The organism is Maricaulis sp. (assembly GCF_015665295.1).
Lineage (GTDB): Bacteria > Pseudomonadota > Alphaproteobacteria > Caulobacterales > Maricaulaceae > Maricaulis.
Genome location: NZ_JADFAJ010000018.1, coordinates 1 through 54,612 on the forward strand (window position 1 = coordinate 1; position 54,612 = coordinate 54,612).

Genomic DNA, 54,612 nt, shown 5'->3' on the forward strand with positions numbered 1-54,612 from the left:
CGCGAATAGGGCGTAGTTCTGGCATTCCTGTGGGCGTTCATCCGGGCTCTCCTCGATGGCTGATCGTTTCGCAACAACCAGTCTCAAGGCTTCAGCCCGGGTGAACAACCTTATGAGAACTCACAACTAGGCACTGTCGAGCAGGGAGTTCGCTGCGCTGCCGAGGACGCTGGCCAATTGCCGGAAACCATCGGTGAGTGGCGAGCCCTGCCGCCAGACCAGAGCGATATTGCGTTCGGCTGACGGCGTATCGATACGGCGATAGACCAGCACGTCATCGCGCCGGGCCTCACAGGTGACATAGAGCTGGGGCAGGACCGCCACGCCGGCGCCCAGCGCGGCCATGTGGCGGATGGCGTCAAGGCTGGTCCCTTCATAGTCGGTCGATATGAAGGCGCCCGCTGCATGGGCCAGTTCGGAGACCAGTGAGGTCAGACGGTGCCCCATGCCCAGCGTCAGGACCGGCCGCCCGGCCAGCTGGTCGAGACCGATCGGTCCTGTGTCGGCGGCCAGAGGGTCATCGCCCGGAACGGCAATCCAAAGGCTCTCCTTGAACAGGTGGGCGGACTCGGTCGGGCTGTGGTCTTCCGGTGTCGAGATCAGCACGTCCATCTGACCATCGGTGAGTTTTTCCTGCAGTTCGACCGTGGATTCCTCGCGGATCGAGAGGCGCAGGTCGGGGAAGTCGCGGTGCAGTGCGGCTGTCGCGCGCGGCAGGAGATAGGGACCGATGGTCGGTAGTGCGCCCAGTCGCACGCGGCCATAAAGCCCCATGCCACCGCTCTTGGCGATCGATTGCATGTCTTCCATCTGGCGCAACACATAGCGGGCCCGGCGCACGATTTCCGCCCCGAGCGGCGTCAGCCTCGCCCCGTAACGGCCGCGCTCGAAGACGATAACCCCCAGATGCGCCTCGGCTTCGGCGATCTGCGCGGACAGGCTTGGCTGGCTGACATGAAGCTGTTCGGCGGCGTCCGAGAAACGCCCGGTTTCCGCTGTGGCGACAAGATATTGCAGCTGCCGGAGGGTCGGTCTCATTTATAGTCTCACCCTATTCATAAGATAGATATCTTATCTTTTAGCTATTCATTCGGGGGCGTTAGTCAAGCCCTGCCTGATCGTTCCCCTGTCCTGATCAAGTGGTTCAACGCCGGTATGCGGCTATATAAGGGTGTCCCTCGCACGCGCCCGCCCCACACCGGTAGGCCCGGCCAGTCCTGCGTGTCCCCGCAAGTCCCTGGTCGGGCCGCTCCTTTTTGAAGGCCCGATTCACAACGCGAGGAAGATGACATGGATTGGCTAAGCTTGGCCGGAACGACCCTGTTCTCACCGGCCGTTCTCTTCTTTATGCTCGGATTGCTGGCGGCAATGGTGCGATCCGATCTCGCCATCCCCGAGGCCGTGGCCAAGGGCCTGTCGCTCTATCTGGTCATGGCGATCGGCTTCAAGGGCGGCGCTGAAATGGCGTTGGCAGACCCGGCCTCACTCATTCTTCTGCTGGGCGCGGGCATCGTCCTGTCCGCCGGTCTGCCCCTGATCGGATTCGGACTGTTGCGGAGCACCACTGGTGTCGACCGGGTCGACGCAGCGGCGATCGCCGCCCATTACGGCTCGATCTCCATTGTGACATTCATCGCGGCCAAGGATGCCGGAGAGGCGCTCGGCCAGCCCGGAGGCGGCTATATGGTCGCCGTGGCTGCCGCGATGGAGGCGCCGGCCATCCTGACCGGTCTCATCCTCGCCGGGCGAGCCCTGGCAAGTCCGGGGCAGGCTGCACCGGGGCTTTCCACCTCGGTCATTCGTGAAGCCTTCACCAATGGGTCGATCCTGCTGCTGCTGGGCGCTTTCGCCATCGGCTGGATCAGCGGGCCGGCCGGGATGGCCACTGTCGAGCCCTTCTTTGTCGACATTTTCCGCGGTGTGCTTTGCCTCTTCCTGCTCGATATGGGCCTGATCGCCGGCCGAGGCCTTGTCCAGCACCGCACTCTCCTGCGCTGGCCGCTGATCGGCTTCGGCCTCTACATGCCGCCCATCGGGGCGGGGATTGCGCTGGTGGCCAGCTGGCTGCTTGGCCTGACACCGGGGGATGGCGCCCTGTTGATGACCTTGTCGGCCTCGGCATCCTATATTGCCGTCCCCGCAGCCATGCGTCTCGCCCTGCCGCAAGCCAAGGCCGCGCTCTCACTGACGCTCTCGCTTGGCGTCACCTTTCCGTTCAATCTGATGGTCGGCATCCCGGTTTACGCCTGGCTGGCCGGTCGCATCCTGGAGGTTTGATCATGCAAAACTGGCAATCCAAATGCCGCGTGGAAATCCTCGCTGACGAAGTCCACATGACGAAATTCGAGACCTGCCTGGCTGCCGCCGAGGTCACCCATTGGACGGTGCGGCCCCTGGCCCGCGGGCGTCACGGCGATGACCACTGGAACCGGAGCGGCCATATTGTCGATGCTGGGCGCCAGGCGGCGCTGGTCTTCTTTGTTGGGGCACCCGAGCTCGATCCGCTCCTGGAGCGGCTGGACCCGCTTCTCCGGGCCTATTCGGCCGACCTCTATTGCCAGAAGGATTGGCTGCGGCGGTCGGTAGAGACGCCATAAACCGCACGCCCGGCCGTGAGGCAAAAGAAACGGGGCCCGACCAATCGGTCGGGCCCCGTTTTTGTTCTCCGACGACTGTCTGATCAGTCTGACAGCAGCACATAGCGGCGATGCGCCGGCAGGACCGGGCGGGCATTGTCCTCGACCAGGTCGGTGAAGGCCCGGATCTGTTCTGCCGAGGCTTCGATGGGTGTCGGGAAGACCGTCCAGCTGACAATTTCCGAGCAGGGCGGCGTGGTCAGCGAGCCCTCATAACGGAAGACCGGTTCGTCTGCCGGGATGAAGCGCTCGAGCGACAGCATGGCAGGACCCGCGCCGGACTCACCTTCGCCCGGGATGGCGGCCCAGAGTGTCTCGAGGTCCGGATGTGCTTCACCTTCCTCGAACATGACGCCGACCACGGCGAGGGCGCCGTCTTCCGAAGCGGTCACGAAGTGCACTTCCATCGGGAAGTCCTGACCATCGATGTGATGCTCGGAGCGGGCGTGGAAGTGGAATTGCAGCAGGGTGAAGTCGACGCCATTCAGCGTCAGGCCGGCATCAACGCTGTCAGCGCTGTAGGTGACGCCGTGCGCATTGCGGCTGACCTGCACACCCGAGATCGAGTTCAGCATCAGGGATGGTGCGGCACCGCTGGCGGAAATGGCGCCGGTGAGGTCGATCGGGCTTTGCTGGGTCCCCGCCGAGCAGACACCAAATTCCTCGCTCAACGAACCCCAGTGATCCGGGCCGGTATCACCGTGATAGCTCCAGTCCTCGGCACTGGCCAGGGCGGAAACAGACAGGGCGACGGCAATGCCGGTCGCGGTGGACAAGGTCTTCATGAAGGGTCTCCCAAGAGTTGATGCGGGTGAAATGGGTTGCCGCCCGATCAGTTTCGAATACCAGTTTCAAAGCACTTCCATAGGATTTGGCTATGAAAAAGTGGTCCCGGAACCGGCATGTGGTTGACCTGTGTCGAGGCAAAAAAACGGCCGCCTCGAGAACGAGGCGGCCATTGTCTGTCCCGATACCTGGGTGAGGGGTCGGGTCAGAAATTGAAGCGGCGCGTGGCGGCGATTGCGTCGAGGGCGGCCGAGGCATCGGAATTGCGGCGGCGGCGCTTCTGGCTGGGCTGGTAGGCCATGTCAGAGTGGGCATTGCAGTAGGCATGGCCAGTGTCGGCCTTGCGACCGCAGAAGCGGAATTCGGATTGCGCCGGATCGCCGATCGGCCATTTGCACATGCTTTCGCGAAGCGTCAGCACGGTGGCAAATTCGCCAGAGGGAAGAACGGCTGGCTCCACCGGCGCCGGCGCGGCAGTGGGGGGCGCTGAGGGGGAGGGGCGCGCAACAGTGCGCGCCGGCGCGGTGGTCGCCGTCGGGGTGCGCGGGCGGGAGGGTTTGGCGGTGCGGCGGGCCGGGCGCGACGGTGTCGCCCGACCTGAAAGGCCAAGACGGTGAACCTTGCCAATCACGGCATTGCGGGTCACACCACCGAGCTGTTTCGCAATCTGACTCGCGCTCAGGCCTTCCGACCAGAGTTTCTTGAGTTCTTCCACGCGTTCGTCAGTCCAAGCCATTGCCCTAGTCTCCCGTCTGGGATGCGTCTGCCTACCTTGGTGATGGTAAACCGCGCATTGCTCAATGCATGTTTAATTACACTAGATATTGTACCCACGCAGAGCAGTGCCACAAGATGGGGTTATGGTCATACCTGTGGAAAGCTCACTTGCATACCCAATCGTTAACGAAGATGGTTACCGGGAAATTAAGGGTAATTCGATATGAGTAACGTCGCCTTAACTGATTTTCCACGTCCCAAGAAGTTTGGCCTTTTCAATGTCTTGGGACTTTGGACCTTGTACAAGAAGGAAGTCCGGCGATTCCTCAAGGTCGGCATGCAGACGGTGCTCGCGCCGGTTGCGACGACGCTGCTTTACATGACCGTATTTGCGGTCGCGATCGGCGCCCGGCGGGGCGATGTCGGCGGAATTCCGTTTGCGGAGTTTCTAGCTCCCGGCCTCATCCTGATGGGATTGCTGAATAACGCCTTCGCCAATTCCGGGTCGTCGATCCTGGTGTCCAAGGTCCAGGGCAATACGGTCGACTTCCTGATGCCGCCCCTGTCGGCGCTGGAACTCTTCATCGCCTTCACGGCCGGCGCGATGACGCGCGGCATCCTTGTCGCCGCCGTCACGGCGCTCACCCTGGTGCCCTTCCTCAACATGATGCCGGCCCATTGGTGGGCGGTCTTCTATTTTGGCATCAGCGCGGCCGCCATGTTGTCGATGATCGGCATTATTGGCGGGCTGTGGGCAGAGAAATTCGATCACATGGCGGCGGTCACCACCTTCGTTATCACGCCGCTGACCTTCCTGTCGGGTACCTTCTACTCGATCACCAACCTGCCCGGACCGCTGGCAACGATCAGTCATTTCAACCCGTTCTTCTACATGATTGACGGCTTCCGCTACGGCTTCACCGGGCATGCCGACGGCAATCTCATGATCGGGGTGGTCCTGCTCGCCGCGATCAACCTTGCACTCGGCGCGCTCAGCTATGCGCTGCTGCATGCAGGCTGGCGCTTGAAGAGCTGAACGGGGCGGCCTAGAGGAGAGGCAAGGCCCGCAGCGAGACCGGGTCAAACCCGCCAGCCGGCACTCCAGGAGGATACGACATGCCCGCACCGATGATGGATACCTACGCCCCGCCGGATCTGGTCTTCGACCACGGCAAGGGCCCGCGCCTCTACACTGCCGATGGCGACGGGTATCTCGACTTCATTTCGGGCATCGCGGTGAATTGCCTGGGGCATGCGCATCCCAAAGCGGTCGCCGCCCTTACCGAGCAGGCCGGCAAGCTCTGGCACCTGTCCAACATGTTCAAGGTTCCGGCCGGCATCGAGCTGGCGGAAAAGCTGACCAAGGCAACTTTCGCCGACCGCGTCTTCTTCACCAATTCCGGTGCCGAGGCGATGGAATGTGCGCTCAAGACGGCGCGCCGCTATCACTTCGTGAACGGCAATCCGCAACGCTACCGCATCATCACCTTCACCGGTGCCTTCCACGGCCGCACCTATGGTGCGATCAATGCTGGCGGCAATCCGAAATATCTCGAGGGTTTCGGCCCGGCGATGGAAGGGTTCGACCAGGTCGAGTTCGGCGATCACGAGGCACTCAAGGCCGCTATTTCCGAAGAGACCGCGGCGATCTGTATCGAGCCCGTCCAGGGTGAGGGCGGCGTGCGTGCCGTGCCCGAGCAATGCCTGCGGGGTCTGCGTCAGCTTTGCGACGAGCACGGCCTCCTGCTGATCTATGATGAAGTCCAGTCCGGCGCGGGCCGGACCGGCAAGCTGTTCGCCCACCAGTGGGTCGACGGTGCCGAGCCGGACATCATGGCCGCAGCCAAGGGTATCGGCGGCGGTTTCCCGATGGGCGCCTGCCTGGCGACCGAAGCGGCAGCCGAGGGCATGGTCGTCGGTACGCATGGATCGACCTATGGCGGTGGCCCGCTGGCCATGGCCGTCGGCAATGTCGTGTTCGACGAGCTGACGTCTGACGGTTTCCTCGATCATGTGGTTGATGTCTCCAACTACCTGTCGCAGCAATTGCACGGCCTCATGGACCGGCATGCCGACAAGGTGGAGGAGGTGCGTGGCAAGGGTCTGCTGATCGGCATGAAGCTCAAGGCCGGCTTCGACCCCAAGAAGCTTGCGGGTCTGGCGCGTGATCGCCACCTGCTGATCGGGGCCGCGGGTGACAATGTGGCCCGCATGGCGCCGCCGCTGATCATTACCAAGGACGATGCCAGCGAGGCGGTCGCCGTGCTGGATGAAGCCCTGGCGGCGCTCGAGCCAATGGCCTGACGCTGTCGGGCCTGTATCATCGACAAGGATTCCACCGTGAGTGACCCGCTCGGAGAACACGACAATATCGTTGCCGGCTTTCAGATCGAAGGCCGCACCGTGCGCGGGCGGGTCACGCGGATGGGATCCGTGCTCGACGAGATCCTCTCGGCCCACGACTATCCCGAGCCGGTGGCGCGTCTTCTGGGTGAAGCCGTCCTGATCACGACGCTGGTCGGTGACGCGCTGAAGTTTGACGGTCGCCTGATCGTCCAGGCCCAGGGCGACGGTCCGGTGCGTTTCCTGGTCGCTGAACATGTCAGCGGCGAGGGCGTGCGCGGCTTTGCGTCGCTGGACCGCGTCGCTGTCGAGGCCGCCCTGGCGCAGGCGCCGGAACCGGATGCGATGATGACGACCCTGCTCGGCCACGGCTCTTTCGCCATGACGATCGATCATGGTCCGGACATGGACCAGTATCAGGGCGTGGTGGCGCTTGAGGGCACGAGTCTGAGTGAGGTCGCAGAGACCTATTTTCGCCAGTCCGAGCAGACGCCGACCCGTCTTCATTGTGCGATTGGCGAGATCTGGTCAGGTGATCAGGACCGGCAGTGGCGCGGCGGCGGGGCCCTGCTCCAGTCTGTCGCCGGCGATGAGGCGCGTGGCTCTGCCGACGAGGACTGGGATCATGCCCGGGCCCTGTTTGAAACCGTCGAGGATGGCGAGCTGCTCGACCCCGACCTGTCGGCCGGGGCGCTTCTCTATCGGCTGTTCAACGAGGATGGCGTGCGCCTCCTCGAGCCGGCCAGTGTCGCGAAACGCTGTTCGTGTGAGCGCGAACGACTGCGCCGCATCATTGCGTCCTTCCCGGCCGATGACCGGGCCGAGATGGAGACCGACGGGGCCATCGTGATGACCTGCGAATATTGCAATCGCGACTGGAAGTTTGATCCCCTCGAGGTCGATGGCGCGGTGTCCTGACCATTGGCCTTGATTGCCGGATCGCATTGCGGCGCAGCATAACTAGTTTGCCGACAGCAACGCTCCGGTAACGCCTCGGGCGGAGAGTGCCGACCGATCGGGGAAGGCAAGCGTCGCGCGATATGGACTCCAAGACACTCATCCTGGCGCTTGTGCCGGTCATTCTGGCTGGCGTGTTTATCCATGCAGTGAATGCGGCTATCCAGCAAAACAGTGACGGGCCGCGCTGGTGGCTGGCCGGGACGGCCACCCATGGCATCGGTCTCGGCCTGATCTCGCTGCGCGGTGTTGTCCCGGACGCCCTCGGTGTCGTGCTGGGCGACATGCTCGCGGCGGGCGGCTTCATCATCATGCTCGAGGGCGTTGCCCGGTTTGCCGGGGGGCGGGTCCCGCGCTGGCAGTCGGGTGGTCTGGCCGCGCTCATGGTGATCGGCTTTCCGGCCTTCACCTGGGGTTTGGACAGTGCCGCCCTGCGCTTCGCCGTTTTCGGCCTCGGGGTAATCATTCCCAACCTGCTCATGCTGCCCTACCTGTCGGTAATCGGACGGCGCGACGGGCAGCCCGGCGTGCGTCTGCTGCGCTATACGATCTATTATTTCGTAGCCTCGCTGGCCGTGATCTGCGCCGGGGTGCTGCTGTTCGATCCCGAACTTCCCAGCGTGCTGGCGCCAAACCAGATGGTCGCAATCGGTATTCTCTCGCTGACCGTGGTCGAGACCAATCTGGTCTTCGGCTTCGTGCTCTTGTCGGCCGGACATTCAGCCTCGGTCCTGAGGCGCGCGGCGCTGACAGATCACCTGACCGGCCTCCCCAATCGCCGCGCTTTCGAAGCGCTGGTTCACCGTGTTTTCTGCGAGGCCGCGACAGCCGGCCGGCAGTCCGCGCTGGCGGTCTTCGATGTCGATCATTTCAAGCGGGTCAACGACACGCACGGGCATGATGTCGGGGATGCAGTGCTGCAGCATGTGGCGCAGGTCCTCAACGGCGAGATCCGCGACACCGACCATGTCGCGCGCCTCGGCGGCGAGGAATTCGTGGCGCTCATTCATGCCGGAGCGCAGGCCAGTGTCGGCGAAATTGCCGACCGTGTTCGGCAGGCCGTCGAGGACGCGCCGTTTGTGCGGGACGGGCAGGTGATCGCGATCACCATCTCGGCGGGCCTCGTCGCGGTCAACGGCGATGAGCCCTCGCTGACGCGCCTGTTCAAGCGCGCTGATGAAGCGCTCTACGAGGCCAAGGGGGCCGGGCGCAACCGGGTCATTCTCGCGGCTGCCTAGGCGCGCCAGAAGCGCGGGCTGAGCAGGATGAGGACGGCGAGGACCTCCAGCCGACCGATGAACATGTTGGCCGTCAGCACCCATTTTGCCGGATCGGGCAGGCTTTCGAACGTGCCGGCCGGGCCGATGACCGGTCCAAGGCCCGGGCCGACATTGCCGAGTGTCGCTGCGGCACCGGACAGGGCCGTGACGAGGTCGAGCCCCATCGCCGAGAGCACCGCCGCGGAGACGGCGTAGACAGCGAAAAACACAAAGAAGAAGCCCAGCACAGAGTGCAGGATGCTCTCCGAGACCGGTCGACCGTTATACCGCATCGGGATGATCGCATTCGGGCGCAGCAGGCGCGCGAGGTAGCGACGTATCGCGGTGCCGGCGATCTGGTAGCGGAATATCTTGATCGAGCAGGTCGTTGATCCGGCGCAGCCGCCGATGAACATGAAGACGAAGAAGCAGGCTTGCGCGAACGAGCCCCACTGTCCGTAGTCCGTGGTGGCAAAACCGGTCCCCGTGATGATGGAGACAGCATTGAAACTGGCATGGCGCCAGGCTGCGACATCGCCAGTCGGGGTGTCTTGCAGAACCAGCACGGCTGTGAGGCCGACAGACGCGACCACGACCACCAGCATGAAACCGCGTACCTGGGCATCGCGGAGCAGTCCACCGAAGCGTCCGCGCGCCGCCAGCAGGAACAGGGCGAAGGGCAGGGAGGCGAGCACCATGAAAACGGTGGTGATCACGTCGGCGCCAAGATGGACGTAATTGCCCATGGAATTGTCCGAGGCCGAAAAACCGCCGGTCGAGACTGTCGACATGGCGTGGCAGACCGCGTGCAGCCAGTCCATGCCGACGGCGATATAGGCGAGAAAACAGATCACGGTCAGCAGCAGGTAGATGATGGCGATCCCGGCCGCGATCTGGGTCGCGCGCGGCAGCACCTTGTCCGACTTGTCGCCGGTTTCCAGCTGGAAAAGCTGCATGCCGCCAATGCCCAGCATCGGCCAGAAGGCCATCGCCGTGACGATGATGCCGATCCCGCCAATCCATTGCAGGATCGCGCGCCAGAGCAGCATGCCTGGTGGTCTGAAATCGAGGCCGGTAATGACCGTGGCGCCGGTCGTTGTCAGGCCGGAGATCGACTCGAAGATCGCATCGGTCCAGCTCAGCCCCTCGCCGGACAGTCGCAGCGGCAGGGCCGCACACAAGGACAGGGCCAGCCAGGCGCCGACAATCAGCACGAAGGCGCCGCGCGGCGGCATGTCGCCAACCGGGCCGCGCGTACCGAGGGTGACGGCGCCACCGATGAAGACGCCGATCACGGCCGACAGGATAAAGGCCGTCGCACTCTCCCGGTCACCTTCGGCAAAATCGACCAGGGCCGGCGCCAGCATGGTGGTGGCCAGCACGGTGACCATCATGCCGATCATGAAGAGGACTTGCCGCAGGGCCTGGGTCACGGTTGCAAGATATCCTGGGCCAATGACAAGGGGGCAAGGGCGCTCATCGGGTTGGCGCTCATCGGGTCAATGCAGCCAGAGCCGGTCGGACGGGCGGTCCAGCGAGAAATCGGGGATGGTGGCCGCGAAACTTTCGCCGTCGCCGCGGCGCATCTCGTAACTGCCGCGCATGAATCCGGACGGAGTCGCCAAAGGGGCGCCGGAGGTGTAGCGAAAGCGTTCCCCCGGCTCGATCACCGGCTGCTCGCCGATCACGCCCATGCCCTGGACGTGCTCGGTATGGCCGTTGGCGTCGGTGATCACCCATTTGCGGGCGATCAGCTGGACCGGTTGTTCGCCGGTATTCTCGATTTCGATCGTATAGGCCCAGACATAGCGGCCCTCATCGGGCGTGCTCTCGTCTTCGAGATAGTCAGGACTGACACTGATCCGCACGCCGCGGCTTTCGTGCTGGTACATGGAGCGCCCCTGCGACCGGGCGTGCCTGGTGCCGCCGGTCCGTGAAATTCGCCGCCATCATCAACCTGAGCGCGGACGGGCTCAACCCCCACGGTCAGCATCGCTGGACAGGGCGGGCCGGATGTTGGACATCTGCACGGCACCCGACATGCTGATCGTGACCCATGACTGACACCGGAATTCTGCCTGACCATCATCTCGCTGCCCTGTCCGGGCGGGGTATCCTGACGTCGACGAATCCCCTGGCCGACGGCCAGGTCCAGCCTGCGAGCATTGATCTGCGTCTGGGCAGCAAGGCCTGGCGGCTGCGGGCGAGCTTCCTGCCCGGTCCCGGGCGGACGGTGACCGAGCGCCTCGACGATGATCTGGTCATGCACACCGTCGACCTCGCGGCCGGCGCCGTGCTGGAGACCGGCTGCGTCTATCTGGCGCCGCTGCAGGAAGGCCTGAAGCTTCCCGAGGGCCTGACGGCCGCGATGAACCCGAAAAGCTCGACCGGCCGCATCGATGTGTTCACCCGCGTCATCACCGATCACGGCATCGCCTTCGACCAGGCACCGGTCGGCTATGAAGGCCCGCTCTATGCCGAGATATCCCCGTGCACCTTCTCGATCCTGGCCCGCGAGGGCGACCGGCTGAGCCAGATCCGTTTCCGCCAGGGCGCTCACCGGGCGCTGCGTGAAGTCACCGTTAGCGTGGATCTGGCCGGTTTCGAGGACGGCATTGTCGGCTATCGCGCCCGTCGTCATTCCGGTCTGGTTGATCTGGCCCGGATCGGCGGCCATGACGCCAGTCGCTTCTGGGAACCGCTGCGCGCGCCGGATCATCGCCTGATCCTGGATCCGGGCGAGTTCTACATCCTCGCCTCGCGCGAGGCGGTCGAGATCGGCCGCGGAGAAGCCGCCGAGATGGCGCCGATCGCTACCGAGATCGGCGAATTCCGGGCCCATTATGCCGGCTTCTTTGATCCGGGATTCGGCACGGCCGAGGCCGGCGGTATCGGTGCCCGGGCTGTGCTGGAAGTGCGCGGACGGGATGTGCCCTTTATCCTCGAACACGGACAGCCGATCGCGCGCCTCGTTTACGAGCCCATGCTGGCGCCGCCGCAGACAGCCTATGGCCAGCTCGCCTCGAACTACCAGGCCCAGGGTCTCAAACTGTCGAAATTCTTCGTGTCCTGACGGCGTCGCAGCCCGGCGTGCAAATCCGGCTTCCGCTGCGGTGATCTGTGCGTATATGCTTGGGCTCAGGCGGGTGTAGCTCAATGGTAGAGCAGAAGCTTCCCAAGCTTACGACGAGGGTTCGATTCCCTTCACCCGCTCCAGCACCTAGCGCCAGTCCTCGACCCGGCGGGTAGATCCGTCACACAACGCGTATAGCGTTTCGTGAACGTGTCGGTTCACGGGGGAGCATGCAATGTCGGGGGCGGGTGCGGCACGTGTTGCCGGGCAAGGAATTGCGCGGCTGATCTCGGCCGTGCTTGGCGTGTTTCGCACGACGGTGGGCTATCTTGCTTTCACCGCGACGCTGCTGACAGCATTGACCCTTGTGGTCCGGCGCGACTTTTCCAACGCGGTTCTCTCGGTGATCGAGGACTGGCTCGGCCAGCTCGGCCAGTTCGCCGAGATGATCGACCGCATCGTGGTCGCGTGGCATGAAATTGCCGTCGCCCCGCTTGCTGCGTATCTCGATGCGTGGCTGGGCTGGAACCTGCCGCTCCTTGTCGTGGAAATTGCCACGCTCGTGCTGTTCGCCATCGGGCCGTCTTTGCGTGCGGTGTGGACCGCGCAGACCATCAGGTCTTCAATCCGCAAACGCATGCGCTGGGTCGTCGAACTCCAGTCGGCAAAGGCGAGCCAGGCGGACGCGATCAGTGAACTCCGGAGTTTGAGGAATGAGCTGCAAACCTCCTATGACGATCGCAACTGGACGCGGGCCAAGAAGGTCGGCAAGGCGGTGGGAGGTTTGGCGCTTGCTGGCCTGAGCCTGCTGGCCGGAGCCGCGAATGTTCGTTTTGTCCAGCCGCTGGCCAAATCGGCCTGGGACAGTCTGTCCAGTTGGGACGAGGTCAAGGCCCGCATCGCCGAGCTCGGCAAGGATGTGGAAGTGCTCGAGAAGGCGCAAGCCCGGATCGAGCGCCAGATCGAGGTCATGAGCGCGCGTGACAACGATCTCATCGGCCGTCTCGTCACGGTGTCCCCGCAGGAGGCTGCGGCGCGTATCCGGGACCATGTCGCGCACCGGATGCGGCTGGCGGTCGCGCTGTCCCGCCTTGCGCTCGGTGTGGTGATGGCGGTCGTCCTCGCCTATGTTGTCGAGTGGACCTGGCCCGGGCTATGAGTGCTCCAGATGTTGTTCCTGCCTAGCGGCGGGGCCGGAATGCTGCCGGGTCCATGCCACCCAGCTCGACCAGGTGCGCCACCATCACGATGCCGACCGCGGCGGCGAGCAGGGCAATCAGGGTCCAGGGGATGAGGCGGGGGCCTCGCTCCGGGCGGACCGGCTGGCTGGCGCGCCAGCGGGCGAGGAAAAACAGCCCGATGCAGGCGGCAAGGCCAAGGAGGGTGGGGATGAGTGAAAGGTACATGGCCGCCCCGTCATGGCGCTGAGGCCGTGTTCGGTTTTCTCCCAGTGATGTGGGTCGATCAGGAGTTGGCGCAAGGCCCGCGCGGCTGCAAGTGTCTGCAACAGCCAGCAGGCCGGCATGGCGGCAAGGTCGCGGAGGCGGCAGGCCAGTCCGGCGCGTCGCATGGCGACCGCGGCACAGCCGATCGCGCTGGCATAGCCGACCAGCATGAAGGCGAGGGCTGCCAGCCCGGACGATGAGGCGGCCGGTGACAGCACCAGAATGGCAAGGCAGGCCAGGCTGAGCGGGCCGTGGATCAGGGCCGACAGCGCGGCGCCGCCCAGGACGAGGGCGCCCGGCCAGAGCCGCTTCCAGGGTGTATCCGGTCGGGTCGCCAGCACGGCCAGGGTCTGGGCATAGCCCTTGATCCAGCGCGTGCGCTGCTTGATCCAGGGGGCAAGCCGCAGCGGCGCTTCCTCCAGGGTGGTGGGCGCAATCAGGCCGCAGCGATAGCCCGCCGCATGCAGGCGCAGACCCAGATCGGCATCCTCGGTCACATTCCAGGCATCCCAGCCGCCGACCCGCAGCAGGGCGTCGCGCCGGAAATGATTGCTGGTGCCGCCGAGCGGCAGCGGCCAGCCGAGACGCTGGTAGAGCGGCAGGAGGGCGTTGAAATGGGCTGCGTATTCGAGTGCGAACTGGCGGGTCAGCCAGGTCTCTTCGCGATTGAACCAGTTCAGCGGAGCCTGGATGCAGGCGAGGCGGGCATCGCCGGCCCGGAAGGCCTCGGCGGCGCGTCGCAGCTGGGCCGGGTCCGGCCGGTCCTCGGCATCATGCACCGTGACCAGCTCGCTGCGGCACAGGCGCAGGGCATAATTGAGGGCGCGCGGCTTGGTGCGGGGCTCGCCTGGCGGCACGAGGATGATCTCGAACCGCGCATCAAGGCCGAGCGCGCGGACCGCCTGGATCGTCTCATGATCGTCGGCCTCGAGGACGCATTTGAACTGCACCCGGTCGGCCGGATAGTCGATGGCGGCCAGGCTTGCCGCCAGCTGGCCGACCACGCGGGCCTCATCATACATCGCGACCATGATGCAGGCGGTCGGCAGATCCGCGTCTGGCACAGACGGTGCAGCCTGCCAGTGCGGCGCCAGCAGCGTCGCGGCCAGGCGAAGCCCGATCAGGGCGGCAAACAGGAGGCAGACCAGACCTCCCGCCAGCGCGGCAGCCAGGCCGGGCGCAAACAGGAGCAGGGCGAAACCAGCCAGCAGGCCGAGCAGAACCGTGATGGCCAGTCCCCGCGATGCCTGGCCATGGGCGCTGAGCTGCGGTGCCCGGCGCGGCAGTCCGTAAGCCGCCTGGTCGCACCACATGTGCGCCAGCGGCCGGGGCAGCTGGGCGATGCGGGTTGGCCGGAACGCCTGTCCGCCGTCCGGCAGCCAGGGTCGGTCCTGGCGGGCTCGGGGACCGTCCCGTGCTTCGGTCCCGGGCAGAGTCCGGGACGCATCGTCGCCATCGAGTGGGGTCATGACACAGCCTCCCGCCACCTCTCATGGTGCAGGAAAGCATGATTGCACGCAAAAGGCGAGTGGGTGCGGGCTACGACTTCGGATCGATACAGGTCACAAAGCTGGGCTGGCGAAGATCGCAATCGGCAAGCTCGAACACGGCGGCCGTCGCGGTCGGGTAGCCTGGCGGCAGGCTGCGGCTGGCGCCACAAATCTGGCCGAGCTTGTGGGCGAAGCCGCCAATGCCGGGGTTGTGGCCGACCAGAAGGATGGTCCGCCCCGGTACCAGCACATCGCGCGTGGCGCGTTCCAGCATGTCGGTCGAGGCGTGATAGAGCGCCATCGGATCCTCCATCTTCGGCGCGCCCAGTTGCGGCACCAGCTGGTCGAAGGTCTGGCGGGTCCGCCAGGCGGGCGAGACAAGGGCGATATCGGCGGCAAGGCCGAGCTCGGCAAGGGCCTCGCCGACATCGCCGGCATCGCGGCGACCGCGCGGGGTCAGGCCGCGCTGGAAATCATCTTCCGCTTCGAGCCGGTCGACGGCCTTGGCATGTCGCATCAGGATCAATGTGGCAGTCATGGCGTCCGCAAGTCTGGTGGTCGGGTCGGCAGGTTCACATTCTGTCGCACCAGCCGGTTCGGGACTTGAACTCCCGGCGGACAAGGCGCACCTACTCCTAGGCCAGTTTCATCGCGTTTTGAACCGAGGAGAAAGCCATGGGCCTGTTGTTGGGCGATATCGCCCCGAATTTCCAAGCCGAGACGAGCGAAGGACCGATCAGTTTCCACGACTGGATCGGCGATGATTGGGTGATCTTCTTCTCCCATCCGGCCGATTACACGCCGGTCTGCACCACCGAGCTCGGATTCACGGCAAAGCTGAAAGACGAGTTCGCCAAGCGCGGCGCCAAGGCGATTGCGCTGTCGGTCGACAGCGTCGAGGACCACAAGGGCTGGATCAGGGACATTGAGGAAACCCAGAATGTCCGCATGAATTTCCCGATCATCGCCGACACCGACCGCAAGGTGTCCGAGCTCTATTCGATGATCCACCCGAATGCCGATCCCAAGCTCACGGTGCGGTCGGTCTATATCATCGACCCGAACAAGAAGATCCGCGCCACCTTCACCTATCCGCCGAGTGCGGGCCGGAACTTCAACGAGGTGCTGCGCCTGATCGACAGCCTGCAGCTGACCGACGGCTACAAGGTCGCCACGCCGGTCAACTGGGAAGACGGCCAGGATGTCATCGTCGTCCCGTCGATTACGGATGCCGAAGCCGACAAGCTCTTCCCCGCCGGCTACAAGAAAATCAAGCCCTACCTGCGGGTGACGAAACAACCGAACAAGGTCGACGAGCCGGCCGAATAGGCCTGCCTGACACGGGTTGAAAGGAGGCGCTCGGGTAACCGGGCGCCTTTTTCGTGGCCATGATTGTAAAGCTCCCTTGACGACAAGTTTCCTTTACACCATATAGTCAAGGTCACTTTACAAACACCACAGGAGGTATTCATGACAATGCGTGAATGGATGAAGGATTTCGGTGATGCGGGCGCGGCGCCCAGCCTGGTGTCGCTGGCCCTGTTCGCCTTGGTCTTCCTGCCGACCATTTTCCTGGCCGGCATGGCCGGACCGTCGCTCGACATTGTCCGGGATGTGATGGGTGGCCTGTCCGCTGAAATGAAAATGGCTGGCCTGACGGTCTTCATTCTCGGTGTGATGGCTCTCGCGCGGATCTTTTCGCTCCTGTTCGGCGGCCGCGACAGGGATGTGTCATGAGCGCGAGCGAAAGACAGGCGTCGGTGACCCGGCGCTATTTCTGGCGCACCTTCGTGGCGATGATCGCCTTCACGGCAATCCTCGTGGTGATCGACAAAACGCTCGACCCGTCGCGCAATGGCTGGGACGCAGCCTCGGCCTGGCCGCTGGTCGGCCTGACCTGCCTGCCGCTCCTCATCTACGGCTATGAGGTGGTCCGCTATGTCCGTTCGATCGACGAGATGCTGGCGCGCATGCAGGTGCGCGCTGCGGCAGTCGCCACGCTTGCCATGCTGTTGGCCAGCGCGATCTTCGGCGTCGCAGAGATCTATGGCGTCATGGAGCCGCTCAACATGACCATGCTGCTGCCGATCGCGGCTGTGGCGCACAGCATCGCCTCCATGGTTCAGCAGGTGCAGGTGCGATGAGGAACCGGCTGAAGGAACTTCGCGGCGAGCGGGGATGGAGCCAGCAGGCACTGGCCGACCGGCTCGATGTCTCGCGCCAGACCGTCAACGCACTGGAGACCGGCAAGTATGACCCGTCCCTGCCGCTGGCCTTCAAGCTGGCCCGGCTGTTCGGCGAACCCATTGAAAGCATTTTCGATGATGAGTGGGCGGGTTAGCGCCTGCGCACTCAATCAAGCGTCCGGCGATAGCGCAGTATCGCCACCGTCGCGATGACCGCGAAGATGATCATCAGCGGCCAGATCTGCGGCCAGACATGATCCAGACCGGCGCCCTTCAACATGATTTCCCGGACCGCCCGGATGAAATGGGTGGCCGGGATGACCTGGCCGATGGCCTGGGCCCAGTGCGGCATGGCGGCGAAGGGGAACATGAAGCCGGACAGCAGGATGGAGGGCAGAAAGGCGAAGAAGGTCAGCTGCATCGCCTGCATCTGGCTGCGCGCCAGGGTCGAGAACAAAAATCCCAGCGCCAGATTGACCAGGATGAAGAGTGAGACAGCGACCAGGAAGGCGGGCGGTGATCCAAGGAAGGGCACTCCAAAAAGGTACCGCGCGCCGGCCAGCATGATCGCCACCTGGATGAAGCCGACCACGACATAGGGCGTGATCTTGCCGATCATCACCTCATGCGGCCTTGTGGGTGTCGACAGCAGGGCTTCCAGCGTGCCGCGCTCGGCCTCGCGGGTCAGCGCCATCGAGGTCATCATGGCCATGGTCATGGTCAGGATGATGCCGAGCAGGCCCGGCACGATGTTGAGCGCGGTCCGGCCGGCCGGATTATAGCGCCGGTGGATCACGGCTTCGACGGGCGGTGTGATCTCACCGAGCAGGGGTTCCAGTGCCTGCTGCACGATGGTCGCGAAAGCGCCGCTGCCGGCCCCGGCGGCGACCGGGTCGGTGGCATCGACATCCAGCAGGATTTGCGGCCGTTCACCGCGCGCGAGGGCTCGTTCAAAGCCAGGCGGGATGGTGACGATGAAGGCGGCCTCACCGTCGCGCATGGCGTTTTCCACCGAGCTGCCGGGCCCGACCGTGCCGACCAGGTCGAAATAGTCCGAGGTTTCCATGGCCTGCAGGATGGCGCGGCTGGCCGGGCCGCTATCACCCATCTCGACCAGGGTCGGCAGATTGCGCGGGTCGGTATTGATGGCATAGCCGAACAGCAAAAGCTGCATGACCGGAATGCCGACCATCATGCCGAAGGTCAGGCGGTCACGCAGCATCTGGATGAATTCCTTGCCGAGAATGGCGAGAATGCGGGACAGGCTTTTCATGACGTGAGGCTGTTCACTTGAAATTGTCCTCAGCGCCGCTCATCAGCCAGATGAAGGCTTCTTCCAGCCCGGTCTTGGCCTCGCTCACGCTGAACCCGTCCCGCCCGTCATAGGGGCGGGCAGCAGCGGCCAGAGCTTCGGCATTGCGACCGGATATGTGCAGGGCTGCGCCAAAGCGCGCGATCTGTTCGACACCCGGAACCTGCTCCAGCGCGTCGTAGACGGGTTGCAGGCCCGGGCCCTCGATGCGGATTGTATGCAGGCCGATGCGCGCGGGGATCTCGCCCGCAGGGGCGTCGATCAGCTTTCGGCCATAGGCGATGAAGGCGATATTGTCGCATTGCACCGCCTCATCCATGTAATGGGTCGAGACCAGCACGGTGACGCCCTGTTTGGCGAGCCGCCGGATGCGGTCCCAGAAATCACGCCGCGCCTTGGGGTCGACCCCGGCTGTCGGTTCGTCGAGGAGCAGGAGGCCGGGCTGGTGCAGCGACGCCGCGGCGAGCGCAAGGCGCTGCTTCCAGCCTCCGGACAGATTGCCGGCCAGCTGTTTCGCGCGCGGCGCCAGATCGTACTCGTCCAGCGCCTGGTCGACAACATTGCGCACCTCGGGCAGGGCATGCAGGCGCGCCATGAAGGTCAGGTTCTCACGCACGGTCAGGTCGCCATAGAGCGAGAAGCGCTGGGTCATATAGCCGACCCGGGCCTTGATCTCGCGGCTCTCGCGGATGATGTCGAGGCCCAGTGCCCTGCCGCCGCCACCATCGGGCTTCAACAGGCCGCACATCATGCGGATCGTGGTCGTCTTGCCGGATCCGTTCGGACCCAAAAAGCCATAAATCTTGCCGGACGGGACAGCCATGTCGAAGCCGTCGACAACGCGGGTGCCGCCAAAGGATTTGCTCAGGCCGTGCACGTCGATGGCGAGAGCGTCAATCATTGCGCCGGCTCGAGGAAGAGCGGTGTGCCCGGTGGCGGCGTGTCGCCGCTGAAACGGGCTTCGGCGCGATAGACCAGACGCGCCCGTTCAGCGTCGGAATAAAGGATGGGCGGGGTGAACTCGGCCTCGTCATCAATCGTTGTGATTGCCGCGCGGAGACCGGACGGGCAGGCGTCGCAGCTCACATCGAGCCGGGTTCCGACCGGCAGGCCGGCGAGCAAGGGTTCCGGGATGAACAGCACGGCATGCACCGCGCCATCGGGCAGGAGCTCGTAGACCGGCGTGCCCGGTCCCGCCTGTTCGCCGACGAAGCGCAGCTGGCGATGGATGCGGGCATCGACAGGGGCGCGGACGGTGCGCAGGTCCAACCGGTAGGTGGCGGCATCGCGCTCGGCTTCGGCAGCGGCGATCTCGGCCTGTAGCGCGCGCAGCTGGTCAGCCCGGGCCGGCAGCCGGACAATGTTGAGACGCTGGCGCATTTCATCGACGCGGGCATCCGCTGCCGTTGCGGCCGCGCGGACCGCGTCGAGCCGGGCTTGCGAAACATGACCGTCGGCAAAAAGGGCCTGGCTGCGCTCGAGCGATTGGGTCGCGTCATTCCGGGCGGCGAGCGCCTGGCGCAACAGATCCCGAGCCGCCTCGATTTCCGGATCGCGGGCCCCGGCCAGCGCATCATCATAGCGCGCGGTGGCAGCGTCGATACGGGCGGTGGCGGCGGCCAGGGCGGCGATCTCGGCGGTGGCGTCCTGGCGCAGCAGTTCATCGCCACGGGCGATCCGCCCGCCTTCACGCGCAGCGGTGTCGATCACGAGGCCGGGCTGTTGCGGCGCGATGCGGATGAAATCGCCCTCGGCATAGCCGTGCAGTCGGGTATCCGGCTCGGCGCCACAGGCACTGACAAGGAGTGGCAGGGTCAGAAGGAGGGCGGGGAGGCGAAAGCGGATCATGGGGCGGCAACTCGCGGTTTGAGACCGTCAAGGAGAATGTCGGCGAGGGCGTCGGCCATCGCGGCGGGATCGGTGAGCCGGTCGGGCGGAAAGCCGAAAATTGAGGTCAGCGCCATGTGGGCGATGCCGGGACCGGCAGTGGCGCGCATGAAGGCATCGGCATCGACATCGCGGAACGCCCCGCTCCGGACACCGGCCGCCAGGAGGGCGCGCAGGGCGCGCCGGGCGACGTCCAGGACCTGGCTGCGATAATGGGCAGCGATCTCCGGAAAGCGGGCGGCTTCGGCGAACACCAGGCGCGGTGCCGCATTGATGTCGGGATCACCCATGGCTGTGAACAACATGCGCAGAAGGCCGCGAAAGGCGGCCTCCGGGTCCTGCGGCGCGCCCAGTGCGACGAGCTGTTCGGCAGCCTTGGCCAGCTGGCCGGCTGATTGCTCGACCAGCCCGTTCAGCATCGCTTCCTTGGAGGGGAAATAGAGATAGACCGCGCCTTTCGACAGCCCGGCTTCGCGGGCAATATCCTCGACACGTGCGGCGGCGAAGCCTTTCGCCGAGAACACAGAGAGGGCGGCATCAAGGATTTCATCCGGGCGGGCGTCCGGGCGGCGGCGGCGTTTCGGGAGCGCTGTCATGACCGTGTTATAACTGACTGGTCAGTCAGTAACAAGGCAGGTTGCAGATCACGAACCCGGATGATGTAGGCTGGTGCGTCCTGATCCGTCGCGGAAGGAGCTCGTGATGAGCTATGACATGCTTTACTCCGTCCTCAACCTGTCAGTCGTGCCGGCCTGGGCGCTCCTGATCCTGGCGCCTGGCTGGGCGTGGACGCAGCGCCTCGTGCACGGCGCGCTGATCCCGCTGGTCCTGGCGGCGATCTATCTGGCCTTCCTGACGCTGGGGATCGGCTTCGGCCAGTCCGACCCAGAGGCCGGGATGTCCAGTCTTGGCGCGGTGCACGCCCTGTTCTCGCACCCGGTCGGCCTGCTCACCGGCTGGGTCCATTTCCTGGTCTTCGACCTCTTCGTCGGCGCCTGGATCGTGCGCGATGCCCGCCGTATCGGCCTGAGCCGCTGGATCGTGACGCCGGCGCTGCTCTTCACCTTCATGTTCGGCCCGGCCGGATTGTTCATCCATCTCCTCGCCCGCAAGCTCAGCGGCAAGGCCGGTTGGTCGCTGGACGAGGCCGCGCCCTAACGGGAGGGAGCGCGTCGGGGGTCGCACTCCCTCCCTGGGTCCTGCATTCCGGCCGCGATCGGGGGGGCAGCGGCGCGGAACACAAAAAACCCTCCTCGAGCGAGCGCTCGGGAGGGCCAACAACCGGGACTGGGGGGTCAGTCTACCGGGTGGAAGCGTCATCCTCCGCGCGCACAACCGCTGTCGGCCAACAGGCCGGGCGGGCGAGGCGATATCGGGTCTGAACTGGGTTCATGATCGACTCTTCGTGTGCGCAGGACCGATGGGCTTGGTCCCGAACGGGGCTGACGGGATGCGGCTTATGCCGCCGCAAGTGTTCCCGTTCAAGGCGAATTTGACACGTTTGGGTTGGATCGGTGCGAAGTGTGTCTTTTGGGTGACGGTGTGTGGTGACAGGGCACCGCTCCTTGCCCTTCTCGCCCGGCAGAAAGTCTCCGGAGGGTGATGAGGGATGCTTGCTGCCGTCGGCACTTCCGCTTCAACCTGACCCACTCCCGCGGGAGCGGGAATGGGGGGGCACCAAGCCCCGCCCGCTTGACCATCCCGTGCATCCCCTCTACCTCGCGAGCCTTCTGTTCACCTGTTTGAGAAAGTTACCCGGGATGTCTGTCTCCGATCTTGCCCAAAACGCAAAAGCCTGGCCGTTTGAACAAGCGCGCCTGCTCAAGAAGCGTCTGGACAAGCTGGGGCGAAAATCCGGGCCGGTCGTGTTCGAGACCGGCTATGGCCCGTCGGGGCTTCCGCACATGGGCACGTTCGGCGAAGTTGTGCGCACCACCATGGTGCTGCGCGCCTTCGATGCGCTGACCGGCGGCGCCTATGAGCCGCAGCTGATCTGCGTCTCCGACGATATGGACGGCATGCGCAAGGTTCCCGACAACCTGCCGCAGCAGGACATGCTGAACCAGCACCTGCAGGAGCCGCTGACCGTGGTGCCCGATCCGTTCGGCACGCATGAGAGTTTCGGCGCCCACATGAATGCCCGCCTGCGCGGCTTTCTCGACGGGTTCGGCTTCACCTACACCTTCCAGTCGGCGACCGAGCTCTACAAGTCCGGCGCCTATGACGCCATGCTCCGCCGTGCCGCCGCGCGCTATGATGACATCATGGCGGTCATGCTGCCGACGCTGGGGGCGGAACGCCAGGCGACCTATTCGCCCTTCCTGCCGATCTCGCCGAAGACCGGCCGGGTCCTCTATGTGCCGATGAAGGCGGTCGATGCCGAAGCCGGCACGATCACCTTTGACGATGAGGACGGCATCGAGACCACGCTGCCGGTCACCGGCGGTCATGTGAAGCTGCAGTGGAAGCCCGATTTCGGCATGCGCTGGGCGGCCCTGGGCGTTGATTTCGAGATGTTCGGCAAGGATCACCAGACCAATGCGCCGATCTATTCGCGCATCTGCAGGATCCTCGGCGCCGAACCGCCGACGCAATTCGTCTACGAACTCTTCCTCGACCAGAAGGGCGAGAAGATCTCCAAGTCCAAGGGCAATGGCCTGTCGGTCGAGGACTGGCTGAAATATGCACCGGCGGAGAGCCTGTCCTATTACAACTTCGTCAAGCCGAAGACGGCCAAGCGCCTGTATTTTGACGTCATACCCAAGGCGGTAGACGAGTATATGCAGCATCTGGCGGCCTATGCCGGCCAGACGCCGGCGCAGCAGCTGGAAAACCCGGCCTGGCATATCCATGACGGGAATCCGCCGACCGATACCTCGCCGATCTCCTTTGCCCTGATGCTCAACCTGGCCTCGGCCGCCTCGGCCCATAATGCCGAGGTGATGTGGGGTTTTATCGGCCGCTATGTGGAGGGCGCCACGCCGGCCAGCCACCCGCTGATCGATCAGCTGGCCGGTTTTGCCGTGCAGTATTTCCAGGACTTCGTCGAACCGACCAAATCCTTCCGTGCCCCGAATGACATGGAGCGCGCGGCCATGGAGGACTTGTTGTCCCGGCTTCGTGCGATGGATGCCGGCGAGCGCGATGCGGCAAAGATCCAGGACGAGGTCTTTGCGGCCGGCAAGACCCAGGAATTCGACAATCTGCGCGACTGGTTCCAGGCTCTCTATGAAGTCCTGCTCGGCCAGTCCCAGGGACCGCGCTTTGGCTCCTTTGTCGCCATTTACGGCGTCGGCGAAACCATCAAGCTGATCGAATCCGGCCTCGCCGGCGAGCTCGCAAACCCCTGATTTCATGGAAAGGCTCGCCTCGGCGGGCCTTTCTTGTGTAGAAAAATGTTCAAAATGTTTGACACTAAGTCTGGTCCTGCTTACATAGCGTCATGTCAAAAATATCAGACACAGAGAATGGAGCGTTTGACATGAGTTTTCACGAGAAAAGCAATATCGCCATGCTGGTTGTGACCGGCGGCGCCTATGCCTGGTATTTCGCCACTTCGGCCGGCGTCCTGTTCGGCGGGGCGACAAGCCCGGAGGACGCGCTTGATCTGACCAATACGAAAATGCTGGTCACGGTCGGCATCATCATCATCGCCTCCATCGTGGCCAATATCGCCATCGCCATGGCCGCCCCATCGGAAGCCAATGAGAATGCCGACGAGCGTGACAGGCTGGTCGAGATGCGCGGCGACCAGCGTGGCGGCTTTGTGCTGGCCCTGTTCGCCCTGGCGGCAATGGCGTCGGCAATGACCGCCCAGCCCTACGTCCTGATCGCCAACCTCGTCCTGGCCGGACTGGTCGCGAGCGAGTTGGTCAAGGGCGTGTCCAAAATGGTCGATTACCGTCGGGGGGTGTGATGGCCAAATCCACCCCCATCACAAACGAGATCCGCACCCTGCGCTTTCATGCGGGCGAGATGACCCAGGCCGAGCTGGCCAGACAGGTCGGCGTGACGCGGCAGACCATCATCGCCATCGAACAGGGCAAGTATTCGCCCTCGCTGGAGGTTGCGTTCAAGATTGCCCGCGTGTTCCGCGTCGGTCTTGATGCGGTCTTCCAGTATCCGGAAGGCTAGGTCAGGCACCCGGTTGCGCGAGGAAAGGAGGCGCTGCATTTATCTGCGCGAAAGGCTGGATTTTCAGCCATTTCATCGCAATTCCCTAACCAGATGCGCCGATCTTGGCGCGCGCATCCGGGAAGGGTTTTGCATTGACCAGGACACACGGCTGTTTACTGGCCCTGGCGGGAGGGCTCTGCCTCGCCGGCCTGGCACCGGCCGCGTCGCTGGCGGATGATGCCGGCCTGGTTGCGCCGGAATCGGGTGTCGCTGTCTACACGCCCGCCGCCTTCGCCGAGTTCCTGCCCCGCACGGCGCTCGACCTGGTCTGGCAATTGCCCGGCTTCGGTCTTGATGGCGGCGACAATGTCCGGGGTCTGTCCGGGGCGCAGGGCAATGTCCTCATCAATGGTCGCCGGCCGCCGCGCGGGAGCGGCTCGCTGGAAGGGCGCATCCGCGCCATCCGCGTCGAGGATGTAATCCGCCTCGAGCTGATCGAACCCGGCGCCCGCGAAGTCGACATGCAGGGTTATGCGCGTGTCCTCAACATTGTCACCCGTTCGACCGCGGCGACGCGCGTTGACGGTCGCATCGAGCTTGAACCCCGCGAGGACGGTGGCGAGGAATACCAGGGCGAGCTGACCACCGCCTTCACATCCGGCCGGGTCGAGCTGGAGGCGCGAATAGATCTGTATGACGAGAGCCTGACGGACTATTCGGAAATCCGCAGTTCGACCGCCGATGAGCCCTTTGCGCGCGCCTCGGTCGACGAGATCGAAAGCCGGACGCGGCGCGACTGGCAGACCCTGGCGCGTGTCCTGGTCGACCCTGACAACGAGCTGGAATTCAGCCTGTCCAGCGAGCGGCGCGACGATGCCAGCCGGCCGGCGCCGGACGCCCTGCCGGAAAATGGTGCGTTGGAGAGCGGGCGCTGGAATTTCCTCTCGCATTTCGGGTCTGCCCGCTGGCGTCATGACTGGAACGACGCCATCCAGCTGACTGCCCTGGTGACCCGGCGCCGGGGCGAGGCGGTCAATACCGATGATCTGCTTTCCGGTGGGGTCTCCAGCCGCTCCGATTCGCGACGTGAGACCGGCGAGACCGCTGCCCGGGCAGATCTGCGCTGGCGCCCGGGCGACCGGCTGGTGATCGAGACCGGTGCGGCCTGGGCCAGCAACACGCTCACCGGCACGTCCTCGGCTTTTATTGATGGTGTCGAACAGGAGGTTGATGGTGATGATGCCGAGGTCGAGGAAACCCGCACGGCGCTGCTCGCATCAGGAACCTGGACGCCGGCTTCCGACGTGTCGGTCACGCTCGGGGGCCGGGTCGAGCAATTCGCGCTCGACAGTTCCAATGAAGGCGGCGCGGCACTCAGCCTGACCGATATCGCGCCGCGTGCCGATCTCAACTGGGCGCTGTCCGAGACCTGGACGCTTCGGCTCAGCACCGAGCGGCGAGTGGGCCAGCTGGATCTGGGGCTCTTTCTCGCCTCAACCGATCTGGACAACGCCCTCAGCACGGCCGGCGCCGCCACGCTTGAACCACCGCGTGACTGGCTTCATCAGGTGACTCTGGACCGGCGTTCGGGCGAGCGCGACCTGGTGCGCCTGGAAGCTGTCGCGCGCCGGTCGGACAATCCGGTTTCCAGTATTCTCGACAGCGACGGCAATGTCCGTCCGGCCAATATATCGCAAGAGCGCGTGGCACGCCTCACAGCCGAATTCGAGTTGGACCTCGCGCGGTTCGGGTTCGACGGCCTGCGGATGGATGGCCAGGCGACGCGTCGCTGGTCAGACCGGCTCGACCCACTGCAGGGCTTTTCCCGCACCACGTCCGGTCACCGTGATTACGAGCTGAGATTTGGTCTGCGCCAGGAATGGGCGGATGGGCGCTATGTCGCCGCCGTCAGGTTCAGGAAACGGGGGCCCGCCACGCACTATTGGCTGACCGAGATCCGAAAGGAAAACAACGGGCTGGAAGTTGATCTGGACGGCGAATGGCGACATTCCGGGCGCTGGCGTACCGGGGTCGCGACACGCTGGAATGGCGATCGGCGCGACAGCATCTACGTCTTTGACGGGGTGCGCACGTCTGCCACCGGCCCGGTTCTGGTCAACACGCTCGACCGGTCCGAGGGCGTCTACGTGAATCTCTGGTCGGAATGGGAGGTGCGGCGCGCGGCCTTTTTGCGGCTTTCCTTCCGGTCCGACCGTGACCGCGCCGGAACCAGCCGGGTCGAGACTTCCGAGGGTCAGTTCCGCGACCGGCTATCGCGGCAATCCGATGCGGTTCCGTCCCTGAACATCCGGCTGCGCTTTCAGCGCTAGCGCGCGCTGAGTCGCATCGGCATGGGTGTGTCTGGCTGCAGGGTGATACGCATCACCGGCACCGGATCGCGTTCTCCGGCGAAATCGAAGCGCAGGTGCCGGAGAAGGCAGGCCATCACAATCACCATCTCCATCATCGCAAAACGGGCACCGATGCACACGCGCGGCCCCAGTCCGAAGGGCAGGTAGGCGTCGCGCGGGATGGCGGCAGCCGCGTCGCCGAGAAAGCGGTCGGGGCGGAACTCGTCGGGATGTTGCCAGATGTCGCGCTGGCGGTGCAGCAGCCAGGTCGAGACCAGGACATCGGTTCCCGCAGGCACCGGCAGGCCAACCACCAGATCCCATTCCTGCGACGTCCGGGCCAGCATGGGCGCTGACGGGTAGAGGCGCAAACTCTCCTTCAAAACGGCTTCGGTGAAGGGCAATTGACTGGTCCAGCCGGCCGCCTCGCGGCCATCAAGGTCCGCCGCATCAATCTCCGCCTCGACCCTTTCGCGCGATTGCGTGTCACGCGACAGGAGATAGAGGGTCCATGCCAGTGATCGGGCCGTGGTTTCGTGGCCAGCCGCGAGGAAGGTCAGCAGATTGTCAATGACGGCCGTATCGTCCAGCCCGGCGCCGAGCAGGAGGTCGAGAAAGTCGGGTGTCCGGCCGGCCTGCTCGGGCGAGGGCGCAGCCCGGCGGGCTGACGCGACTGCGCCGACCTGGTCGCGCAGGTCGGCGATGACCTGGCGCGACTTGCCCTGGCCAACACGTGGAATCCAGCCCGGCAAGTGCATCAGGTCGAACGGGTGCGGAATGCCGGAGATTTCCAGGAGGTCACATATGCCCCGCGTGAAGCGCGCCTTGTCGAGCGCTTCGTCGCCGGAAAACAGCGTCTCCATCAACACGTCCAGGGTCAGATCAACCATCAGGTCGGACACGCTGATCGTCGCCCCCGCCTGGCCGGCCAGGCGCTCTGCCGCACTGTCACACACGGCACGGATCTGCGGCGCAAATCCGTTGACCTTGCGCGGCGTGAAGACGGGGGACACGGCCTTGCGCGCGGTTTTCCAGATATCGCCTTCGGCAGTGAGCAGCCCGTCGCGCAGGAAGGGGCGGAGTACCGCCTGGCGCAGCGGGTTCATGGTGAAGTTGGCGGCGTTCGCGACGAAACAGTGATGGATCGCAGCCGGATCATTGAGGATCAGGCTGGACCGGCCGAGAAAGCGGAAGGGCGCCAGCCGGATCGAGAAATGGTGCTCGCCCCAGATTTCCAGCGGATTGCGCTGCATGGCCCTGAAATACGTCCAGTAGTCCGACGGCATCAGCTTGCCGACGCCGCTATAGCTGGCATAGGGCGGTTTCGGGGGCGAGAAGGCGAGGGTCATGCAGGTTTCCTTGTACGGGATCGAACCTAGCCCGTTCGGCACATCACACCAGCGCGCGAAAAGTCGCGCCTGCCGCTTGCGCCCGCGCACCGCTGATCTAGTGTTTCCCCCATGATCCGTTTCATCGTGCTCCTTGCCCTGTTTGTCCTGTCCGCGCCGGTCCAGGCCGATCGTGCCGCCGCCGAGGCGGCCTACCGCGAAGGTGCCTGGGAGCGCGCCGCGAATGAAGCGCAACGCCTTGAGACCGCAGACGGTTATGCCTTCGCGGCCGGAGCCTTGCTGGCCAGGTTGATGGTCGAGGATGCCGGCGTCGATCGCGAAGCGCTTGCCGAGCGTGCCATCGACCTTGCCGAATACGCCCTGCACCTGGACGAGGATCATCTTGAAGCGCGCCTCCGGCTCGCTGCTGCCCTCGGTTTCCGCGGCCGCTACATGAGCGGCTGGCGCGCCTATCTGACCCGGCTGCCGCAGCGCGGCCGCGACCTGCTCGAAGAAGTCGTCGCCCGCCAGCCCGACAATGCCTGGGCGCTCGGCATGCTGGGCGCATGGCATCTCGAGGTCGCGCGTCGCGGCGGCTCGCGCGGTCTGCGCGCCCTCGATGCTTCGGTGGAAGCCGGAATGGGCTATTACTCGCAGGCGATCGCCCTTGATCCGGGCAGTCCCGCTCCGCGCTATTTCGAAGCGCTCGGACTGGCCGCGCTCGATGAGCCGGCCTATGACATGCGCATCCGTGAACTGGTTGAAACCGGGCGCCAATTGCCGCCGCGCGATGCATTCGAGACCGCTATCCTGGGCGAGCTGGACGAGTTTGCGTCCCGCCTTCACGACCGGCGGGCGGCGGCAGCCTGGGCCGACTCGCGCCTCCAGCGGTGATCTGCGCTTACTGGCTGACCCAGACGATACGGGCGATCCAGGCAATATGGGTCAGCGGCAGGGTGATGCATGGGCGCAGCGGGTCGAGTGGCGTCAGGCGGACCCCCTGCACGGTCTTCTCGGCCAGCGTCCAGGCGGCCCGGCTTCCGTCGCGCCGCTGGATGATGACACGGTCGCCGACCCGCGTCGGCGCCTCATGTGACACCACGAGCCGGTCGCCGGGTCGATAGACTGGCAGCATCGTCTCGTCCTGGACCGTCAGGGCATAGGCTTCCCCCGGGGCAAGGCCGGGAAAGGGAATGGCCTCCCAGTCGGCGCCGACCGGAAGGCCCGCCGCGTCGAAGGGGTCGCTGGTCCCGCCATCCGCCAGCCCGCGCGAGGGCAGGGCGGACGTTCGTGGCTGGCCGCTGATCAGGCCGGCAAAATCATCGAAACCCAGATTGGCAGCGGCCAGGGCCTTGGCGATGCTTTCGGTCGATGGCCAGCGCGCCTTCTTGCCGTCGGCGGAAACTCTTTTGGACGGGTTGAAGGTGGTTGAATCAAGGCCCGCGCGACGGGCCAATCCGGACGGGCTGGTCTGCGCGTGCCGGGCAAGGCGGTCGATCCCGCGCCAGATGTCCTCATGGGTCAGCATGGGCGAGAAACGCTATAGGAAAATTGTCCCATGCGCGAGTCGCGTGCTTGCCCGAATCCGCCCCCGGGGCTAGTGGGTGCCCATGACCACACGAACCGCATATCGACTGGCCACCATTGATCGCTGGTCGCAGGTGATGGCCGAGGGCCGCTTCACCGGTGATCCGCATGATGTCGCCGACGGTTTCATCCACCTGTCGGCTGCCGACCAGGTCGAGGGAACCTTGATCAAGCATTATGACAGCCATGAGCGCCTGCTTCTCGTCGAGATCGACCTTGAGGCGCTGGGTGGCAGCGTGAAATGGGAGAAATCCCGGGGCGGCGCGCTCTTTCCGCATGTCTATGGCGCGATACCGGCCAGCGTCGTGCGGGGCATCCGGCATGTCCGTCGCAATGAGGAGGGTGACTGGATCCTCCCGTCCGATCTGGAGAGCCGCTCATGATCCATGATCTCGCCACCCGGCTTCTGCACGCCTTCGAGCCGGAGACTGCCCACCGGCTGGGTCTCCTCGGACTCAAGGCCGGTCTCGGACCCCGTCAGCTGCGCCGCGATCCGGCGATACTCAAGACGTCGCTGGCGGGCCTCGATCTGCCGAATCCGGTGGGACTCGCTGCCGGCTTCGACAAGAATGCCGAAGCGCCGGATGCGCTGCTTGCAGCCGGTTTCGGCTTTGTTGAATGCGGCGCGGTGACACCGCGCAGCCAGGACGGCAAGCCACGTCCGCGCATTTTCCGGCTGGCCGAGGATCGCGCCGTCATCAACCGCATGGGATTCCCCAATCAGGGGCTCGACGTCTTCCGGGCGCGGCTGGAGAAACGCGCTGGGCGACCGGGTATCGTCGGCGTCAATCTCGGGGCCAATCTGGACAGTGAGGACCGCGTCAGCGATTACGTCACCTGTCTGGCCGCGCTGCAGGACCTGGCGCAATTCTTCACGGTCAATGTCTCCTCGCCCAACACGCCCGGCCTGCGCACGCTGCAATCCTCCAGTGCACTCGATGACTTGCTGACGGCTGTCGCGGCGGTTGGAGCCAAGGCTCCGGTCTTCCTGAAGATTGCGCCGGATATCGATGACGCCGAAGCCGATGTGATGGTGTCGGCGATCACCCGCCACAAGCTGGATGGCATCATTATCTCCAACACCACCCTGACCCGGCCGGAAAGTCTTGTCAGCGGCCATATGGGCGAGGGGGGCGGCTTGTCCGGCCCGCCGATCTTCGCGCGCTCGACCGAGCTGGTCCGTGTCTTCCGCAAGGCGGCCGGACCGGAGATGGCGATCATTGGCGTCGGTGGCATCGCCTGTGCCGATACTGCCTACGCCAAGATCCGCGCCGGCGCCAATGCGATCCAGCTTTATACCGGCCTGATCTATGAGGGGCCCGGTCTGGTCCAGCGGATCAAGCGCGGACTCGCCGAGCGGCTTCAGGTGGACGGGTTCGCGTCGGTCGGCGAGGCTGTCGGCGTCGAGTGAAGCCGGTGCTCGAGCGCCGGATAGGCGCTCATCAGGGTCGCGGCGCGAGCCAGGTAGAAGATCAGGAAAGCCGCCCAGACGCCGTGATTGGCGTAGAGGGGTGACAGGATCGCGTCGGCGGCAAGATAGACCGCGACGGCGACCAGTCCGGCATTGCGCAGTATCTTGCCACTTGTCGTGCCGATGAAGATGCCATCCATCAACCAGGCTGGCGCGCCCAGCAGCGGCACCACGGCGCACCAGGGCAGGTAGGCGATCGCCGCGGCGCGGGCTTCGGGGTCTTCGATGAGCGCGGTCAGGGCGGTCGGGCCGAACAGCCAGGTCGCGATTGCAAAGGCGCCGCCGGCCAGCAGCATGGGTTCGCCCGTCAACAGGACCGAGCGCCGCAGATCGGTCACCGAGCGTCGACCGAAGGCGCGTCCCGCCTCGGTCTCGGCCACGAAGGCGAAGGCATCAAGGACGAAGGCCCAGACCGAGATGACCTGCAGCAGGACGTGATTGCCGGCCAGCGCTGCCGTGCCCTGCCGGGCGCCGGCATTGGCGAACCAGGTAAAGCCGATCACCAGGCACCAGGTCCGGATCATCAGGTTCACATTGACCTGGAACAATTCGCGGATGGCGGCGGGATCTAGCAGGCGGGCACGGTCAAGAACGCCGTCGGCCCAGCCCTCCTGGCGGCGCAGCGTATCAGCCATGAAGGCCAGTCCGACCAGGAGTGCGACCCATTCGGCGATTGCGGTCGCGGCGCCAACCCCGCCCGGTCCAAGACCCAGCCCGAGCACGAACCACAGATCAAGGGCGATATTGACCAGGCTGAAGACGACATAGATGGCGAGCGTCGCGGCATTGCGTCCCAGTCCGATCAGCCAGCCCGAGAGCGCAAAGCAGGCCAGGGCGGCCGGTGCCCCCCAGGCGCGGGCGAGGAGGTAGTCGGCGCCCTTGTCCTCGACGCGGGCCTCGCCCTGCAGGAGGGCAAAGCCGCCCAGTGCGATCAGGTCGCGAAGCAGGAAGATGGCCAGCCCGAAGGCGGCGGCTATCGCGAGGGCTCTCAGCAGGATGCGCTGGGTCTCGGCGCGCTCTCCGGCCCCGTCCGCCTGGGCAGTCAGGCCGGTTGTGCCCATGCGCAGGAAGTAGAAGCTCCAGTAGAAGACCGAGAACAGCGCGCCGCCCAGCGCCACGCCGCCGAGGTCAGCCTTGTCGCCGGACAGGCCGAGCACGAAGGTGTCGGCGACTCCGGCGAGCGGGACGGCAGCATTGGCAAAGACGAGGGGCCAGGCACGCTTGATGACGTCGAGCCGGGTCAGGGACGGAACAGACATGTCCCGCACCTAGCCCGGCCCGCCGAGGCAGGCAATAGACGAACAGGTCAGCCCTGATCCGTCGTCGAGGCTTCGGCCAGGGTCAGCGCGCGCGAGCGATGCAGCTCGAGCTGGTCGAGGGCGCGAGCGGTGGAATCGCGGATGCAGGCGGTGAGCGCCACAGGACGCAACAGGTCGCCCAGCAATTGCGCCCGGCAGACATTGCGGGCCGCGGTCTCAATCCGCCCGCGCAGGCTCTGATAGCGCGCCGGATCGGTCAGGTCCGCAGCTTCAAAGGGGATCTCGGCCAGGGTGTGCGCCGGCGGTTCGGCAGCGCTGTTGCCTGCCGGTCCGGCCAGGGCTGTTGCCAGGGCGAACAGGCCGACGGTGGGGACGAAAATGGGGTGTCTCATGGTGTTCTCCAGGATGGGCTCCTGCATCATGCAAACATGCATGGCGCGGCGGGTCTTATTTGGTAAGGCCTGATCGGGAGTCCATAGGGAGAGTGCCAAGTTAGATCTTGGGCATCAATACAAAAATGTATAGTGACGGGATCGACTGTCAGTCCGAGCGGGCGCAGACATCGTCACGGCAGGTCTGCCGGGGCCGGTAAGGCGCGATCAGGCGATAGACGCGGTCAAGCGGGATGCGGATCCAGGCCGGTCGCGTCAGCCATGCCAGCCAACCCCATCCCGGTGTCCGCTCCCAGATCGCCAGGAAGGCCGCCCAGCCATCGACCACAAGCCCGTCGGGCAATCGGACATGCAGGCTGGCGAGTGCCGCGTCACGATCAACATCGCCCGGCATGTCGCCATTGCAATCGTGGAGCTGGATGAGATCCGGGGCGCGCCGCACATAGCCGGCCATCTCGTGTCGGCAGATCGGGCAGAGCCCGTCATAATAGGCGGTAACGGCATTGGTGTGTGTCATGCGGCCAGATTGCACCCTGTGCGCCCGTTGCGCGAGAGGGCACAGCGTCGCAGGCGACCGCGCCAGCCCCCGGGGCGGCCGCCTGGAAGCCTGGTCGTTTACTGCGCGCTGATCACGACCGCTACGTCGCGGCTGTTGACTTCGGCGTGCTGGCGATTGAGCTGGGACATCGCGTCCGAGAAAGTCGCATCGAAACACGCTTCGCGGACACGGATGGCAACGATGCCGTGCAGGCCGTGCGGCCGGCAAACCCGTTCGGTGGCTTCGCGGATACGGTTCTCGACCGAAGTCCATCCTGCTTCACTTTCAAGGTCTGCGGTATGAAAGTGAATGACCTGGCTGGGCGCATTGTCGGCACTGACAGCAATCGGTGTCAGGCTCAGGCTCGCAGCGATTGCGGCCATGGATGTGATAAGCATGGGGCTGTCTCCTCAGGCGTGGCCGGTCACCCCTCTGTGACCTGTCACCACGACATCAAGACTGCCCGTCGCCGACTCTCTGCGCCCTGACCGGCTCAGTAAACCTTTGAGAGAATTCGGTTAGAAAATGTCGCGCTTGTAAGGGCGAGGTAAGCCTGATTCAGGTTTGCGCGACGAATGGGAGCGTTTCGGATCCCAACGACACCCGTCCGGCTCACAGTGCCTCGGAACTGCCCTGCGCCGGCGTAATCAGGAAATGCCCGTGCAGGGTCGCAACCGGGGCATCAATCCGGTTTTGCCAGGCTTCGACGCGGACATTGGCGACGCGGCGACCGGAGCGCGCGACGACGGCCCGCGCATAGACATCCTGGGCCCGCGCCGGACGCAGATAGTCAATGGCCACATCGATCGGCTTGGGCAGGCGTTCGAGCGGCTGGCTGGCGAGCAATGAGGCCGAGGCCACGATTTCAAGGAAGGCGCCGACGGCACCGCCATGCAGGGCCGGGATCAGCGGATTGCCAACAAGGTGGTCGGCAAAGGGCAGGACGCCGGTCAACTCATTGCCCCGGCGGTCAAGCCGGACGCCGAAGCGGGCCACATAGGGCGCCGCCATGAGGGTTTCGAGCAGAACCGGATTCATTCCATCCGCCCTTCGGTATAGGCGCGACGGGCACGTTCCTGTGCCGCCTTGGAGGCCTTGGTGATCATGAAGGCGGCCTGGGCGATGGCGACCGGGTCGTCCGGATCGCCATCATGGGCCGTGGCCCGGACAAAAGCGACGAGGCCGTGTGATTTGAGGCAGCTGGCCTCGGCGGTGACATCCAGGCCCGGCCTGGCCGGTCGCAGATAGTCGATCCGCAGATCGAGCGTCGCGGGTGTGTCCTTGGCACCGAAACCGGCAAAGGCCGCCATGCCGCAGGCATGGTCGAGCAGGGCGGTTATCACGCCGCCATGCAGTGTTCCGGCATCCGGGTCACCGACCAGGCTTTCATCATAGCGCGCGCCCATCACCGCCCGTCCGGGTGTCAGGGCCTTGAGCGACAGGCCCAGCGCGACGGCATGCGGCGAACCGTCCACGATCAGCGGAGCGATGGAATCGAGGCGGGACTGTATGTCGTCGGTCATGGCGATCCTGCGGGTCTGGACAGACTTGATAAGCCAGCCCGGCCCGTCCCGGAAGCCGCCTTAGCGGCGCCCCATGCGCTTGGCGACGACCTGTTCGAGGCCGGACACGACCGGTTCACGCAACGGATTGCCGTCCTCAGCCATGCGGGCGAGCTGAGCGAGGGCGGCGCGGTGCATCTCGACGACCTCGGCTTCGACTGCCGTATATTCGTGCACTGCCGTGATAAAGCGCTGCAGGGAGCGGCCGACGCGAATGGCCAGCCGGTCCCCGGTGAGTTGCGTTTCGTGGGACAGTGCAATCGCGGCGGCGCGGGCGGCGGCCAGGGGCGTCGTCAGGTCGTCGGCAACGTCGGCCATGCGCTTGTAGGCCGGACCATGTGCCTTGCGCGGACGTCTTCGGCGGTCGGGTCCGGTGAACCGCGATGCGCTGATGAAGGCACGTGGCTGGGCGTGGAGTGACCGCAGCCGGTCCTGCAGCGTCACAGGGGCGATCGGTGTGATCAGGAACTCGGAAACCCCGGCATCACGCGCCCGCTCGATTTCCCGCCGCGAGCGCGGTTGGGAAATCAGGACAATCGGTGTGTCGCGGTAGGGGGCATTTTCGGTCTCGCGGATCGACCGCACGAGTTTCAGGCGGTCTTCCGCCGGATCGTCATGCTCGTGCCAGTCCGCAATGATGACACTCGGCGTCCGTTCGCCAATCTGGGCCATCGCGGCGTCGCCACGTTTGGCGATCATGACGTTTTCGGCGCCACCATCCCGCAGGAGGCCGATCAGCATATTGCGCAGGAAGCCGTTCGACTCAAGCAGCAGCGGGGCTCCGCTGCAGGCCTGGAAGTCGGTGGCGGGCATGGTCGTGGCCGCACTTGACGGGTTTCGCACAAGGGATGTCATGCCAATCCCGTAACCCATCTTCCTTGCCAACCGGCAAAGGAGGATAGTTAACGAAAGCGGAATGTCGGCCGGACTCAGTTGCGCCGCAGGGCACCGAGGACCCGGAACACGATCCAGATCGGAATGACCAGGATGGCGCCGAGCAGGAAGTATTCGATCGCCCAGCCCACCGAATGGGTCAGGAAATCGATGAACCGTCCCCAGGATTCCGCAATGGTCCCGAAAAAGTCGACCCAGAGCCGGCGTGGATTGACGTGGAAGGCGGCCAGGACAAAGCCGGCCAGGACACACAGGACCACGACGCGGATGATGTCGGTCGAGCCGACCCGGATCAGGCGCTGGACGAATGTGGTGCGGCCGGTGGGGCGGCTGCTCGATGTATCGCGATCTGTCATGCGGTCAGCTTACCCCCAAATGCGGCGCAATCGGGGCCGCAGCCCCGATGCCCGTGCGGATCAGCCCTTGCGGGCGATATTGACGCGATGCGGGTAGGGAATGGAGATGCCGTTCTTGTCAAAGGCCTCTTTGACATTCTTCATCGCATCGAAATGCACGCCCCAGTAATCACCGGTATTGCACCAGGCGCGGGTCACGATATCGACCGAGCTTTCGCCGTGGGCCTTGACCGCGGTGAAGACCGCCGGGTCGGAATGGACCCGCTCGTCGGCGCCGATCGTGTCGCTGATCACCTGCATCGCCTTGGAAATGTCATCGCCATAATCGATCGAAAAGACAAGATCGACGCGGCGGGTCGGATTGGCGGAATAATTGGTGATCGTGTCACCCCAGGACTTGCCGTTGGGGATGATGATTTTCTTGTTGTCACCGGTCGCCAGCACCGTCGTGAAAAGTGTGATTTCCTGGACTGCGCCGGACGTGCCCGCCAGTTCCACCCAGTCGCCGAGACGATAGGGGCGGAACAGGATCAGCATGACGCCGGCGGCGAGGTTGGACAGCGTGCCCTGCAGGGCCAGACCGATCGCCAGCGAAGCCGCGCCGAGTGTTGCGACGAAGCTGGTCGTGGGAATGCCGAATGTGCCGAGCATGGCGATGACGACCATCGCCATGATGCCGTAATAGGCCAGTGATCCGAAAAAGCTGCCCAGCGTGTCGTCCATGCGCTCGCTCTTGAGCACGGCATTGCGGATCGCCTTGCGAACCGAGCCGGCAATCGCCAGGCCGACGATGAGAATGATGGCGGCGAGCACGACATTGGTGCTGGCTGCAATACCGGTCTCGACCAGGGTCGCGAGCGTTTCCGGATTCATGAGGTCTTCGGGATTCATGGCTTGCCCCCCTTGGCATTCAGTCCTGAAAATCTCCCTAGCACCCTTCTCCCGGCAAGGGAAAGCGCGTTTTGATCAGCCGTCGCCACGCTCTGCGGTGCTGGGCTGCGTACCGCGCACGATGTCGATTTTCTGCCAGATCTTGGCCGACATGTTGGAGGTCAGGCTCTCAATGTCATTGACCGCGGCGATCACGACGGGATCGCGCGAGCTTTGGGCGTAAAGCGCGGCAATCTTGCCCGCCAGGCTGAGCGCCTCCGCGCAATAATCGAGATAGCGGCCCAACTCGAACTCGGTCATGGCCCGCTCGGGCGAGGCGGCAGTGCGCGGCCCCAGACGCAGCAGCGCTGTCGGATCCTTGGTCAGCTGGTGCATGTCGATGACATGGGCGATCGAGCGCAATTCGTGCAGGTCATCCAGCGCTAGCGAGCGCTTCAGGCGTTCCTCGACCCGGGTCAGGGTAAAGATCGCGACGGCTGCCAGAATGACGATGTTCAACCCGGCTTCGACGCCTTCGAATACGGTGAAGACGTCAGCCTGCCCGCTGTTGACCTGGGCCCAGGCGAATACCTGGGTGCCGACGTAGACCAGGCCCGCAAGCGCGAGCAGGACCGCGAGCAGCGTACCGCTGCGCAGGAGAAAATAGGGACGGGACAGTCGCTGGCTGCGCCGACGGTCACGCTTGGCGAGGCCGATCAGCTCGTCGATGACATTATTGAGGCTGGCGCTGGCGAAACGGTCACGGCATCGCGCCGCGAGGCGTTCCAGCGTGGCCACAATATGATCCGAACTGAGTTGCCTGAACACGACGCCCCCCCTGCGCGCGGCCTCTCATCGGCAGGCAGCAACCCAGTCCTAGCCCGGACAGGCCGGACCTGTCACGCCGGTTCAGCTCGCTGCGGCCACGGCTGCCGTGGTTCCTGCAACGGCAGCGATCACCGCCGCCTGGGCAGCCAGGATGGCGGCGAGGTCGCGGGCCGCGGCGTGCGGCTGGCTGGTGCCGGTCTGGGCCTGGGCAAGGCGCATGGCGAGGCGCGCCGCAACCTGGCCCGACGGACGCGGCCGCAGGGCCCTGACGGTTTCGAAGCTGGAGACCAGACGGTCGGCTGTCTCGGCGCCACGTCCGCGGGCGGCCAGAACCGCCAGGCCGGTCTTGCCGACGCCATTGCGCAGCACGGGCCGGCCGCGCACCGCCGTGTTGAGGCTGGTCCAGGCTGCGGCGATCTCGCCGTGATCGATCGGTCCGAGGCAGATTTCCTGGGCCGCGCCTTCGACATGATGACCCGGTACGCCGGCGGCGCGCAGGGCATTGCGGGCGCGGTCGAGCTTCTTGCGGGCACAGTCCGGTGTTTCGCCCATGGCGGCAAAGGTCGCCGCGAGGACATCCTCGCGAGCCGGAACGCGGCGCCACCAGGGCAGGGCGATCTCGTCGAGAATGTCAAAAAACGTGTCGACCTGCCCCGTCTCTCCGCCGGCGACGGCGAGCGCCAGCGCGGCGCAGGAGCCACCATGGCTGAGCATGCGGCTGCCGCGCTCGCGGCGGCGCTCGTTCAGCGCTTCGCGGATGGCAAAGAACTGGTCTGCCGTGCGATTGGAGGACGCCAGGGCGGCGGAGAAGACGAGGCGCATGGCCCGGCCCGGCGAGCGCCAGCTTCCCAGGCCTTCATTCATCCGGTCGCGGATGGTCAGGGTGCGGTCGGTGAGCACGTCGGGCGTTTCGGTCGCGGAGATGCAGGCCAGGGCAGAGAAGCGGCCATACAGGCACTCACCCTTGCTGGCGCGTTCACTGAACGCAGCATCAAGCCGTTGAAACCGTTCAATGACGGCGTTGACCATGACCCAATTTCCCTCGCTAATGGCAAACTCGCCTGTCACCATGGCGAAAACGGGGCAAAACGGGCAGGGGGATGCTCAGGGCAGTCATCCCCCCCTTGGGAAAGGGCGCGGACCGCAAGGCGCGCCAGGACAGCGTCATGCCGACTGCACCAGCCCCGGATCTCGCACCTTCCGTGTTGCCGGAACGCTTTGCGGACTGGTTCGCCGCGCGTGGCTGGCAGGCGCGCTCCCACCAGCTCGAGATGATCGAAACGGCGCAGGCCGGCGAGGACGCCCTGCTGATCGCGCCCACCGGCGGCGGCAAGACGCTGGGCGGCTTCCTGCCCAGCCTGATCGATCTTGCGGCCCGGACCCATGGTCAGGGCAAGACACGGCCACACCGGCTGCACACGCTGTATGTCTCGCCGCTCAAGGCGCTGTCGGTCGACGTCGCCCGCAATCTTGTGATCCCGGTCGAGGAGATGGGGCTGGACCTGCGCATCGAGACGCGGACCGGCGACACGTCGGCAGCCAAGCGCCAGCGCCAGCGGGCCCATCCGCCGGACATCCTTTTGACCACGCCGGAACAGCTCGCCCTGTTCTGCGCCACAGCCAATGCCGAGGCCCTTTTCCGCGACCTGCGCCGGATCATCATCGACGAGATCCACGCCATCGCACCGCAAAAGCGCGGCGACCTGCTCTCGCTCGATCTGGCCACCATCCGTCAGTGGGCGCCGGACGCCAGTCGCGCCGGCCTGTCCGCAACCATTGCCGATGAGGGCGGTCTGGCGCGCTGGCTCGTCGCCCAGCCCGCCGGCGGTGATCGCTTTGCACGCATCGTCCGCGGGGAAGCCGGCGCCCGTCCCGAGGTGGAAATCCTCGATCCGGCGGATCGCATTCCCTGGGCCGGGCATTCCGGTCGTCATGCGCTGGGCGATGTCTATGAACGCATCAGGGCAGCGAAGATGGCGCTCGTCTTCGTCAATACGCGCTCCCAGGCCGAGCTGACCTTCCAGGAACTCTGGGCGCGCAATGACGCCAACCTGCCCATCGCCCTGCATCATGGATCGCTGTCGCCGGAACAGCGCCGCAAGGTGGAAAAGGCAATGGCTGAGGGGCGGTTGAAGGCTGTCGTGTGTACCTCGACCCTCGATCTCGGCATCGACTGGGGCGATGTCGACCTGGTGATCCAGATGGGGGCGCCGAAGGGCTCTTCCCGCCTGATCCAGCGGCTTGGCCGTTCCAACCACAGGCTTGATGCTCCGTCGCGTGCCTTGCTGGCGCCGACCAATCGTTTCGAGCATCTGGAATGCCAGGCGGCCCGCCAGGCGGTCGCCGAGAATGCGCTTGATGGCGAGCCGCTGGCGGCCGGATCACTGGACGTCCTGGCCCAGCACATCATGGGGCGCGGCTGCGGCGACGGGTTCGAGGCGGATGCCCTGTTCGACGAGGTCCGCAGCGCAGCGCCCTATGCCGAGATCGACCGCGAGACTTTCGACCGGGTGCTCGATTTCACGGCCACCGGTGGCTATGCCCTCAATACCTACGAGCGTTTCCGGCGTCTGGTTAAGCGCAAGGACGGCCGCTGGCTGGCCCGCACGCCGCAGATCGCCCAGCGCTACAGGATGAATGTCGGCACGATCGTCGAGGCGCCGATGCTGGATGTGGTGGTGTCCGGTCGCGGCCGCGGCGGGCACCGGCTCGGGCAGGTCGAGGAATGGTTCGTCGAACAGCTCAGCCCCGGCGACACGTTCATTTTCGCCGGCCAGGTGCTGCGCTTTGTCGCGATCGAGGAGATGTCGGCCAGGGTTACCCGTGCCGCCGATGCCGATCCCAAGATCCCGTTCTACCAGGGCGGCAAGTTTCCCCTTTCCACCTATCTCGCCGAGCGCGTCCGCGACATGGTCCAGCATCCCGACCAGTGGGGCGAGCTGCCCGAGCAGGTCCGCGACTGGCTGAGCCTCCAGGCGAGCCGTTCGCGATTGCCCGACGCGCACGGCCTGCTGGTGGAAACCTTCCCGCGATCGGCCCGCTACTACATGGTCTGCTACCCGTTCGAGGGACGGCTGGCGCACCAGACCCTCGGCATGCTCTTGACCCGCCGCCTCGAACGCCTCGGCATGCGACCGATGGGTTTTGTCGCCAATGAATATGCCGTCTCGGTCTGGGGGCTGCGTGACCTGTCCGGCCTCGACTTCAATGCGCTGTTCGACGAGGACATGATGGGGGATGATCTCGATGCCTGGCTGGCCGAGAGCCAGCTCATGAAGCGCACCTTCCGCAATTGTGCCGTCATCGCCGGCCTGATCGAGCGCCGCTTTCCCGGTCAGGAGAAGTCGGGCCGCCAGATCACCTTCTCGACCGACCTGATCTATGACGTGCTGCGCGAACACGAGCCGGATCATGTCCTGCTGCGGGCCGCCTGGCAGGATGCCGCCGCCGGCCTGCTCGACATTCGCCGCCTCGGCGAGGCGCTGACCCGGGTGAAGGGGCGGATCAGCCATGTCGGTCTCGACCGGATCTCGCCTTTGGCCGTGCCGGTCATGCTGGAGATCGGCAAGGAACCTGTTTATGGCGAGGGTCATGACAGCATCCTCGAGGATGCCGCAGACGAGTTGATCGCGGAGGCCCTCCGGCTTGACTGACACAATTGCGGATCATGCCTTCAGCCTCGCCGGAGAAGCGGCGATTGCCGATGCCGAGGGTGTACTGGTTCTGCCCGATCGCGGCGTGCTGGTGGTCTCCGACCTGCATTTCGAGAAGGGCTCGTCCTATGGCATGGGCGGCCAGATGCTGCCGCCCTATGATACGCGCACCACGCTGCGCCGGCTTGGCGCTGCCATCGCCCGGCACCGGCCCCGGACCGTGATCGCGCTGGGCGACAGTTTCCATGACCGCCTCGCCGACCGCCGCATGGACGGGGCCGATGTCGAACGGCTCGCAGATCTCGTCGCCAGTGTGTCGCGCTGGGTCTGGATCGAGGGCAATCATGATCCGGCGCCGCCGCCGCAGTTTGGCGGCGAGGTACGCCACACGCTTGAACTGGGCGGTCTGGTCCTGCGCCACGAGCCGACCGAGGGGGCAGCGCCGGGCGAGGTCGCCGGACACCTGCATCCCTGCGCGAAGGTGCGCGGCAAGGGGCGGGCGGTGCGGGCGCGCTGCTTTGCGACCGATGGCGAGCGGTTGATCATGCCGGCTTTCGGCGCCTTTACCGGCGGGTTGAATGTCTGTGACCCGGCCTTTGTCCGCTGTTTCGGTGGGGTGCCGGGCGCCCTCGTCATGGGGCGGGCACGGATCTATGCGGTTGCCGCGAAATCATGTGTGCCGGACCGGCGCTAGGCGCTTCCAGGCGGATTCCGTCGCGCCAGACCCCACATGTCAGGATTCCTTGCCTGCGGCCGGGCATCCAGCGCCATCAGGTCCTTGATCACGGTATCCCGGTCGGACCCGCAGGCCGTCACAAGCTGGTCGAGGCTGCGCCAGGTTCAGCGCTCGTCTTCCAGCATCTCCAGCAAGCGCTTGCGGCGCGCGCGCGTTAGCGACCCGGATTGCCAGTAGCGAACCCAGCTCAGCAGACTGTCGGACAGGTCGCTGATCCATCCCATGGCACCATGATGCCATGTTTTATGTCAGGGTTGAACGCCCGGCCCGTGTCAGACGCTCGCCGCGTAGAGGCCGAGCATGCCGAGCGCTGCCAGCGCCGCGCCGAGCGTCAGCAGGCTTCGAAGCCGGCCATACCAATGCGGCAGTGAGCCGGATCGTGTTGCGTGGCGGTCCCAGCGCCAGTGCAGGACGAGACCGATCAGGACAAGCGAGATGCCGGGCAGGACAGCTCCGGCCCAATAGGCGATCACGGCGGCAAGCCCGGCAAGGCTGGGCAGGACGGAGAGTCCGTAGGTCAGCGCGCTTGCTGGCACGGCACGGGCCATTGCGTGGCCCCACCGCACACCGCCCAGAAAACCGAGAATGATCGCGCCATAGACGATGAAGAGCGCGGTCTCGGCGGCAGCGCTGCGGCCGGAGAGCACGGCCTGCGTCGCGAGCCCGACCGGCAGCCAGAACGGAATCCAGCCGGCAAGACCGAGCCAGAGGGTGATGGTGAGGCGGGAGGCAGGTGTGCTCATGATGCAGAAATAGGCAGACGCCGCGGATTGGAAAGGGGTCAGCGCCGGTTGAAGGCGAGATTGGCGAGATAGCCGGCCAGCATGGCCATCAACACGCAAAACAGGCCGTAAATCGTCGGCAGATCATGCGCGAACTCGTAGAAGAAGCGCTCGATACCGGCCTTTTCCACGCGCAGGCTGGCCGAACGGCTGGCAATCGGACGACCGTCGCGGAAGAGATAGACCTCGGCCACGTAATTGCCGACCGGGGTCAGAGGCGGCAGGGCGATTGTCGCCCGGAACAGGCCGCCATCCAGGATTTCCACGCCGCGCTGGGCCTCGGCAAAGACGTTGTCGCGACGCCCGGCACGGGCGATGGCCGCCAGATAGTCGGCGACCGCGTCACGCCGGATCAGGGGCGGGACGTCAGCGCCGTCGGGGGCTGCGGCCGGTTGCTCGATCACGGGGGTCTCGGCAGTGAGAGTTGAGGCGCTCAACAGCCAGCTGGGCTCCATCGCGGTTGCATTGGCCTCCAGCATCGCCTGCAGGCCGATGCCGCTGCGCTCCAGTTCCGCCGGGCCCGCGATTGTCTCCAGCGGCAGCGATGTCGCGATCGCGTAATAGCTCGGCACATCGTCAAACTCGAGTGGCGACGCATTGACCCAGATGCCGAAACTCCGTCGCTTCTGCATAACCCGCAGATCGCGGCCCGGTCCGCGCAGCACGACAACGATCTCGTCCTGGATCGTCAGGCCCCGCGTCGCGCCGTAAAGGACCAGCTCTGCGCCATCGAAATCCTCGCGGATCTCGACGGTTTCCTGGGTCAGGGCGGCGACAATGCCCGGGGCTTCGGTCGCGATCTGCGGCTGGCCCTGAAGGGTCAGGGCGAGAGCGAGGCTGGCGATCATCTCAGAACCCCTCCCCGGCACCGCGCGGCAGGATCACGAAGAGATCGGACGGCGTGACCACCAGGTCCCAGCCCATTTTGAGGCAGACGGCGAGCACGAGCGCGGCGAGCAGGGCCCGCAATTCCTCGGCCTTCACATTGCGGCCGGCCCGGGCGCCGAACTGGGCCCCGATCACGCCGCCAACGGTCAGCAGGAGGGCGAGCAGAATGTCGACGGTCTGGTTCTGGGCCGCCTGCAGGAAGGTGGTCAGGGCGGTCACGAACAGGATCTGGAAGAGCGAGGTGCCGACCACGACATTGGTCGGCATGCGCAGCATGTAGATCATGGCCGGCACCATGATGAAGCCCCCGGCCACGCCCATGATGGCGACCAGCGTGCCGACGAACAGTCCGATGGCGAGCGGCGGCAGGACGGAAATGTAGAGGCCGGACGCGGGAAAGCGCATTTTCAGCGGCAGGCGGTCAATCCAGCCGCGCTTGCGCAAGGGCCGCCTCGCGGCAGATTTGTCCGGATTGGCGTTGCGCAAGATGGAGCGCACGCTTTCGACCATCATCAAACCGCCAACGACGCCGAGAAAGCCGACATAACTCAGGGAGATGATGAGGTCGATCTGGCCGAGCCCGCGCAGCAGGGCAAACAATTGCACGCCGGCTATCGAGCCGACGGAGCCGCCGATGAGCAGCAGCACGCCCATCTTTATATCCAGCGTCTTGCGGCGCCAGTGCGGGAACACGCCGGAGACCGAGGATGCGACGATCTGGTTGGCCCCGGTCGAGACGGCGACGGCCGGCGGAACGCCGATGAAGATCAGTAGCGGTGTCATCAGGAAACCGCCGCCGACCCCGAACATGCCGGACAGGAAGCCGACGCCGAGGCCCAATCCGAGCAAAACAAAGATATTGACTGAGATTTCCGCGATCGGGAGGTAGATCTGCACCGCCGATCAGCCCGCCGCCGCACGCTCGAGCCGTTCAACGAGAACGGTATCGACGCGTCCGGTGCGGGGCAGGCCCTGGTCAGCCTCGAAATCCATGATGGCGTCGCGGGTCCGGTCGCCGATCTGGCCGTCGATCGGTCCCGGTCCGTAACCGAGCACCGACAGGAAACCCTGGGCGCGGCGCACAAGGGCCATGTCGGTTGTGGCGACACGCTCCCAGGGGAGGTTGCCGTAAATGCCGTTGGCCTCGCCATCAATCGGGCGCGGCGTGAAGCCGGCTGCGGTGGTCCGCGCGGCCTCCAGAGCTTCAGGCGTGATCATTTCCGCCAGGGTGGCGGCGCGCTCGGATGCTGTCGGGTCGGTCTCGCTGGCGGCAATGGTGAACCAGGCATAGGCGTCCGGCAGGCTCAGCGGCACACCGTCACCGGTCTCGTAGAGCAAGGCCAGATTGAACTGGGAATCGCGCAGACCGAGCAGGGCCGCCTCCTGGAACCAGCGTGCAGCCATCTCCATGTTCTGGGCGGCACCGGTACCATAGTAGTACATCACGCCGAGATTGTGCATGGCCCGGCGATGGCCGGCATTGGCGGCGCGCTCGGTCCAGCGGCGCGCGTCCTCGAGATTGATCTCGACGCCCTCGCCGGTTTCCAGCAGCTTGCCATAGCGGTATTGCGCGGCGGGCACGCCCTGTTCGGCGGCGCGGCGCAGCAGGATGGCGGCTGTCGCGGCATCGCCGTTTTCCAGCGAGCGTACGCCGAGCTGATAGCGCGCGACCGGATTGCCTTCGGCGGCCGCGCTTTCAAGCGTGGTGCGCCCGGGCTGATTGGTGGTGTCGGGTCCGGCAGCCCTGTTTGGCGCCGGTGTCGGCGCGGCCGTGCTTTCCATGCTCGCGGGCAGGCTCATGCCGCTTGAGTCAGCGACCTGGTTGGCCGGAGCGCGTGTCTGGGCAGTCGGCACATCAGTTGCTTGTGCGTCGGGCGCCCTTGTCTCGGCGCCTCGGGCTTGTGGCGCGGGTGTTTCCTCGACAGCCGCCGGTTCCGGCCGAGCCGCGGCCGGCGCCGCGTCAGCGCTGGCGCCGCGCTCATTGCCCGACAGGTCGGCCTCGACCTGGGCTATGAAGCTGCGTTCGGCGGCGGCTTCGGCGGCGACACGCTGGCCATCACCTTGCCAGGCTTCCCAGATCAGAAGCGCACCGGCACCGGACAGCATGATGAGCGCGATTACCGGCAGGGTATAAAGCAAAGTGCGACCGAAGCCGGATTGTGGCCCGCTGCGCTGCTCGCCGTGTTCGGCGATGTAGCCGGGCATGCCGGCCCGGGTGCGCTCGCGCGCCGCGGCCAGGAAATCTGCGTCCGCGGTGGCTCCCATCCGCTGGGGGCGGGCGGGTTGTGCCGGCGGTTGTACCGGGCCGCGCGCCTGGCTCGGAGCGGCCGGGGCCTGATTGACCGGCATCGGGGCCTGCGTCAGGGCCGCCTGGCTCGGAGCGGGTCGGGCTGGCTGCTCGCGCAGGATCGGGGTCGCAGCAGGCTTGCCGGCGAGCGGCGCTGCGTGGGCGGCCTCGGCGAGGAAAGGGTCGTCGCCATCCATGTCGAAACCACCATTCGGGGTTTCAGCCTGTGGTGGCGGTGCCAGCGGCGTGTCGAAATCAATCTCGTCAGCCGCTGCCGTTTCTGGGTCGGGCGCAGGATCGGAGCTTGTCGCGGGTTCTGCGGGCCTGCCGCGGCCCTCGATGGCCTCGAGGCGGTCGGCAAGGGCAGACATGGCGCGCTGGACTGGCGAGAGGGCCTGTTCGGTCTCGGCCCGAACCGCGCTCATGCGATCCTTGACGCCGGACAGGGCGTCCTCGATGCGCTGGGCCGTGCGTTCCTCGGACTGGCGCAGCCGGTCATCCAGATTGTCCTCGCGACCGGACTGTTCCAGCCGGTCCATCATCTGGGCCATGCGGTCGGTTGCGGTCTCGACAATGGCAGCCGAGCGTTCCTCCGATTTGACGATGCGATCACCGAGGGCCCGGCCGAGGCGGGTGACCTCCTCGCCCATGCGCTTCATGGAGTCCTTTTGTTCCTGGCGGACTTCATCGAGACGGCGGTCGAGCTTCTGTTCGGACTGGCTTTCGCGCAGGGCGTCGGTCGAGCGGCGCTCGCTTTCGGTGAGGCGTCGGTCAATGGCGCCGGCCAGCTTGGTGATCTCTTCACCGAGGCGGGCCATGTTGTCGCCCTGGCGACGTTCAGCGGTATCGATCCGGTCGAGCGCCTTGGCCAGCGCGTCTTCCAGCCGGTCGACGCGCGGTTCGGCGGCGGCCTTGTTGAGAGCCTGGCTGACCTGGTTGCGGGTCTCGGCGATGGTCCGGGCGACATCATCGGTGAGGCGCTCGAAGCGGCGCTCCAGCTCGACTGTATCGGACGAATTGCGGGTTTCCAGCTGGCGCAGACGGTCATCGAGGCGTGTAAAGGACGTCTCGAGCAGGCGAGCTGCGTCATTCGTGACGCGCTCGGAGCCTTCAATGCGTGCCTTGAGCATTTCGGTGGACGTGTGCAGTCCGTTCAGTGTCTCGGAGGTCCGGTCCTCGCGCGTCTTGGCAAGACCGGCGAAGTCCTCGGCACGGTTTTCCAGACGGGCGAGGCGCTCTTCCAGGCTTTCAGCCAGGCGTTTGGTGTCGTCACCCACTTCGTGGACGCGGGCCGCGGTGTCGTTCTCGTGTTCATAGAGCCGGCGGGCCAGCTTCATGATCGTGGTCTCGACCGCTTTCACCGTGTCCGGCGAAGCGCCCGTGCCGCCACCGGTTTCCAGCGAGCGCACGCGGTCGCCGAGTGCGTCCTGGCTCTTCTTGACGCGGTCGAGGCTGTCGCGGGCCGTCGCCAGTTCGGACTGGGTGCGGTCGGCGGTCTTGGTGATTTTTTCGGCAAGCTGGGTGATCGCCTTGTCGATGCCGCCTAGGGTGCGGGCCGACATCTGTTCGCTGCTGTCGACGCGCTCGGACAGGCGATTGACCATGGCGCGCAGCAACTTGTCCTCGTCTTCGCTCAGCGATTGCTGGCCACCAAAGCCGGGGAAGGCTTCCAGCGCATCATCCCAGTGCGGGGAGGATGGGTCATTGTCTTCCAGGATGACGCGATTGAGCCATTCGCCGAGGGTCATGCCCTCCTTGCGCGCGGCCGTCTTGGCTCTCGCCCGGGCGCGGGGATCAATCCCTTTCACGCTCCAAGGGTTACCCATAGACGACATTTGATTCGCTCACTCAGCCAAACCTGCGGAAGGCTATTCCGTGGTTAATATTGTGTAAACCAAGGGTGGAGGCCCAATATGTAGTGTTTCCACACCTAATCTCAGGCCGGCACGCAAAGGCGCGAAAACCTGAGTCTGAACAAGGCTCTGACTCGGTTAATGCGGGGTAAAATGTGTGGATAAGTCGGCGTTCCGACTCAGTTTTCGAGCGGCCGGGGTGACGGGTCCCGATCCGCTTCCGCGTCAGGGTCTGGCCGGGTCTCCGGCGGCTCCGACAGGAAGAATCCCGGTGCAAGCGTCTGCAACTGCTCGCTCATTGCCACCGCCTCACGGGCCGGTGGCAGGCTTTGCGAGGCCGGCAGGGCGCGGGCAATGTCAAACAGCAACCAGGCTGTCTCGACATCGCCCTGGCTCGCGACGAAGCGACCGCCATGCCAGAACGCCATCGGTGCATAGGGATCGTCGATCGCGGCGGCGGCAAACAGGGCCGGCAGGTTGAGGTCCGCCATGGCATCGGGCTGGGTGGTTCGAAGCGCTGCCAGGGCCTGGGCAGCAAGCAGGTTGGCAGCGCCACCCTCCAGCCCGTCGCGGTGGAAATGGTCGCGCAAAGCCGAGATGGCCGCGGCCCGATCGCCCTGCATCTGGCTGATGCCGCTCATCAGCGATTCGAAGGTGGTATTGCCGATGCCCGAAGCCGTGACCTGGCTCATCCGGCTGCAGACCGGCGAGGGCGTGTCGGCGCGGCACGGGCCCTGATGGTGCGAAATCTGGTAGAGGGCGAGATAGGCGCCGGACGGGTCGGCGCGGCGCTGCGCCGCGTCGGCTGCGGCGAGGAAGTCGGCCTCGACAGGCGCCGCGGACGGGCGGGCGGCGGCATCAAGGCCGGCCTGGAGCAGGCGGCGCACGGCGGGATCGTCGATCTGGTAGCTGTCGGCGCGGGCCGGCGGCAGGCCTTCGGGCCAGGGAAAGGCGGCTTCGTCCGCATGCTCGCTGAGCCGGGTCCAGGTCTCGCGACGTCCGTCAGGGCTGGACGGGCTGAAGACCAGGAAGCTGAATTCGGCCGGAATGCCGCCCTCATCAACCAGGGTGGCCAGCGCGTCGGTATGGACCGGGACGGAATGCTGCAGCCAGGCCCGGAACAGCGCGGCCGGACGACCCGCCCCGAACCCGTCATCGGTGTGGCTGAAGACCGGCGAGCCTTCGGCGTCGCGGCGGACTTCGGTGACGCCGTCCTCGCTGACTGTCGAGACCAGTTCGGCGGCGGCGAGGCGGACGCCCATGGCGGCCTCGATCCAGAACCGGTCAAAGGCCGTACCGCCCGGACCGGTGATCTGTTCCAGTGTGCCGCCCTCGGTGTAGTAGGCAAAAGTATTCATCTGGCGATGGATGTGGGCGACGAAGGGCTCGTTGCGCATGACCGGGCCGTCAAGCGCCGGGACCCGGGTCAGGGTGCGCCGGGTCAGGAAATCCTGGATGACCCGCTCGCTCTCGCCGGTCTCGGTGACATAGCCGTCGCCGATCACGATCTCGCGCTGCTCCCTGCCCAGCTCGCTGCCGTCAAGCGCGGTCCGTGTGATCTGCCAGCGCGTCCGCAAGACCTGCTCATCCGTGCCGGTGCGCAGGGCGAGATAGGCGTCGCGATCAAGGTGCGGGCCAATGACCATATAGGCCTCTGCCGAGCGATCGAGTGGCGGCTGGTCCGGCGTCGGATCGGGCGTTCCGGCCGGCTGGGCGAGAATGGAGAAGCCGGGATCAGGTTCTCCCGCCTGCGTCATCGCGTGAGCAGGCAGGCCGAATAGGGCCAGGGCGAGGGCGGGCAAAACAAGGAAACGCAACATGAGCCGGACTGTGCCGTGTCGGCCGGGACAAGGAAAGGGGGCAAAGGCGGTGTGGGGGCTGGGCGGAGACTTTCCTCCCCACGTCGTGGGGAGGTGGATCGCCCGGCAGGGCGAGACGGAGGGGTCGGCCTAGCCGATGGCGGCCCCTCGGCGCTGACGCGCCGCCCCATCGACCCGATGCTGCGCATCGGCCCACATCCCCATGGGATGGGGAAGAAAGTGATCGCGTGCCCGGCCGGCGTGAGGGGCAATCGTCCGATTGTCACATATTTGACGTTGACGTTCGCGTCACTTCGTGAACACCATTCACCCCATGATCAAGCCTGTCGCTCCCGATAGTGAATTCACCATTCGCGAACTCGCCCGTGAGTTCGACATCACGCCGCGCACCCTGCGCTTTTACGAGCAGAAGGGGATGATCCATCCCCTGCGTCGCGGCGCCGCCCGGGTCTATTCCGCCGAGGACCGGGCCCGGATCGAGCTGATCCTGCGTGGCAAGCGGGTCGGTTTCGCGCTCGACGAGATCAAGGAAATTCTCGACCTGCAGGCGATTGACCGGGGCGGCCGTGAACGGCTCGAGCCGGCGATCAAGCGGTTCGAGCACCGCATCACCGTGCTGCAGCAGCAGCGCGAGGATGTGGCGCGCGCCCTGGCCGAGCTCGAGGCCGGGCTCGACTGGATGCGCGAGCGTCTGGAAGACCGCACCCCGCCGGACGATGTCCGCCGCCGCGCCCGCGCCTTCGAGGCCCTGGCCAATGCCCATCTGGAAGACTGGAGCGGCCTGTCACCGGGCTGACCCGGTGACGCCGCCCTGACCGCAACACCCGCAATTACAACAATTCACACCCGCTCCCCGGAGACCCATCATGACCACACCGTATCGCGCCCCGGTTCGTGACCAGCGTTTTGTCCTGCATGACGTGCTCAACATTGCCCAGTATGGCGATCTGCCCGGTTTCGCCGATGCCGATGCCGACACGGTAGATGCCATCCTCGAGGAAGGCGCGAAATTCTGTGAGGGCGTGCTGGCCCCGATCTCCAAGATCGGTGATGAGGAAGGCTGTACGCGGGACGCGGACGGCAATGTCAAGACGCCGACCGGCTGGAAGGACGCGTTCAAGCAGATGGCCGAAGGTGGCTGGACGGCGCTGTCGTCCGATCCGGAATATGGCGGCCAGGGCCTGCCGCATGTTCTCAACCTCGCCTTCAACGAGATGGTCTCCTCGGCCAATATGGCGTTTGGCATGTATCCGGGCCTGACCCTGGGCGCCGCCGCCGCGCTGGCGACCGGCGGCTCGGACGAGCAGAAGGCGCTCTACCTGCCCAAGATGATTTCCTGCCAGTGGGGCGGGACGATGAATCTGACCGAGCCGCATTGCGGCACCGATCTGGGTCTTCTGCGCACCAAGGCCGTGCCGCAGGCGGACGGCTCCTACAAGATCACCGGCCAGAAGATCTGGATCTCCTCCGGCGAACACGACATGGCCGAGAATATCATCCACCTCGTCCTGGCGCGCATCGAAGGCGCGCCGGACGGCGTGAAGGGCATCTCGCTCTTCGTCGTGCCCAAGCACATTCCCGATGCCGATGGCAATCCGGGGGAGCGCAATTCGCTCAAATGCGGCGGCCTGGAACACAAGATGGGCATTCACGGCAATGCCACCTGCGTCATGGATTATGACGAGGCGACCGGCTGGCTGGTCGGCGAAGAGAACAAGGGCCTCAAGATCATGTTCATCATGATGAATGAGGCCCGCCTGGGCGTTGGCCTGCAGGGCTATGCCCTGGCCGAGGCCGCCTATCAGCAATCGCTCGGCTTTGCCAAAGACCGTCTCCAGGGCCGCTCCCTGACCGGACCAAAGAACCAGGACGGCCCGGCCGATCCGATCATCGTGCACCCGGATGTGCGCCGCATGCTGATGGACCAGAAGTCCTTCGTCGAAGCGGCCCGCTGCTTTGCCCTGTGGACCGCCCTTCAGGGTGATCTCGAGGAGAAGGCCTCCGATCCGACCATGCGCGAGAAGGCCGGCGACTACATGGCGCTGCTGACCCCGATCGTGAAGGGTTATCTGACCGGAAAGGGCTATGACATGGTCTCCTCCGGCCTGCAGATCCATGGCGGGTCCGGCTTCACCGAGGAGTGGGGCGCATCCCAGCTCCTGCGCGATGCCCGCATCACCCTGATCTATGAAGGCACCAACGGCATCCAGGCGCTCGACCTCGTGGGCCGCAAGCTGGCGATGAACGGCATGCGCCCGATCACCAGCTTCTTTGCCGAGCTCGATGCGTTCGTGGCCGAGGGCGGCAATGACCAGACCCAGCCCTTCGTGAACGCGGTGGCCGAGACCAAGGCCAGGCTCAAGCAGGCCACCGACTGGCTGATGAATAACGCGCTGAAGAATTTCGACCATGCCGGCGCCGGCAGCCACGACTATCTCAGCCTCTTCGGCCTGGCCTGCCTCACTTATATGTGGGCCAAGATGGCCAAGGTCGCCTCGGCCAAGATCGCCGCTGGCGAGACCGATCCGATCTATGCCAACAAGCTGAAGACCGGCCAGTATTTCCTCGACCGCTGGGTCCCGGAAGCGGCCATGCACCTGGCCAAGGTCGAGGCCGGTGCCGACTCGATGATGGCGCTGGAAGCCGACGCCTTCTAGGCGCAGACTGACGAGAAATCGGCGGGACCGGTCCGGCAAGAGAGACCGGCCCGCCACACCATTCCGGTTGATAAGGGGCGAGGATCGACACGTGGTCCGGCCCGTCACACAAGAACCGTCTGGGGAGGACGTTTCATGTTTCAGGATCCACTCAATATACCCCGTCCGGCCTTTCTCGAACGCGAGGATGTCCGGATGTTCGAGGACACCGTCCGCGCCTTCATGGCCAAGGAATGCGTGCCCAATGCCGAACGCTGGGAAGCGCAGGGCATGGTCGATCGCGAGATCTGGACCAAGGCCGGCGAGGCGGGGATATTGTGCCCGTCCGTGCCCGAGGAATATGGCGGAGCCGGCGGTGATTGGGGCCATGAATACGTCTTCCACACCGCAGGCGCCGAAATCGGCGCCGCCGGCTGGGGTGTCGGCCTGCACAATTCCATCATCGCGCCCTATGTCACCCATTACGGCTCGGAAGAGCAGAAGAAGTCCGTCCTGCCGCGGATGATTTCCGGCGAGCTGATCGGCGCCATCGCCATGTCCGAACCGGGCACGGGCTCGGACCTGCAGAGCGTCAAGACGACGGCGATCAAGGACGGCAATGGCTATCGCATCAATGGCCAGAAAACCTTCATCACCAATGGCGGCTCGGCCAATTTCATCATCGTCGTCGCCAAGACGGATCCGTCCAAGGGCTTTGACGGCGTCTCCCTCTTGATGGTCGAGACCGACAAGGTCGAGGGCTTCCGTCGCGGGCGCCTGCTCGACAAGGTCGGCATGAAGGCCCAGGACACGGCCGAGCTCTTCTTCGAGGATGTCTGGGTGCCGGCCGATGCGCTCTTGGGTCAGGAAGAGGGCCAGGGCTTCATCCAGCTGATGCAGCAATTGCCCCAGGAACGCCTGCAGATCGCCGTCCAGGGCGTCGGCGCCATGAAACGCGCCCTCTTCGAGACGATCAACTACACCAAGGAGCGCGAGGCGTTTGGCCGTCCGATCCTGAAATTCCAGAACACCCAGTTCAAGCTCGCCGAGTGCAAGACCAAGGCGACCCTGGCCGAGGTCTTCACCCATCACTGCTCGGAACGCCTGATGAAGGGCGAACTCGACGCCGCCACCGCCTCGATGGCCAAATACTGGGTCTCCGAAGCCCAGAATGAAGTCATGGACGAATGCGTCCAGCTGCATGGCGGCTATGGCTATATGCGCGAATACCCCATTGCGAAAATGTGGACCGACAGCCGCGTCCAGCGCATCTATGGCGGGACGAACGAGATCATGAAGCTGCTGATCGCGAGGACGCTGTAGGGAATGACCGCCGCGCGCGACAACTCCACCCGTTCCCTCCTCATCGCCGCGATCGCTGGCGGTGCGGGCGCCTATGCGGCCGGCGTTTCCGCGTCGATGATTTGGTTGAGTGTGGAGTTGGCGTCGGGGTTTTTCCCCTTTCACCCGCTCAGCGGGGGATTGGTGATCGGGCTTGTCGCGGCGACCTGTTTTGCCATTTGGCTTGGCTGGTTCTTGCGCGAATGGCGGCTCGCTCTCTGGGCGGCGGCTGGCCATGTCGCCATGCAGTTCGGCCCCTGGCTCCTGTCGTCGCTGGTTTATGCCGTGCTGGGCGGTGCCGATCCGCTCGCCCATGCCAGTTTGGGCGATGGATTGCCGTGGCCGCTGATCGGGTTCACCGTGGTGGTTTGTGCGGGCTTTCCGCTGGGCGTCTGGATCAGGTCCGGCGGGCCAAGCGTGGCCTTTGATGCTGTGCGTGCGTCACGCAAATGGCCGGGAGGTCGCTCATGACTGACATCCGCCGCTTCGTTTCCGGGGTGCCCGCCTGATGTACACGCCCACACATTTCCGGATGGAAGACGAGAGCGAGATGCGGGCGGTGATGCGTTCGTATGATTTCGGTCTGCTGCTGATTCCGGGCGAGCCTGATCTGGCGGCCACGCATATCCCTTTCAAGCTGGCCGATGAGCGCCTGGTCCTGATCGGTCATGTCGCCATGGCCAATCCGGCCGCCGGGGCGATCAAGGCGGGCAGGGAGGCGATGGTCGTCTTCACCGGTCCGCACGCCTATATCTCGCCGACCTGGTATTCGCGGCCGCACGAGAATGTGCCGACCTGGAATTATGTCGCCGTGCACGCCTTTGGTACGCTGGTGCCGCTCGAGGGTGTCGAGGCCGAGCGGGCGCTTTCGTCGCAGATTGCGGACTTTGAAAGCGAGTGGCGCATTACCCAATTGGAAGAAAAGCGCCGCGCCATGCTGGAGCTGGCCATCCAGCCCTTCGAGTTCGAGATT

The 54,612-nt window shown here is 65.3% G+C and carries 56 protein-coding genes and 1 tRNA gene (1 of these 57 only partly in view); 28 read left to right on the forward strand and 29 right to left on the reverse strand.

Features of this window, described 5'->3' with window-relative positions:
• Nucleotides 1-126: 126 nt before the first annotated feature.
• A complete protein-coding gene (locus tag QZZ02_RS09260; RefSeq protein ID WP_291843889.1) occupies nt 127-1,038 on the reverse strand; it encodes a LysR substrate-binding domain-containing protein in 912 nt (303 codons plus the stop codon).
• 252 nt (nt 1,039-1,290) lie between these two features.
• Between QZZ02_RS09260 and QZZ02_RS09265 the strand changes: the two genes are divergently transcribed.
• Complete coding sequence (locus QZZ02_RS09265) at nt 1,291-2,277, forward strand: sodium-dependent bicarbonate transport family permease (RefSeq protein ID WP_291843890.1); 987 nt, start codon at nt 1,291-1,293, stop codon at nt 2,275-2,277.
• Nucleotides 2,278-2,279: 2 nt separating this feature from the next.
• Nucleotides 2,280-2,597: a hypothetical protein gene (locus QZZ02_RS09270; RefSeq protein WP_291843892.1), complete on the forward strand. Its 318-nt coding sequence runs from the start codon at nt 2,280-2,282 to the stop codon at nt 2,595-2,597.
• An 83-nt stretch (nt 2,598-2,680) separates the two neighbouring features.
• Here the strand turns inward: QZZ02_RS09270 and QZZ02_RS09275 are convergent, their stop codons facing one another.
• Together QZZ02_RS09275 and QZZ02_RS09280 are read right to left on the reverse strand one after the other, a co-directional pair.
• Nucleotides 2,681-3,421: a carbonic anhydrase family protein gene (locus tag QZZ02_RS09275; protein ID WP_291843894.1), complete on the reverse strand. Its 741-nt coding sequence runs from the start codon at nt 3,419-3,421 to the stop codon at nt 2,681-2,683.
• Nucleotides 3,422-3,627: 206 nt separating this feature from the next.
• Nucleotides 3,628-4,158: a GcrA family cell cycle regulator gene (locus QZZ02_RS09280; RefSeq protein ID WP_291843895.1), complete on the reverse strand. Its 531-nt coding sequence runs from the start codon at nt 4,156-4,158 to the stop codon at nt 3,628-3,630.
• 204 nt (nt 4,159-4,362) lie between these two features.
• Between QZZ02_RS09280 and QZZ02_RS09285 the strand changes: the two genes are divergently transcribed.
• The 4 genes from QZZ02_RS09285 (at nt 4,363) to QZZ02_RS09300 (ending at nt 8,677) form a co-directional block, all read left to right on the forward strand.
• Entirely contained in the window at nt 4,363-5,175 is an 813-nt protein-coding gene (locus QZZ02_RS09285; RefSeq protein WP_291843896.1) for an ABC transporter permease, read from the forward strand.
• 80 nt (nt 5,176-5,255) lie between these two features.
• Nucleotides 5,256-6,443 carry an aspartate aminotransferase family protein gene (locus QZZ02_RS09290; RefSeq protein ID WP_291843897.1) on the forward strand — a complete coding sequence of 396 codons (1,188 nt, stop codon included), beginning with the start codon at nt 5,256-5,258 and terminating at the stop codon, nt 6,441-6,443.
• A gap of 36 nt (nt 6,444-6,479) precedes the next feature.
• Nucleotides 6,480-7,400 carry an Hsp33 family molecular chaperone gene (locus QZZ02_RS09295; protein ID WP_291843898.1) on the forward strand — a complete coding sequence of 307 codons (921 nt, stop codon included), beginning with the start codon at nt 6,480-6,482 and terminating at the stop codon, nt 7,398-7,400.
• A gap of 122 nt (nt 7,401-7,522) precedes the next feature.
• Nucleotides 7,523-8,677, forward strand: a complete 1,155-nt coding sequence (locus QZZ02_RS09300; protein WP_291843899.1) for a GGDEF domain-containing protein — start codon at nt 7,523-7,525, stop codon at nt 8,675-8,677.
• On the opposite strand, the gene QZZ02_RS09305 is transcribed toward QZZ02_RS09300, so the two are convergent.
• Nucleotides 8,674-10,131 carry a TrkH family potassium uptake protein gene (locus tag QZZ02_RS09305; RefSeq protein ID WP_291843900.1) on the reverse strand — a complete coding sequence of 486 codons (1,458 nt, stop codon included), beginning with the start codon at nt 10,129-10,131 and terminating at the stop codon, nt 8,674-8,676. The two genes, QZZ02_RS09300 and QZZ02_RS09305, sit on opposite strands and share 4 nt — an antisense overlap.
• 66 nt (nt 10,132-10,197) lie before the next feature.
• A complete protein-coding gene (apaG, locus tag QZZ02_RS09310; RefSeq protein ID WP_291843902.1) occupies nt 10,198-10,590 on the reverse strand; it encodes a Co2+/Mg2+ efflux protein ApaG in 393 nt (130 codons plus the stop codon).
• A 164-nt stretch (nt 10,591-10,754) separates the two neighbouring features.
• Here apaG and QZZ02_RS09315 point away from each other — a divergent pair, with 164 nt between their 5' ends.
• The 3 genes from QZZ02_RS09315 to QZZ02_RS09325 all read left to right on the forward strand — a co-directional run bounded on the left by QZZ02_RS09315 (nt 10,755) and on the right by QZZ02_RS09325 (nt 12,930).
• Nucleotides 10,755-11,771, forward strand: a complete 1,017-nt coding sequence (locus QZZ02_RS09315) for a 2'-deoxycytidine 5'-triphosphate deaminase (RefSeq protein ID WP_291843903.1) — start codon at nt 10,755-10,757, stop codon at nt 11,769-11,771.
• A 69-nt stretch (nt 11,772-11,840) separates the two neighbouring features.
• A tRNA-Gly gene (locus QZZ02_RS09320) sits at nt 11,841-11,914 on the forward strand.
• 92 nt (nt 11,915-12,006) lie between these two features.
• Nucleotides 12,007-12,930, forward strand: a complete 924-nt coding sequence (locus tag QZZ02_RS09325) for a hypothetical protein (protein WP_291843904.1) — start codon at nt 12,007-12,009, stop codon at nt 12,928-12,930.
• Between the two features lie 117 nt (nt 12,931-13,047).
• Here QZZ02_RS09325 and QZZ02_RS09330 read toward each other — a convergent pair whose 3' ends face one another.
• Together QZZ02_RS09330 and QZZ02_RS09335 are read right to left on the reverse strand one after the other, a co-directional pair.
• Complete coding sequence (locus QZZ02_RS09330) at nt 13,048-14,685, reverse strand: glycosyltransferase (RefSeq protein WP_291843905.1); 1,638 nt, start codon at nt 14,683-14,685, stop codon at nt 13,048-13,050.
• 70 nt (nt 14,686-14,755) lie between these two features.
• Complete coding sequence (locus QZZ02_RS09335; RefSeq protein ID WP_291843906.1) at nt 14,756-15,244, reverse strand: histidine phosphatase family protein; 489 nt, start codon at nt 15,242-15,244, stop codon at nt 14,756-14,758.
• 137 nt (nt 15,245-15,381) lie between these two features.
• Here QZZ02_RS09335 and QZZ02_RS09340 point away from each other — a divergent pair, with 137 nt between their 5' ends.
• The 4 genes from QZZ02_RS09340 (at nt 15,382) to QZZ02_RS09355 (ending at nt 17,047) form a co-directional block, all read left to right on the forward strand.
• Nucleotides 15,382-16,035 carry a peroxiredoxin gene (locus QZZ02_RS09340; protein WP_291843908.1) on the forward strand — a complete coding sequence of 218 codons (654 nt, stop codon included), beginning with the start codon at nt 15,382-15,384 and terminating at the stop codon, nt 16,033-16,035.
• 141 nt (nt 16,036-16,176) lie between these two features.
• Nucleotides 16,177-16,443, forward strand: a complete 267-nt coding sequence (locus QZZ02_RS09345) for a hypothetical protein (protein ID WP_291843910.1) — start codon at nt 16,177-16,179, stop codon at nt 16,441-16,443.
• Nucleotides 16,440-16,850: a hypothetical protein gene (locus tag QZZ02_RS09350; RefSeq protein WP_291843911.1), complete on the forward strand. Its 411-nt coding sequence runs from the start codon at nt 16,440-16,442 to the stop codon at nt 16,848-16,850. The genes QZZ02_RS09345 and QZZ02_RS09350 overlap by 4 nt, the downstream gene beginning before the upstream one ends.
• The gene (locus QZZ02_RS09355; protein ID WP_291843912.1) at nt 16,847-17,047 is read left to right on the forward strand and encodes a helix-turn-helix transcriptional regulator; all 201 of its coding nucleotides are present in this window, start codon (nt 16,847-16,849) and stop codon (nt 17,045-17,047) included. Before QZZ02_RS09350 ends, QZZ02_RS09355 begins: the two co-directional genes overlap by 4 nt.
• Before the next feature lie 11 nt (nt 17,048-17,058).
• Here QZZ02_RS09355 and QZZ02_RS09360 read toward each other — a convergent pair whose 3' ends face one another.
• From QZZ02_RS09360 to QZZ02_RS09375, 4 genes are read right to left on the reverse strand one after another with little or no spacing between them, the layout of a single operon-like run.
• Nucleotides 17,059-18,165, reverse strand: a complete 1,107-nt coding sequence (locus QZZ02_RS09360; RefSeq protein WP_291843914.1) for an ABC transporter permease — start codon at nt 18,163-18,165, stop codon at nt 17,059-17,061.
• 13 nt (nt 18,166-18,178) lie between these two features.
• Nucleotides 18,179-19,105 carry an ABC transporter ATP-binding protein gene (locus tag QZZ02_RS09365; protein WP_291843916.1) on the reverse strand — a complete coding sequence of 309 codons (927 nt, stop codon included), beginning with the start codon at nt 19,103-19,105 and terminating at the stop codon, nt 18,179-18,181.
• Nucleotides 19,102-20,052 (reverse strand): HlyD family efflux transporter periplasmic adaptor subunit, encoded by a 951-nt coding sequence (locus QZZ02_RS09370; RefSeq protein ID WP_291843917.1) that lies wholly within the window; start codon nt 20,050-20,052, stop codon nt 19,102-19,104. Before QZZ02_RS09370 ends, QZZ02_RS09365 begins: the two co-directional genes overlap by 4 nt.
• Complete coding sequence (locus QZZ02_RS09375; RefSeq protein ID WP_291843918.1) at nt 20,049-20,687, reverse strand: TetR/AcrR family transcriptional regulator; 639 nt, start codon at nt 20,685-20,687, stop codon at nt 20,049-20,051. Before QZZ02_RS09375 ends, QZZ02_RS09370 begins: the two co-directional genes overlap by 4 nt.
• Nucleotides 20,688-20,793: 106 nt before the next feature.
• Between QZZ02_RS09375 and QZZ02_RS09380 the strand changes: the two genes are divergently transcribed.
• The 5 genes from QZZ02_RS09380 (at nt 20,794) to QZZ02_RS09400 (ending at nt 26,537) form a co-directional block, all read left to right on the forward strand.
• Complete coding sequence (locus QZZ02_RS09380) at nt 20,794-21,249, forward strand: ABA4-like family protein (RefSeq protein ID WP_291843919.1); 456 nt, start codon at nt 20,794-20,796, stop codon at nt 21,247-21,249.
• A gap of 602 nt (nt 21,250-21,851) precedes the next feature.
• Nucleotides 21,852-23,441, forward strand: a complete 1,590-nt coding sequence (locus QZZ02_RS09385) for a lysine--tRNA ligase (protein WP_291843921.1) — start codon at nt 21,852-21,854, stop codon at nt 23,439-23,441.
• Between the two features lie 131 nt (nt 23,442-23,572).
• The gene (locus QZZ02_RS09390) at nt 23,573-24,007 is read left to right on the forward strand and encodes a hypothetical protein (protein ID WP_291843922.1); all 435 of its coding nucleotides are present in this window, start codon (nt 23,573-23,575) and stop codon (nt 24,005-24,007) included.
• The gene (locus QZZ02_RS09395) at nt 24,007-24,225 is read left to right on the forward strand and encodes a helix-turn-helix transcriptional regulator (protein ID WP_291843923.1); all 219 of its coding nucleotides are present in this window, start codon (nt 24,007-24,009) and stop codon (nt 24,223-24,225) included. The genes QZZ02_RS09390 and QZZ02_RS09395 overlap by 1 nt, the downstream gene beginning before the upstream one ends.
• Before the next feature lie 134 nt (nt 24,226-24,359).
• Nucleotides 24,360-26,537, forward strand: coding sequence for a hypothetical protein (locus tag QZZ02_RS09400; protein ID WP_291843924.1), 2,178 nt, complete (start codon nt 24,360-24,362; stop codon nt 26,535-26,537).
• Here QZZ02_RS09400 and QZZ02_RS09405 read toward each other — a convergent pair.
• Entirely contained in the window at nt 26,534-27,907 is a 1,374-nt protein-coding gene (locus QZZ02_RS09405) for a cytochrome P450 (RefSeq protein ID WP_291843925.1), read from the reverse strand. The genes QZZ02_RS09400 and QZZ02_RS09405 overlap by 4 nt on opposite strands.
• Nucleotides 27,908-28,018: 111 nt before the next feature.
• Here QZZ02_RS09405 and QZZ02_RS09410 point away from each other — a divergent pair, with 111 nt between their 5' ends.
• The gene (locus QZZ02_RS09410; RefSeq protein WP_291843926.1) at nt 28,019-28,780 is read left to right on the forward strand and encodes a hypothetical protein; all 762 of its coding nucleotides are present in this window, start codon (nt 28,019-28,021) and stop codon (nt 28,778-28,780) included.
• A gap of 7 nt (nt 28,781-28,787) precedes the next feature.
• Here the strand turns inward: QZZ02_RS09410 and QZZ02_RS09415 are convergent, their stop codons facing one another.
• Nucleotides 28,788-29,414 carry a helix-turn-helix transcriptional regulator gene (locus QZZ02_RS09415; protein ID WP_291843927.1) on the reverse strand — a complete coding sequence of 209 codons (627 nt, stop codon included), beginning with the start codon at nt 29,412-29,414 and terminating at the stop codon, nt 28,788-28,790.
• An 82-nt stretch (nt 29,415-29,496) separates the two neighbouring features.
• Between QZZ02_RS09415 and QZZ02_RS09420 the strand changes: the two genes are divergently transcribed.
• Nucleotides 29,497-29,856: a DUF952 domain-containing protein gene (locus QZZ02_RS09420; protein ID WP_291843929.1), complete on the forward strand. Its 360-nt coding sequence runs from the start codon at nt 29,497-29,499 to the stop codon at nt 29,854-29,856.
• A complete protein-coding gene (locus QZZ02_RS09425) occupies nt 29,853-30,884 on the forward strand; it encodes a quinone-dependent dihydroorotate dehydrogenase (protein WP_291843930.1) in 1,032 nt (343 codons plus the stop codon). Before QZZ02_RS09420 ends, QZZ02_RS09425 begins: the two co-directional genes overlap by 4 nt.
• Here the strand turns inward: QZZ02_RS09425 and QZZ02_RS09430 are convergent.
• The 11 genes from QZZ02_RS09430 to QZZ02_RS09480 all read right to left on the reverse strand — a co-directional run bounded on the left by QZZ02_RS09430 (nt 30,836) and on the right by QZZ02_RS09480 (nt 38,672).
• Nucleotides 30,836-32,203, reverse strand: a complete 1,368-nt coding sequence (locus QZZ02_RS09430) for an MATE family efflux transporter (RefSeq protein ID WP_291843931.1) — start codon at nt 32,201-32,203, stop codon at nt 30,836-30,838. The genes QZZ02_RS09425 and QZZ02_RS09430 overlap by 49 nt on opposite strands.
• 47 nt (nt 32,204-32,250) lie before the next feature.
• Nucleotides 32,251-32,595 (reverse strand): UrcA family protein, encoded by a 345-nt coding sequence (locus QZZ02_RS09435; RefSeq protein WP_291843932.1) that lies wholly within the window; start codon nt 32,593-32,595, stop codon nt 32,251-32,253.
• Between the two features lie 148 nt (nt 32,596-32,743).
• Nucleotides 32,744-33,112 carry a thiol-disulfide oxidoreductase DCC family protein gene (locus tag QZZ02_RS09440; protein ID WP_291843933.1) on the reverse strand — a complete coding sequence of 123 codons (369 nt, stop codon included), beginning with the start codon at nt 33,110-33,112 and terminating at the stop codon, nt 32,744-32,746.
• Nucleotides 33,113-33,210: 98 nt separating this feature from the next.
• Nucleotides 33,211-33,531, reverse strand: a complete 321-nt coding sequence (locus tag QZZ02_RS09445; RefSeq protein WP_291843934.1) for a UrcA family protein — start codon at nt 33,529-33,531, stop codon at nt 33,211-33,213.
• 214 nt (nt 33,532-33,745) lie between these two features.
• Entirely contained in the window at nt 33,746-34,171 is a 426-nt protein-coding gene (locus tag QZZ02_RS09450) for a PaaI family thioesterase (RefSeq protein ID WP_291843935.1), read from the reverse strand.
• The gene (locus QZZ02_RS09455) at nt 34,168-34,656 is read right to left on the reverse strand and encodes a PaaI family thioesterase (protein ID WP_291843936.1); all 489 of its coding nucleotides are present in this window, start codon (nt 34,654-34,656) and stop codon (nt 34,168-34,170) included. Before QZZ02_RS09455 ends, QZZ02_RS09450 begins: the two co-directional genes overlap by 4 nt.
• Before the next feature lie 60 nt (nt 34,657-34,716).
• Nucleotides 34,717-35,550: a response regulator gene (locus QZZ02_RS09460; RefSeq protein WP_291843937.1), complete on the reverse strand. Its 834-nt coding sequence runs from the start codon at nt 35,548-35,550 to the stop codon at nt 34,717-34,719.
• Nucleotides 35,551-35,624: 74 nt separating this feature from the next.
• The gene (locus QZZ02_RS09465) at nt 35,625-35,945 is read right to left on the reverse strand and encodes a DUF6460 domain-containing protein (protein WP_291843938.1); all 321 of its coding nucleotides are present in this window, start codon (nt 35,943-35,945) and stop codon (nt 35,625-35,627) included.
• Between the two features lie 60 nt (nt 35,946-36,005).
• The gene (locus tag QZZ02_RS09470) at nt 36,006-36,836 is read right to left on the reverse strand and encodes a mechanosensitive ion channel domain-containing protein (protein ID WP_291843939.1); all 831 of its coding nucleotides are present in this window, start codon (nt 36,834-36,836) and stop codon (nt 36,006-36,008) included.
• Nucleotides 36,837-36,911: 75 nt separating this feature from the next.
• On the reverse strand, nt 36,912-37,643 hold the full coding sequence (locus tag QZZ02_RS09475; RefSeq protein WP_291843940.1) for a hypothetical protein: 732 nt from the start codon (nt 37,641-37,643) through the stop codon (nt 36,912-36,914).
• A gap of 81 nt (nt 37,644-37,724) precedes the next feature.
• The gene (locus QZZ02_RS09480) at nt 37,725-38,672 is read right to left on the reverse strand and encodes a hypothetical protein (protein ID WP_291843941.1); all 948 of its coding nucleotides are present in this window, start codon (nt 38,670-38,672) and stop codon (nt 37,725-37,727) included.
• A gap of 137 nt (nt 38,673-38,809) precedes the next feature.
• Here QZZ02_RS09480 and QZZ02_RS09485 point away from each other — a divergent pair, with 137 nt between their 5' ends.
• Both QZZ02_RS09485 and pdeM read left to right on the forward strand, forming a co-directional pair.
• Nucleotides 38,810-41,296, forward strand: coding sequence for a ligase-associated DNA damage response DEXH box helicase (locus QZZ02_RS09485; protein ID WP_291843942.1), 2,487 nt, complete (start codon nt 38,810-38,812; stop codon nt 41,294-41,296).
• Nucleotides 41,289-41,990 carry a ligase-associated DNA damage response endonuclease PdeM gene (pdeM, locus tag QZZ02_RS09490; protein WP_291843943.1) on the forward strand — a complete coding sequence of 234 codons (702 nt, stop codon included), beginning with the start codon at nt 41,289-41,291 and terminating at the stop codon, nt 41,988-41,990. The genes QZZ02_RS09485 and pdeM overlap by 8 nt, the downstream gene beginning before the upstream one ends.
• A gap of 314 nt (nt 41,991-42,304) precedes the next feature.
• Here the strand turns inward: pdeM and QZZ02_RS09495 are convergent, their stop codons facing one another.
• The 5 genes from QZZ02_RS09495 to QZZ02_RS09515 form a co-directional block, all read right to left on the reverse strand.
• Nucleotides 42,305-42,775, reverse strand: a complete 471-nt coding sequence (locus QZZ02_RS09495; RefSeq protein ID WP_291843944.1) for a DUF3429 domain-containing protein — start codon at nt 42,773-42,775, stop codon at nt 42,305-42,307.
• 38 nt (nt 42,776-42,813) lie between these two features.
• Nucleotides 42,814-43,662, reverse strand: a complete 849-nt coding sequence (locus QZZ02_RS09500; RefSeq protein WP_291843945.1) for a TIGR02186 family protein — start codon at nt 43,660-43,662, stop codon at nt 42,814-42,816.
• Nucleotide 43,663: 1 nt separating this feature from the next.
• On the reverse strand, nt 43,664-44,599 hold the full coding sequence (locus tag QZZ02_RS09505) for a sulfite exporter TauE/SafE family protein (RefSeq protein ID WP_291843946.1): 936 nt from the start codon (nt 44,597-44,599) through the stop codon (nt 43,664-43,666).
• Nucleotides 44,600-44,605: 6 nt separating this feature from the next.
• Entirely contained in the window at nt 44,606-47,737 is a 3,132-nt protein-coding gene (locus tag QZZ02_RS09510) for a peptidoglycan-binding protein (protein ID WP_291843947.1), read from the reverse strand.
• Nucleotides 47,738-48,021: 284 nt separating this feature from the next.
• Nucleotides 48,022-49,662 (reverse strand): hypothetical protein, encoded by a 1,641-nt coding sequence (locus QZZ02_RS09515; RefSeq protein WP_291843949.1) that lies wholly within the window; start codon nt 49,660-49,662, stop codon nt 48,022-48,024.
• A 313-nt stretch (nt 49,663-49,975) separates the two neighbouring features.
• Between QZZ02_RS09515 and QZZ02_RS09520 the strand changes: the two genes are divergently transcribed.
• The 5 genes from QZZ02_RS09520 to QZZ02_RS09540 form a co-directional block, all read left to right on the forward strand.
• Nucleotides 49,976-50,458, forward strand: a complete 483-nt coding sequence (locus QZZ02_RS09520; protein WP_291843950.1) for a MerR family DNA-binding transcriptional regulator — start codon at nt 49,976-49,978, stop codon at nt 50,456-50,458.
• Between the two features lie 70 nt (nt 50,459-50,528).
• Nucleotides 50,529-52,319 carry an acyl-CoA dehydrogenase C-terminal domain-containing protein gene (locus QZZ02_RS09525; RefSeq protein WP_291843951.1) on the forward strand — a complete coding sequence of 597 codons (1,791 nt, stop codon included), beginning with the start codon at nt 50,529-50,531 and terminating at the stop codon, nt 52,317-52,319.
• A gap of 135 nt (nt 52,320-52,454) precedes the next feature.
• A complete protein-coding gene (locus tag QZZ02_RS09530) occupies nt 52,455-53,621 on the forward strand; it encodes an acyl-CoA dehydrogenase family protein (protein WP_291843952.1) in 1,167 nt (388 codons plus the stop codon).
• Nucleotides 53,622-53,624: 3 nt separating this feature from the next.
• Entirely contained in the window at nt 53,625-54,110 is a 486-nt protein-coding gene (locus tag QZZ02_RS09535) for a hypothetical protein (RefSeq protein ID WP_291843953.1), read from the forward strand.
• A gap of 37 nt (nt 54,111-54,147) precedes the next feature.
• Nucleotides 54,148-54,612 carry the 5' portion of an FMN-binding negative transcriptional regulator gene (locus QZZ02_RS09540; protein WP_291843954.1) on the forward strand. Its footprint extends 141 nt past the window's final position, so the window shows 465 of its 606 coding nt (coding positions 1-465); it begins with the start codon at nt 54,148-54,150; its stop codon lies off the right edge, out of view.

Coding starts and splice junctions, on each gene's coding strand:
- QZZ02_RS09395 (WP_291843923.1), top strand. CDS start 24,007: ATGGCCAAATCCACCCCCATCACAAACGAGATCCGCACCCTGCGCTTT.
- QZZ02_RS09345 (WP_291843910.1), top strand. CDS start 16,177: ATGACAATGCGTGAATGGATGAAGGATTTCGGTGATGCGGGCGCGGCG.
- QZZ02_RS09530 (WP_291843952.1), top strand. CDS start 52,455: ATGTTTCAGGATCCACTCAATATACCCCGTCCGGCCTTTCTCGAACGC.
- QZZ02_RS09485 (WP_291843942.1), top strand. CDS start 38,810: ATGCCGACTGCACCAGCCCCGGATCTCGCACCTTCCGTGTTGCCGGAA.
- QZZ02_RS09370 (WP_291843917.1), bottom strand. CDS start 20,052: ATGATCCGCTTTCGCCTCCCCGCCCTCCTTCTGACCCTGCCACTCCTT.
- QZZ02_RS09335 (WP_291843906.1), bottom strand. CDS start 15,244: ATGACTGCCACATTGATCCTGATGCGACATGCCAAGGCCGTCGACCGG.
- QZZ02_RS09260 (WP_291843889.1), bottom strand. CDS start 1,038: ATGAGACCGACCCTCCGGCAGCTGCAATATCTTGTCGCCACAGCGGAA.
- QZZ02_RS09415 (WP_291843927.1), bottom strand. CDS start 29,414: ATGCTGACCCATGAGGACATCTGGCGCGGGATCGACCGCCTTGCCCGG.
- QZZ02_RS09470 (WP_291843939.1), bottom strand. CDS start 36,836: ATGAATCCCGAAGACCTCATGAATCCGGAAACGCTCGCGACCCTGGTC.
- QZZ02_RS09360 (WP_291843914.1), bottom strand. CDS start 18,165: ATGAAAAGCCTGTCCCGCATTCTCGCCATTCTCGGCAAGGAATTCATC.
- QZZ02_RS09440 (WP_291843933.1), bottom strand. CDS start 33,112: ATGACACACACCAATGCCGTTACCGCCTATTATGACGGGCTCTGCCCG.
- QZZ02_RS09350 (WP_291843911.1), top strand. CDS start 16,440: ATGAGCGCGAGCGAAAGACAGGCGTCGGTGACCCGGCGCTATTTCTGG.
- QZZ02_RS09275 (WP_291843894.1), bottom strand. CDS start 3,421: ATGAAGACCTTGTCCACCGCGACCGGCATTGCCGTCGCCCTGTCTGTT.
- QZZ02_RS09430 (WP_291843931.1), bottom strand. CDS start 32,203: ATGTCTGTTCCGTCCCTGACCCGGCTCGACGTCATCAAGCGTGCCTGG.
- QZZ02_RS09465 (WP_291843938.1), bottom strand. CDS start 35,945: ATGACAGATCGCGATACATCGAGCAGCCGCCCCACCGGCCGCACCACA.
- QZZ02_RS09515 (WP_291843949.1), bottom strand. CDS start 49,662: ATGTTGCGTTTCCTTGTTTTGCCCGCCCTCGCCCTGGCCCTATTCGGC.
- QZZ02_RS09355 (WP_291843912.1), top strand. CDS start 16,847: ATGAGGAACCGGCTGAAGGAACTTCGCGGCGAGCGGGGATGGAGCCAG.
- QZZ02_RS09410 (WP_291843926.1), top strand. CDS start 28,019: ATGATCCGTTTCATCGTGCTCCTTGCCCTGTTTGTCCTGTCCGCGCCG.
- QZZ02_RS09385 (WP_291843921.1), top strand. CDS start 21,852: ATGTCTGTCTCCGATCTTGCCCAAAACGCAAAAGCCTGGCCGTTTGAA.
- QZZ02_RS09450 (WP_291843935.1), bottom strand. CDS start 34,171: ATGAATCCGGTTCTGCTCGAAACCCTCATGGCGGCGCCCTATGTGGCC.
- QZZ02_RS09315 (WP_291843903.1), top strand. CDS start 10,755: ATGACTGACACCGGAATTCTGCCTGACCATCATCTCGCTGCCCTGTCC.
- QZZ02_RS09375 (WP_291843918.1), bottom strand. CDS start 20,687: ATGACAGCGCTCCCGAAACGCCGCCGCCGCCCGGACGCCCGCCCGGAT.
- QZZ02_RS09270 (WP_291843892.1), top strand. CDS start 2,280: ATGCAAAACTGGCAATCCAAATGCCGCGTGGAAATCCTCGCTGACGAA.
- QZZ02_RS09300 (WP_291843899.1), top strand. CDS start 7,523: ATGGACTCCAAGACACTCATCCTGGCGCTTGTGCCGGTCATTCTGGCT.
- QZZ02_RS09445 (WP_291843934.1), bottom strand. CDS start 33,531: ATGCTTATCACATCCATGGCCGCAATCGCTGCGAGCCTGAGCCTGACA.
- QZZ02_RS09285 (WP_291843896.1), top strand. CDS start 4,363: ATGAGTAACGTCGCCTTAACTGATTTTCCACGTCCCAAGAAGTTTGGC.
- QZZ02_RS09365 (WP_291843916.1), bottom strand. CDS start 19,105: ATGATTGACGCTCTCGCCATCGACGTGCACGGCCTGAGCAAATCCTTT.
- QZZ02_RS09390 (WP_291843922.1), top strand. CDS start 23,573: ATGAGTTTTCACGAGAAAAGCAATATCGCCATGCTGGTTGTGACCGGC.
- QZZ02_RS09340 (WP_291843908.1), top strand. CDS start 15,382: ATGGGCCTGTTGTTGGGCGATATCGCCCCGAATTTCCAAGCCGAGACG.
- QZZ02_RS09535 (WP_291843953.1), top strand. CDS start 53,625: ATGACCGCCGCGCGCGACAACTCCACCCGTTCCCTCCTCATCGCCGCG.
- QZZ02_RS09510 (WP_291843947.1), bottom strand. CDS start 47,737: ATGACCCTCGGCGAATGGCTCAATCGCGTCATCCTGGAAGACAATGAC.
- QZZ02_RS09500 (WP_291843945.1), bottom strand. CDS start 43,662: ATGATCGCCAGCCTCGCTCTCGCCCTGACCCTTCAGGGCCAGCCGCAG.
- QZZ02_RS09280 (WP_291843895.1), bottom strand. CDS start 4,158: ATGGCTTGGACTGACGAACGCGTGGAAGAACTCAAGAAACTCTGGTCG.
- QZZ02_RS09495 (WP_291843944.1), bottom strand. CDS start 42,775: ATGAGCACACCTGCCTCCCGCCTCACCATCACCCTCTGGCTCGGTCTT.
- QZZ02_RS09380 (WP_291843919.1), top strand. CDS start 20,794: ATGAGCTATGACATGCTTTACTCCGTCCTCAACCTGTCAGTCGTGCCG.
- QZZ02_RS09520 (WP_291843950.1), top strand. CDS start 49,976: ATGATCAAGCCTGTCGCTCCCGATAGTGAATTCACCATTCGCGAACTC.
- QZZ02_RS09405 (WP_291843925.1), bottom strand. CDS start 27,907: ATGACCCTCGCCTTCTCGCCCCCGAAACCGCCCTATGCCAGCTATAGC.
- apaG (WP_291843902.1), bottom strand. CDS start 10,590: ATGTACCAGCACGAAAGCCGCGGCGTGCGGATCAGTGTCAGTCCTGAC.
- QZZ02_RS09290 (WP_291843897.1), top strand. CDS start 5,256: ATGCCCGCACCGATGATGGATACCTACGCCCCGCCGGATCTGGTCTTC.
- QZZ02_RS09460 (WP_291843937.1), bottom strand. CDS start 35,550: ATGACATCCCTTGTGCGAAACCCGTCAAGTGCGGCCACGACCATGCCC.
- QZZ02_RS09455 (WP_291843936.1), bottom strand. CDS start 34,656: ATGACCGACGACATACAGTCCCGCCTCGATTCCATCGCTCCGCTGATC.
- QZZ02_RS09330 (WP_291843905.1), bottom strand. CDS start 14,685: ATGACCCCACTCGATGGCGACGATGCGTCCCGGACTCTGCCCGGGACC.
- QZZ02_RS09435 (WP_291843932.1), bottom strand. CDS start 32,595: ATGAGACACCCCATTTTCGTCCCCACCGTCGGCCTGTTCGCCCTGGCA.
- QZZ02_RS09525 (WP_291843951.1), top strand. CDS start 50,529: ATGACCACACCGTATCGCGCCCCGGTTCGTGACCAGCGTTTTGTCCTG.
- QZZ02_RS09480 (WP_291843941.1), bottom strand. CDS start 38,672: ATGGTCAACGCCGTCATTGAACGGTTTCAACGGCTTGATGCTGCGTTC.
- QZZ02_RS09420 (WP_291843929.1), top strand. CDS start 29,497: ATGACCACACGAACCGCATATCGACTGGCCACCATTGATCGCTGGTCG.
- QZZ02_RS09425 (WP_291843930.1), top strand. CDS start 29,853: ATGATCCATGATCTCGCCACCCGGCTTCTGCACGCCTTCGAGCCGGAG.
- QZZ02_RS09265 (WP_291843890.1), top strand. CDS start 1,291: ATGGATTGGCTAAGCTTGGCCGGAACGACCCTGTTCTCACCGGCCGTT.
- QZZ02_RS09325 (WP_291843904.1), top strand. CDS start 12,007: ATGTCGGGGGCGGGTGCGGCACGTGTTGCCGGGCAAGGAATTGCGCGG.